Raw genomic sequence first — 57,671 nt, 5'->3', positions numbered from 1 at the left:
GAACATCATGGTTCCTGCCTTTTGACCAAGGATGGAACCATGGCGCGGGCAATCCACCCAATCCGGACGGTCTCAAGACCGCCTACCTATGGCAGTCGATTCTGGCTCCAACAAGCTTAACCGACATCATTGAGCACTATGCGTTGCGTCTAGAGCGCAAGGACATCAAGACCGGCCGGAAGCAGGTGGAGCAGATTTTCCCCCGCTACCACCAACTTGATGTTGTCCGTCAACTACTGGCGAATGGGGGAGAGTTCGGCGCTGGCCAACGCTATTTGATCCAGCACTCCGCAGGCAGCGGAAAATCCAACTCCATCGCCTGGTTGGCACTGCAGCTCATCGGGCTGAAGCATCACGGTTCGACCGCTTTCGATTCCGTCATCGTAGTAACAGACCGGGTGAACCTAGATCAGCAGATCCGAGACACCATCCGGCAGTTTTCACAGGTCCGCTCCACGGTCACCCATGCCGCCAAGTCCGGCGACCTGCGAAGGTCAATTGAAGCGGGCAAGAAGATAATCATCAGTACGGTTCAAAAGTTTCCCTTCGTCTTGGACGATATTGGAACTGCTCACCGCAACCGTCGCTTCGCCATCGTTATTGATGAGGCTCACTCGAGCCAAGGAGGCAAAGCCACGACAGCGATGAGCACGGCCCTATCACCAGTCAATGCCCTGGGCAAGGAGGAAGATAGTACCGAAGACAAGATCAATCAAATTATGGACAGGAGGAAACTGCCTGCCAACGCTAGCTTCTACGCCTTTACCGCCACCCCGAAAAACAAGACATTGGAGCTATTCGGTCAGCGCGGCGGCGATGGTAAGCCACAACCGTTCCACAGTTACACGATGAAGCAGGCCATCCAAGAGGGTTTTATCTTGGACGTGCTGAAAAACTATCTTCCCGTTACCAGCTACTACAAGCTGGCCAAGACGGTCGAGGTCGATCCGGAATTTGACTCTCGGCGAGCGACCAAGAAACTGCGGTCATACGTAGAAGGCAACGACCACGCCATCCGAGTAAAAGCCGAAGTGATGGTTGAACACTTCCTCCAGCAGGTCGTCGGCCTTCGCAAGGTTGGCGGCCGGGCACGCGCCATGGTGGTGACGAGTTCAATCGACCGAGCCATTGAGTACTACCACGCCATCAGCGCTCATCTGCGGGAGCTCAAAAGCCCATATAAGGCCATCGTCGCCTTCTCCGGCGAGCATGATTATGGCGGCGTAAAGGTTACCGAGGCTACTCTCAACCATTTTTCTAGCGGTGCGATTACCGAAAGAATCCAAGAGGACCCGTACCGCATCCTGGTTTGCGCGGACAAGTTCCAAACCGGCTACGATGAACCTCTGTTGCACACTATGTACGTTGATAAACCCCTCTCGGGGATCAAGGCGGTTCAGACGCTCTCCAGGCTTAACCGCGCCCACCCGGACAAACGTGACGTGGCAATACTCGACTTCTACAATGACACTGCCGTAATCGAAGAGGCTTTCTCCAAGTACTACCGCACCACGGTGCTTTCCGAGACAACCGACCCCAACAAACTACACGATCTCAAAGCAGCTCTGGACGGCTATGGGGTCTACTTGCCTGAACATGTGGAAGTCTTCGTCGATAGATACTTGGAAGGGGCCGAACGCGACCGGCTCGATCCGATCTTGGATGCCTGTGTAGCCACCTATTGTGACGAGTTGGATAAGAGTGACCAAATCAGCTTCAAGGGCAAAGCCAAGGCCTTCACCCGCACCTACGACTTCCTTGCCTCCGTATTGCCGTACTCCCATGCGGGCTGGGAAAAGCTGTCCATCCTGCTAAACTTCCTCATCCTCAAGCTGCCGGCGCCTCGGGAAGATGATCTTTCGCGCGGCATCCTCGAGACCGTCAGCCTAGAGAGCTATCGGGTCGAGAAGCAGGTAAGCCTTTCTCTCACGCTTACGGACGAGGATGCAGAGATTGGTCCGGTGCCGACAGCTAGCACGGGCAGCCACGCGCGTGAGCCCGAACTAGAGCGGATCTCGGCAATCATCAGGACGTTCAACAACCAGTTCGGGAACATTCCGTGGACCGATAAGGACCGGATACAGAAGATCATCGCAGAGGAAATTCCTACACGGGTAGCCGCAGATCCGGCCTACCAGCGTGCAATGCGCAACAGTGACAAGCAGAACGCCCGCATCGAACATGACCACGCCCTCGGGCGAGTAATGATCTCCTTGATCAAGGATCAGACCGAACTGTTCAAGCAATTTAGTGATAACGATGCCTTCAAGCGCTGGCTCGCCAACACCGTCTTCGATGCCACCTACGATCGGGGCGAGGGCCACGCTTGAGACGGCGGCCAGCGATCTCAGGTCTCTCCGTCACGTTGTGGGCCCTCCACTTGGGTAGTGGTCTCAAGACGTCGGTGCGTCGTGGACCAGCTGTGGACATAAGCCGTTGGCCCGGTTGTTAGGAGGGTTGTGACCTGCTCCTTTGCCTAGCGCATTTGTGTGCTTGCCCCCGCGTATGGCGGTAGTTGGTGCGCGGCCGGCGCTGGCAGGTCTCGCCTTGGCCATCGACGAAGCCCGACCGTCGGATAGGTCCCGGGCTGCCCCCAGACAAAGTCGGGGATGCAACCGCTCTACAGAGCTGGACACCTCGGAAGCGCGCCTGAGACCCTAGCCATAAGCACTGACAACTCCCTCAGCGACGGCGGCGGCCCCGACAATGCGTCGCTCCGTCCCCGCACCACAAGCGCACCAGAAAGGGCGGGGAACTGCGGAGAATCACGGTGCAAGCCGCCGAACCCGTCGAGGCTACGGATCGGATGCTCGCCCAGGTCAGTGCCCCAACCGACCTCACGGTGCTGCAGTTTCCCAAGCTGAGAGCTTCTACTCTCGCTGAGACGGCCTTCTCCTGGGTACCGTCGTGGTCGTGTGTCCAGTGCACGTCGGGTTGGTCACCCGTAGGCGTGCGCCGGTTGATCGCGCGCGACTAGGGGAGCTGGTACGGGCATGGCGGTTGACGCTGCTCGATCGGAAGAGGGGTTCACGTCGGCGGGGGCCACGCGGGTGATGAGTGCCGCGTGCCGTGCTGCGGGGCTCGACGACAGGGGCGCGGAGTTGATCCGGCTCGGGGAGAACGCGTTGTTCCGGCTGGCCTCGATGCCGTTGATCGTGCGCGTGCCTCGTGGGCGGGAGTGGCTGACCACAGCTCGCAAAGAGGTTGCTGTTTCCCGGTGGTTGGCGGATGAGGGGTTCCCTGCCGCTCGGATCGTCGAGGATCTTGAGCAGCCGTTCGTAGTCGACGGTCACCCCGTGACCTTCTGGCATCTGATCGTTGAAGGGGACCGGAAGGCGACGTATGGGGAGCTGGGGGCCACCCTGCGGGATCTCCACGCTTTGAAGGCGCCGGACGAGCTTGAGCTGCCCTCGTTCGATCCCTTCGACAAACAACAGCGCCGGCTCGACCGGGCCGTGATCCCGGAGGACGACAAGGTATTTCTTCGGAAGCGGTGGCGAGGGCTGCGGGATAGATACGCCGAACTGCGCTTCGAGACGCCCAAGGGGCCCGTGCACGGTGACGCGCACGTGCAGAACCTCATGGTGGACGATCAGGGGCAGGTCATCCTGATCGACTTCGAAGCCTTCTGCTTCGATCACCCCGAGTGGGATCTCATGGTCACGGCCGTTGAGCATCACAGCCTTGGGTGGCAGACCGATGAGCAGTACGCCGACTTCGTGGCCGCGTACGGGCGGGACCTGTACGACTGGCCGGGGTACGAGACGCTGCGCGGGCTGCAAGAGTTCGGCATGACAACGTGGCTCATGCAGAACGTACAGGAGGACGAGAGGACGGCGGCCGAGTACCGGCGGCGCATCGCTGGCCTGCGCAACGACGATGCCCCGCGCGACTGGCGGCCCTGGTAGCTGCTACTCCTCGTCATCGAGTCGGACAAGTGCGTCCCGCACCTGATCGTTGAAGGCGGCCACGATCGGGTTCGCCGTGTGGGCGCTTACCTCGGCTTGGAAGTCGGTGACGTAGCGCTGGAAGCGTGTGGACTGGAGGGAGTCGCCGCTGTCGACTGCGAGGCTCGCGGTGGTGACGGCGGCCTCCAGCTCGCCGTTCAGGAGCTGGCTCTGCGCAAGTACCATGCGGCAGAACCCGAGGGTGCGGGCGTACTTCGGGTCGGTGCTGTCCACGGCGCGCTGCGCCTGCTCGACCGCTTCACGGCGCATCTTCAGGTCGCGGAAGCAGTGGCAAAGCTCGCCCATGAGTTCCGCGGAGTCGAAGTAGGCGAGCCATACGGGGTCTTCTGCTGTGTCGGCGTGCTCAAAGTGGCGTTCTGCCTCGTTCATCGCGCGGCCTGCCGCGATGCGGTCGCCTGCGTTGGACAGGGCGCGGGCTTCCATCGCCGAGTAGTTGGCCATGGCGCGCGGGGTGGCGCGGCCCTTGGCGCCCTCGACTGCGGCGCGGGCCAGTTGGATGGCTTGGGTGTGGTGGCCGAGGTAGTTGGCTTGGTGGCTGAGGTTGCCGAGGATGCGGGCGCCGAACATGCGGTCGTCGATGACCTGGGTCAGGCGCAGTGTGGAGGTGAGGTAGCGGTGGGCGAGCGGGTGGTTTCCGGTGTCGTACGCGGTCCATGCGAGCAACTGTGAGACCTCTGCGGCGGCGCTGAATAACGCGGTGCCCGTCTTCTCGCTGTAGCTGGCGTCTAACAGGGGCAGGACCTCATGGCGGAAGTAGTGGCGTAGGGCTTTGTGGCCGTGGCCTCCGCCGTATTTGAAGTCGAGTTGCATGAACATGCTGGCGGCGTCCCTGATGGCGCGGACGTCGCGCATGCCGACTCGCTGGTGTGTCGGGCGGTCGGCCTGGATGCCGTCGGGGCGCGTGATCATCCAGGACAGGATCGCTGAGCTGAGATCGCTGTCCGCGACGGTCAGCTGATCGGCGGTTGGGGCTTCGGCGCGCTCATCGGCAAGGCTTCCGAGCATGGAGAGTGCCTCGGGCACCGTGCTGGGGTATCGGACCGGCTGAGGGGTGGCCGGCCGTGCGAGGTCGAAGAAGCCGAGATCGCTGGGGGTGATGCGGCGGCCCAGTTTGGCGCTGAGGACATCCGCCATGATCGCTGCTGCCTGCGGCTGGATGCCTGAACCCTCGCGCCATCGCTTCACGGAAACGTGTGTGGTTCCGAGGTTCACGCCGCGCTGTGCGGCGGCGTCCTGCATCCGCTTCGCCAGACCCTTGTTCGAGACCTTGGCCTCGTCCATGACGGCGATCAACTGCGCGTTCGGCTCTCGGCTCATGCTCCCCTGCCAACCCGAGAATGACGGCGAGTGTTCATCGTGTCACAGCAGTCTCTCGCTGGGGAGTTCATTGGTGAACCCCCCTTGCGTTTGCCGGTGTTCACGTGAACCCCCTGGTGAACGCTCCCGGTCAGGGCCCTTCCGTCGTGTACTGGCTTGCGTGCAGCAAGCGGTGTCGGGAGAGCCGTCGAAGGCTCGGAAGGGGACATGATGGATGCGGGGAAAGCCAAGCAGTTGGCGAGCGAGTTGGACGCGTACGCCCACTGGTTCGTGGCGCCGAACGCGTCCCCCACTGGACGCTTCCTGACGCTGACGCTCTTCGCCGAGTGTGGCAACACGGCACGTGTCGCGCGGGATCAGACGGCCGAGTTCCTTCGGGGCGCGGGCGCCTCTGACGTGGTGGATGATGCCCGGCTGGTCGTCTCGGAACTGGTCGGGAACGTGGTGAACCACGCGGTGCCGGATCGGGATCTGGCTCGGCCGGGTGGCTGTCGGCGCATCGACGTGATCTTCAAGGTGTGGCCGAAGTGGCTATTCATCGGCGTTACCGACGAGGACTCGACGCCTCCCCTGCTCCCGGTGGGCGAGATCTTCTCGCCGGGCCTGGTGGCGGAACTGTCCGAGGCGGTGTTGCCGGACAGCGGGCGTGGGCTGCTCATCGCTCAGCGACTGGCCACGGCCGTGTGGTGGACGCCGGGAGACGGGGGCGGCAAGACGGTCTGGTGCCGCTTCGATCTGGACGGCGGGGCTGAGCACAGACCGCGCTGATGATCTCCGATCCGCCGTCTGCGGTTCTTCCTCGCGATCGGGAGCAGGCGGCGGACCGGACACCGATCGGAGCTTGACCTACTCCGGTCACGGGCGCGGCCCCTCGGGTCGCGGGAGCTCCCCTCTCGGCTGGGGGCCGCGCCTCACAACCGCATACCGAGACCGGGCCACCCCATCAGCCCTGGAAAGCGAAGGGTGGCCCGGCTGGGAACACGGCGGTTCCCGGTGCCTGATGGTACCGGGGCCGTCGTGCTGCTTGTCTGCCCTGGGCCAAACAGAGTTGATGATCCGTTACCTAGATCAGGGCAGAGGTGGGCAAGGTGACTGGCTCAGGTGAGAGCTGGCTGAGCGATGGCCTCGATGACGTGATGGGCGTCGACCACGGCCTGTGGGTGCCGGGGGTCGACTACGTGGCGGGCTGGCGGGAGGCTCGGGAGGTTGCCGACCGGTTGAACCGGGCGCTCCTCGGTGCGGGCTTCGAGCTGTCCGCTGTGCGGGCGGTCGCCTCGACGGGTGAGGACGGGCGCGGGCTCGTGCGGCTGGCGGCATGGCCGGACGCCGTGGACCGGCTCGCCGGGCTCCTGGAGGGGCTCGCCGACGGTGGCGGCGGTGCGGCGTGAGGGGCGCTGTCGCTGGTGGGCGTGGCACGTGGGCACGTCGTCGGCTGGAGAGACTTTGGGCAGTAGCTGCCATGGGGCGAGTGAACAGGGGGCCTTACGCTGGCCCGGCGAATCGGGCAGGTACTGGACCTGCCCGCGGTTGTGCCCGATGGGCCCCCTGTTCTTCGAGGCTCGCCCCATGGGAGCTGCGTAAAGTCTCGGAGGCCGGCGACCCCCAGCCCCCCACACCCCGGCCTGCGACGGCCGGTCGACGCTGCGACTTCTCCGGCTGGCTGCGGCGTGGGGCGTCCGGCGACCGGACGGGACCGGCGGCCACGCCGCACGCCCGGCCGGGGCGGCCGGGCGGCCCGGCGCGCCGCAGGCGCGCCCTTGAGGAAGTGAAGGTTGTTTCGACCGATGCCGGTTGTTCAGGCGCGGGCGCGTCGGGCGGGCTGTTTGTCGGCGGTGATCCGGTAGGCGAGTTCGGCTCGGTCCGCGCCGATGCGCAGTTCTTCGAGGATCAGGGGGCGGTCGTCGGTTCCGTGGGTGACGCGGGCCATGTGCAGGATCGGGGTCGCGTCGGGGAGCTGGAGCGTGGCGCGCTCGTCGGGCAGTGGCATGCGGGCGCGTACCGTCTCGGTCCACGACAGCTTGTGTCCGGCCTGGGTGAGCACCCAGTAGATCGCTGCCGCAGGCTTACACGGCTCCTCACCCAGCAGGGGGACAGCCCCGGCGATCTCGAAGGGGATCAGCGTGCGGTGCATGGCGCGCGTCCCGGTGCTGGGGTCGGTGAGCAGCCGGTCGCAGCCGAACAGGGCCTCTTCCTCGCCGAGTTGAAGCAGTCGGCCGGTGTCCTTGGCGGTGTGGGTGCGGTAGGTGCTCGGCTCCTCGGCCTCCTGCCATACGTCGCCGTTGGGCATGACGAACTTGCCCTCGCCGGTGCTGCTGATGCGCCGCTCCAGGGTGAGGGCCGGCTGGCCGTCGGAGCGTACGAAGCTGCCCTTGCCGTGCCGGACATCGATCAGCCCTTCCGCGCGCAGTGCGGCGATCGCGTTGCGGACCGTGGGGCGGGAGACGCCGTAGCGGGCCATGAGCTGAGCCTCGGACGGAAGCAGGGAGTCGGGGGCGAACTCGCCCGTGAGGATCGCTTCCCTGATCGCTGCGGCCACCTGCTGGTAGAGGGCTCCTGGGCGCTGGATCTCGGTCATCTCGACATCTCCGGGTCGTGGTCGTAGGCACGTCGCACGCGCGACATCACTCGTCAGCATAAGTAGTTGCGCTCTCGCCGTACAGAACTCCATAGTCGTAACTCGTAAGGACAAGTGACGTCAGTACATTACTGGCGTCCTGAGTGGCCAGGGAGGCCAAAGACATGCAGTCCATTCCCGTGGACACGACGCGGCTGGGCGTACTGCGGTGCGCCATCGCGCCCGAAGCGAAGATCAGCAACCCCGAGACACAGGAGGTGAAGAAGGACCGGGACGGCAACCCCGTCTACACCGTCGCGGTCACCGTGCGGCAGGACCGGCGGCGGATCTCCGTCATCGAGATCGCCGTGACCGGTGAGCCCAAGGGCATCGAGGAAGGGCAGATCGTCAAGGTCACCGGGCTGACCGCGTTCGTCTGGTCGATGGGCGACCGCCACGGCGTCAGCTTCCGCGCCGACGCCATCACCCCGGTGCCCGGCCCGGCGCACGCCAAGGGCGGTGGCGCCTGATGGGGCCGATCCTTCTCGCCTTCGCCCTGGCCGTGCTGGCCTGGGTGCTCGTCGTCGGTGACCTGATGCGCCGGCACCGTCCGGCCTGGCATTGGTACCTCGTGGGCTACCCGGCCACCGCGTGCCGGGTGGCGTTCACCTGGCGCAAGGTCGCCATGCTCAACGACCTCGCCGTCTCCCGCCGTCCGCCGCGCGGGCTGCTCGGGGACCTGGTGGTGAAGGGGGACCCGTTGCGGCCGGTGGCTCCGCGGGTCTCCTTCCCACGCGCCACCCGCATGGGCCTGGCCGTGATCGTGCGCCTGCACGCGGGCCAGACCCCAGCCATGTACCTGAAGGCAGCCGACGCGTTCGTGCACGCGTGGAAGGTGCACGCCGTGCGGGTCACCTCGCCGGAACGCGGGCTCGTCCTGCTGACCGCGACGGCCACCGATCCATTGGAGCGGCCCGGCTTAGCCACGGCACCGGCCGAACCCCTCTCCGCACTGATAGGCGTGCTGGAGTCCGGCGGGGCGTGGGTGATGAACCTGCGGCTCGTGCCGCACTGGCTCATCGCCGGGGCAACCCGCTCGGGCAAGTCCACCCTGCTGGCCCGGCTGATCACCCAGTTGGCAACTCAGCCCGTCGCCCTGGTCGGCATCGACTGCAAAGGCGGCATGGAACTCGGCCTGTTCGCCGGACGGCTCAGCGCGCTGGCCACCTGCCGCAGGGAAGCGGTCGTCGTGCTCTCCGCCCTGGTGGTCGACATGCAGGACCGGATGAGCTCCTGCCGGTCCGCCGGTGTCCGCTCGATCTGGGAGCTACCCGAGAAACTGCGGCCGGTGCCGGTCGTCGTCATCGTCGACGAGATCGCCGAACTGTACCTGTCCGACGGCACCCGCGAGAGCAAGGCAGAAGCAGACCAGTGCTCCACGCTCCTGCTCCGGCTCGCCCAACTCGGGGCCGCGCTCGGTCTGCACCTGATCGTTGCCGGCCAACGCGTCGGCTCCGACCTCGGCCCCGGCGTCACCGCCCTGCGGGCCCAGCTCAGCGGCCGTATCTGCCACCGCGTCAACGACCCAGGCACCGCCGAGATGACCCTCGGCGACCTGAACAAGGACGCCGTGGCCGTCGCCCAGTCGATCACAGCGGAAGAACGCGGGGTGGCCGTGTGCACCGGACCGGACGGCGGCTGGAGCCGCGCCCGCACCCACCTCACCCCGACACAAGAGGCCGTAGCGACGGCCCGCAAGTACGCAGCCCTCACCCCGGATCTGCCCGGCCTGAACCGTGCCCTTGAGGCGCTGGAAGGAGAGGCCAAGTGATCGGCGAAGGTACGGCGTTCACGTTCGCGGTGATCTTCGGGATCATCACCGTCCTCCTCGTCCGCTCCCGCGACGTCCGCGCCTGGGAAGCGGTCTGCGTCGGCCTCTTCGGCGTCTACCTCGGCCAGACCCCCGTGTTCTTCACCATCCACGGCCTCGTCACCTGGCTGATCAACGGCTTCTCCCACGCCTGAGCTGAAAGGACACACCCGCATGCCCATGCCCCGCGTGAGGTGCCCCCAGTGCAAGGGCGACGGAGCCCGCCGCACCTGGACCGGACGACAGCGGCGCTGCCGCGTCTGCCGAGGCACCGGAACCATCCGCTAACCCCACCCCCATCCGACCCGACCACGCAACGGAGGCGATCCCCATGAACCACAGCGCACCACCCACCACCCACCCGGCCGCTACGGCGGCCCACCCCGGAAGGTCACCACCATCACCCCGCAGATCACCCCGGCTGACAGGCGCGCCGCTCTCGACCGCGCGGCGCGCCTGCGTCAGCTCCCCGAAGCGGACCGTGACGCCATCCGCCTCGCCCAAGATCCCAAGTTCGCCCGCTGGCTGGAGCAGATCACCGCCACTGGCGGCTGTACTCACCCCGTCCACCTCACCGGCTCGACCACCACCCTGGACGGTGCGACCGGCGAGATCCTTCACCACTACGACACCCGCAACGAGCCCGGCGAACGCCTTCTCGTCCGCTGCCGCAACCGACGCGTCACCATCTGCCCGGCCTGCTCCCGACTCCACGCCGGAGACACCTACCACCTAGTCCGCACCGGCCTCCTCGGCGGCAAGAACATCCCCGCCACCGTCCGCCACCGCCCCCGCCTCTTCGTTACCCTCACCGCCCCCTCCTTCGGCCCCGTCCATCGAGCCGAGGAGTTGTGCCGCCCCCGTCGCGACGGCGGAACCTGCGAACACGGCCAGCCCCTCGGCTGCGGCGCCGTCCACGCTCCGGACGCACCGACTGTCGGCCAACCCCTGTGCGCCGACTGCTACGACTACACCGCCCACGTGCTGTGGCACGCACACGCCTCCAAGCTCTGGGACCGGTTCGTCATCGACGTCCGGCGGCGCCTCGCCACCTCAGCCGGCCTCGTACAGTCCCAGTTCGCCCACCACGCCCGGCTGTCCTTCGCCCGTGTCGCCGAGTACCAGAAGCGAGCGGCCGTCCACGTGCACGCCGTCGTCCGCCTCGACGGACCGAACGGACCCAACGATGAACCCCCGACCTGGGCCACCTCAGACCTGCTCATCGACGCCGTGCGCACCTCCGCCCGGCGGGTCCTGGTCCGCACCCCCTACAGCCCGGCCGTAGGCGAGCTGGCCTTGCGCTGGGGCGCCCAGGTCGACGCCCGGCCACTACGCGCCGACGGCGACGGACCCGACGATGACGCGGTCGCCGCATACGTGGCCAAGTACGTGACCAAGGGTGCAAGTGAGACTGGTGCCGGCCTCGACCACGTGCTCTCGACCTGGGGCGACATCGAGTTGGCGCCCGTGAGCAGACACGTCCGTGCCCTCATGCGCCAATGCTGGCGCCTGGGCAGCCTGCCCGAGTACGCACCACTCCGGCTCCGGGCCTGGGCTCACGCCCTCGGCTACCGGGGCCACATCCTCACCAAATCCCGCGCCTACTCGACTACCTACGCGGCACTCCGCGCCGAACGCGCCCACCACATGGGTCACGCCGACGTGCCCGACGTGGTCACCGAAGGGCACTGGCGTTACGTCGGTTCCGGACACACCTCCGGCGCCGCACTTATCGCCGCCGGAATTGCCGACGACCTTGCTCAGTTGCGCGAAGTTCTCCGAGACGAGCGGTCGGCTGCACAGGGGGAGGCGGACCGCTGACGGCGAGACGTGAGAGCACAGAAGCCGCCGGATGGGAGTGGGCCAGAGAGCACGCGCGCAAGGCTCCCAAGTGGTCGGATACCCGATGGCGGCAAGTGAACGCGATCCTTGGTCTTGAGGTGAGAACGACTCGGGCCCATTCCGGCAAGCGTGCGCCGTAGCGGGCCCAATGCCGGTGCCGTAGCGTCCATTAGGAAGTGTCCCGTGGATCAGATGGTCGTTTGATCCGACGTGGGGTCCAGGGGCAGGTTGCGCGGCCGTTCACCGCTGCCAGGGAAGCTCCTCAATCGATGCGATGTTACCCGCCGCCAGCAGTCCGAAGAGCCGGAGTATCTCCTTGCGGGCGACATTGCGCATCTCCCCCGGATTCACCGAGTCGTCATCCGGGTTCTCCCAGACCAGCAGACCGCCGCCGAAGACGCTGAGGCACCACCCGCTCTCATGGGTGAGCGACACGTCGGGGTGCTCGTCATCGGCTTGCGCCAAACCATCGAGCACTCGCCTCATCATCTCCGGATCAGGCTCGTCGACCGTCCCGCCCCTGACGTCGTACATGAAGTAGCTCATGGATCGATTACCTCACGCAGTGATCCACGGGACACGGGGACGCTGGTCCGTGATGACGCGTCTGCCCATCTTGACTACCGGATTTCCGTCGAGACTGGGTGGAGGAAGAAGAGGCACTGGTCCGCGTTGAATTCGCCCACCTCGGCGACGAAGCGGAACTTGTCGCCTACGCCGACGGTGGCGGGGATCTTCTTGCCGGTCAGTCTCAGGTCGAAGATGTTGACGTCCTCGTACTTGAAACTCGGGCCGACCGCCGTGTTCGGTCCCTTGTCGCCCGGGCCCAGGAGGAAGTCGTAGCGGGTGTCGTAGTCACCGTGGGGCGCCATGTCCGCGATCGATCCGTTGAAGGCGACCGTCCGGCCCTTGTGCCTGGTCGCGAAGTCCAGGTTCGCTTCGTCGCACGTGTCCCCCGTCTTCAGCAGCGCCGCGAACTCCGGGTTGTTCCGAGTCGTGATCACCTCAGTGGCAGCCGACTCGGCCGCGGCCGGGGTCGGCGTGGCGGAAGGCTTCTCGCTCGCGGCGGCCGCCGGCTTGTCCGACTCGTCCTTCTTCTCGTCTCCGCCGCTGAGTGCGGAGGCGGTACCGATGACGATGGCCAGGATCACGAGGACACCGGCCGCCGCGCCGATCAGGGGCCACGGCAACGGCTTCTTCGGCCGGCGGAAGTCGAGGGTGGAGCGAAACGTGCCCTGGGCCTGTTCGACGAGCTCCCAGCCGTCCTTCTGCATCTTCGAGATCACCAGGCCGTCGGTCCCGCGAACTGTCCGCACAGTCTTGTACTCGTACTTGATCTCGTCGGCCATGCGGCTCAGCTCCCCCGAAAATGGACTGTTCATACCAACTGCCTCGTGAGCATAGGGGACTCCGCGAGGAACTCGGCATCACCGACGTCACCCTCGGCCCCGAGCTCGCGATCCGGACCAAGGAGCACTCGGTCGGAGGCAAGCCGGCTCGCCTGCGAAATGATCTATGCGAAGCTGCGTGAACCCGTCGTGCGTGAGCAAGCCGCACAAGTCGTCCGACAGGGTAGATCGTCTTTGAGGCCCTGTGGATGTCGGTGATGGTCCACCGGTGCCAGGAATGGATCGCATCCGGCTGGGTGGTAAGTGCGGGATCGACGGTGTCCGGCGCCACAATCGTCACAAAGTAGCGTTCGATCTTGAGTTCACTGCCTAAGCGTTGTCCCGTAATCGATCTTCGAGTCGGGGTGAACGCGGTCGGCTGGGGTGCGGCAGCTACGCTTCCACCGGCGCAGCCGATGATGAGCATGGCAGGGGGAGACTGTGAGCCGACCACTCTTGTTCCTCGATGTGGACGGGCCCCTCAACCCTTACGCGGCCAAGCCGGAGAAGCGTCCCGCCGGCTACACCACCCTAAGAGTGCCGCGAGACGGCGGGGCCCCAGAGGAACACCGAGCACTCTCGTTCCGTCAGCGGCCCCTGCGGGTCTGGCTCAACCCAGAGCACGGACGGGACCTGCTTCGGCTCGACTACGAGCTGTGCTGGGCCACCACATGGATGGCGGATGCCAATCGGTGGATTGCCCCGGTGCTCGGCCTTCCCGAACTCCCCTTCGTCGACTTCCGTGACGTCTTGCTTCAAGACCGTCCCGACGGAGTTCACTGGAAGACTGCTCCCCTGGTGGACTACGCCAACGGCCGCGCCTTCGCGTGGGTGGACGACGAACAGAGTGACCTGGACCAGGCGTACGTGACCACCCACCACCGCGCACGTGGCCTTCTGCACCACGTCAACCCGCGGATTGGCCTGAGAGAGGACGACTTCCGGTCTCTTGCCAACTTCGCCCGTTCTTTGGGTACTTCACAAGCCACCGGCTGAGCCTGTCCTCAGCCCGTCGGGGAGCTCTGCCCCGGACTCCGCGATCATTGCGGGACAGCCCTTAGTCCTCGCCTCGATAGATGGGTGTGAGCCGGTTCCAGACCGGGCCGCCAGGCCTGACCGCTGGACCGACCAGGACCGTCAAGAGCGTCTTTTCCACGTACGCGCGCTGCTCTACGAAGTCGAGATCGTCCCACACGCGGCGTAGGTCGATTGGTTGTCCTGCCGCGCGCAGTACGCGGCGGCGCCACTCGTTACGCTCGTTGACCAGTCGACGTTCCGTCGCCTCCGCCTTCGCCAAGAACGCGAAGAAGCGTTCCTTACTGACGAGCCGTTGCTCCCGCTGCTCTGTCCAGTCGGCAATGTCTTCCCGGATTCGGGCAAGCTCTTCTTCGCCGCCCCACTCTTCGGGAACCGACGTCGCTTCCCGCTCCTGGGCCTCCTCCTCGTACTTGGCGATCACGAGCATCTTGAGCGCACGGTCGGTCTCCGGGCCGGAGATACGGATCCCGCCGCAGCCGTAACCGCTCCGCTTGTCGGGGCAGGTGTAGTAGAAGAACCCTTCGGGCTTGTTCCGGCTCGCCGGCGCCTTCATCGCGCGCAAGCGGCCTCCGCACCCGTTCTTGTCACACCGCAGCGTGCCTGTCCCCAGGTACTTCCGGACGTTGTACGCGTCGCCGGGCTCAGGGGACTTGCCGATGAATTCGGTGACGGCCTCCCAGTCGGCCACCGAGATGATCGGGTCCCACTGGCCCTTGACCGGTTCTCCATCGTCATCGAGGACGGGTTCAACCCTGACGCTCTCGGTCCCGCTCTCCGGGTTGAACTCCCGGACCTTCCTTGAGCGGTAACCGCAGATCCGGGGGTTACGGAGTACCTGTTTCACGGTCTCCTTGCTCCACTTGTTGCCCCGCGTCGTGGTGATGCCCTGCTTGTTCCAGTCGGCTGCGATCGTCCTGGGGGACGCTCCGGTGAGAATGCGCTCGACGGCCTTTCGAAGTGCAGCGGCCTCCTTGGGGTCAAGCTGCCGCTTGTCCTCCTTGTAGCCGAACGGGCGGGTGCTGCCCGTCGGGATTCCTGCCTGCTGCAACGCTTGGTGTTTGCGTCGAACTCGTCGGGCTGTGTCGGCGCTCGATTTGTTGGCCACGGTCACCAGCAGACGCGCGACCGTTCGGCCGTTGTCGGTGAGAAGGTCGAGGGTGCCGGTGATGTCGATGATCGGGCGGCGGAAGTTCTCCACCACCTCGATGGCGTCTTCAAGATGCCGGTTGTCGCGCGTCAGACGATCGATGTCGTAGACGATCAGGCCGTCCAGTCGCTGGCCGTCGGGCGTTGTTCCGCGCTTCAGGTCTTCCAGCGCTCCCTCGAACACTGGGCGTATCACGCGGTAGGAGATCGTTCCGTCCGGCTGCCGTACCCTCTTGCGCTTCCACGCCGACGTGTCGGGTTCCTCGTACGTGTAGACGTGTCGGCCTCCGCGGCTTTCGACGAACCGGCGGGCGTCCTTCTCCTGCTCTTCCCGGCTCTTGATGTCCCGGCCCGTGGCCGGACGCCACTTCGTGCCGCTGTCGGACGCTTGATCCGGCTGCCTTTTGGCGGACGACGCGGATAACTCCTCGTCCTCCGCTTCGAGGGAGAGTCGGACCAACGCCGCCCAGTTCTGTCCTTCCAGGTCACCCCAGTGCGCTCGCTGTACCAGGTCATCGGTCATGGCGCGAGGTTACTTCCGCCAATGCTCTGTTCGGTGGAGATACCGGCTCCGCTGAGGATGGCGACGAGGGGTTTGGTCATGGGGCCGAGGGTAGGGCGGAGGGAGGGGGCGGGCGAACGGATATTCGCCCGGCCTGGACGGGAGTCGTCCGGTGGTCATCCGGGGCGGTGGCCGTTCTCCAGTTCCGCCGCGCCCGTGTCGTCGGTCAGGACGTCGAGGGCGGTCAGGACGCGGCGGCCCAGGGCGCCGGGGAGGTGGGCGGCGAGTTCGTCGCGGGCGACCAGGCGCCAGGACAGCAGTTCCTCCTCCTGGAGGCGGATCGCCTTGAGGTCGTCGTCGGTGAGGAACCCGCCGTCGTAGAGGTACGCCACCAGCGGCGGCCGTGCGGTGCCGGGCACCCAGTCCACGACGAGCAGCCGCCCCGGCTCGCGGTCGAGCCCGATCTCCTCGCGCGTCTCGCGGCGCGCGCCCTGGCGCGGAGTCTCCCCGTCGTCGGACTCGACGGTGCCGCCGGGCAGCGTCCACCCGTCCCGGTAGTTCGGCTCGACGAGAAGCACCTGGCCCTCCGCGTCACGGAAGACGCAGGCGGCAGCGGCGAGGACCCGGGGAAGGCCGGCGATGTACGTGGCGTAGTCCGCGGTGGTCATCCAAGAAGGGTAACGAGCCTCGTGGCAGCCGGTGCGACGCACCGCGTCGCCGGCCCCGCGCCCGGGGCACCGGGACCGGCGACCGGCGTGGTCACATCCGGGCGGCGACCTTGCGGGCCAGCTCCTCCAGGCGCCGGTCGTTGTCGGCCCGGTCCGCCACCACGGTCATCGCGACCCAGGTGCCCGACGAGCGGAACAGGAGCCCGAACGTTCCGTGGTCCTTGTCGTCGTAGGCGGTCGCCTCGTCGCCGATGCCGGTGAGCGGCTTGCGGTCGGCTGCCCGGAGCATGTCGTCCATGAACTGCCGGGCCTCGTCCCCCTGGATCGTGGACGCGATCGGTACCCCCTCGTGGGTGTATCTGCAGCCGCCCGCGGTGTCCTCGCTCTTCTCGCCCTCGACGGACGTGCCTCCCAGTTCCTGGGCCTCCTGAAGGGAGATGAGCGCGCACGGGTTCGCCGGGGCCTTCTTCGACGGAGCGGAGGGGGCGGCGCCCCCCTGTGAGGCGGTCGCGGAAGGCGCGGAGCCGGCGGCGGGCGCCTTCTCGCCGGAGCCGCCGCAGCCGGCCAGGCCGAGGACCGCGAGCAGGGTCGTGGACAGCAGTGCCGAGCCTCGGCGCACACGGATGAGAGTCATGGTGTTCTCCTGGTTTCTGCCGACCGTCAGGGCTGGTGGAACCATTGCCGGACCAGGATCCCGGCCCGCGCGGCGAGAGTCCGCGTGTGGTGCAGATTGGTGACCGCGGTGTGTTCATGTTGTGGAGAAGTGCGATGAGGGCGGACGGAACGCACCATGCCGTTGCAGGAGCCGGCGCGAAGCGGGTCCTGCGGGTCGGTCCTGTCAGGTGTCGAGGCGGGCCAGACGCAGGGTGCGCTCGGCGAGTTCGCCGATGCGGACGCCGTCGAAGCCGAAGACCGCGCTGCGGACCGTGTCCTCGAGGGGGTCCTTCCACTGGGCGGGGACGGCCGCCGCACCCGTCATGACGCCGGCCACCGAGCCGGCCGTCGCGCCGTTGGAGTCGGTGTCCAGGCCGGCGCGGACGGTCAGCGCGATGGTGCGGGTGAAGTCGCCCCCGCCGTAGAGCAGGCCGGTGGTGATGACGGCGGCGTTCGGCACCGTGTGGATCCAGCCGAGACCGGCGGTCTCCTCCGCGAGCGTGTCGAGCGCGTCCTCCCAGGGCAGGCCGGCCTCGTGCAGGGCGAGGGCCCGGCGCACCGTGCGGGCCAGGCGGCTGCCGACCGGGATCAACGTCAGCGCGGTGTCGACGGCGGCGCGGACGGTGGGCGCGGTGAAGGCCGCCGCGATCAATGCCGCCGCCCACATGGCGCCGTAGACGCCGTTGCCGGTGTGCGACAGCACCGCGTCGCGGCGGGCCAGCGAGGCGGCGCGGCGCGGGTCGCCGGGGCTGGTCCAGCCGTGGATGTCGGCGCGGATCAGGGCGCCGATCCACTCCTGGTACGGGTTGTCGTACGTGGCCGTCAGGGGCGGCTTGAGCCCGTTCGCGAGATTGCGGTACGCGGCTCGCTCCGCGGTGAACGTCTGAAGGTACGGCAGGCGCCGCAGCCACAGCTCGCCGACCTGCTCGGTGGTGAAGCCGAACCCGTGCGTCTCCAGGAGGTCGAGGCCCAGGATCGCGTAGTCGACGTCGTCGTCGCGGCAGCTGCCGTGGACGCGGCCGCGGACGCAGCTCGGCCACTCGGGGCGCAGCGGCGGGTCGTCGTCGCCGGCCGGCTCGGGCAGGTAGTCGGTGAGCGGCAGCGCGTCGGCGGCGCGCAGGTAGCGGTCGATGCGGTCGCGCGTCCACACGTCGCCCTGCTCCACCGGCTTGCCGAGCATGTTGCCGGCGATCCGGCCCAGCCAGCCGCCGAGGATGCGGTCGGCGAGCGCTGGTCCGGTGTCCACGGCGGTGTCCACAGCGGTCATGGGAACCGGTCTACCGGATTCCGGGGGCGGCCGCTCGGGGTTCACGGGTACGTCCTCGGGGTTCACGAGCACGTCAGGGGCTTCTCAGGGGCCGGGCGGGGCATGACGGCGGGGGCGGTCGCCGGTTAAGGTCGCAGCGGCGCGACTGGCCCTGACGTGCGGGGCCCCGGAGAGCAAGGGGATGTCAAGGTGGCGGACGCTGCAGTGCGAGGCACCCGGAGGGTGCTGGTTGCCGCGGACAAGTTCAAGGGCTCGCTGACGGCCGTGCAGGTCGCCGAGCGCGTGACGGCCGGGCTGCGCCGGGTCGTGCCGGACGTGGAGGTGGAGGCGCTGCCCGTCGCCGACGGCGGCGACGGGACCGTGGACGCGGCGGTCGCGGCCGGGTTCGAGCGCCGGGAGGTACGGGTCGCGGGTCCCCTCGGGGACGAGGTGACGGCCGCGTTCGCGCTGCGCGGCGACACGGCGGTCGTGGAGATGGCCGAGGCCAGCGGGTTGCAGCGGCTGCCGGCCGGTGTGTTCGCGCCGCTCACGGCGTCCACGTACGGCTCCGGGGAGCTGCTGCGGGCCGCGCTGGACGCGGGGGCGCGCACGATCGTGTTCGGCGTCGGCGGGAGCGCGACGACGGACGGGGGCGCGGGGATGCTGGCCGCGCTCGGGGCGCGGTTCCTGGACGCGGACGGGGAGCCGATTCCGCCCGGCGGCGGGGGACTGGCGGAACTCGTCCGGGCGGACCTGTCCGGGCTCGACCCGCGGCTCGCCGCGGTGGAGCTGGTGCTCGCGAGCGACGTCGACAATCCGCTGACCGGGCCGAAGGGCGCGCCGGCGGTCTACGGCCCGCAGAAGGGCGCCTCGGCGGAGGACGTGTCGACGCTGGACGCTGCGCTCGCGCACTTCGCGAAGGTGCTGGAGGGAGTGGGCGGGGCCGGGAACCGGGCGGCCGAGTACGCGGCGTCGCCGGGTGCGGGCGCGGCGGGTGGTATCGGGTTCGGGGCGATGCTGCTCGGGGCGCGGTTCCGGGCGGGGATCGAGGTCATGCTCGATGTGCTGGGGTTCGCCCCCGCGCTGGAGCGGGCCTCGCTGGTGATCACCGGTGAGGGCTCCCTGGACGAGCAGACGCTGCACGGGAAGGCTCCGGCCGGGGTCGCGGCGGCGGCGCGGGCGGCGGGGAAGGATGTCGTCGCGGTCTGTGGGCGGCTGGCGCTGGAGCCGGAGGTTCTGGAGCGTGCGGGGATCCGGCGGGCGTATGCCCTGACCGAGGTCGAGCCGGACGTGGCGAAGTGCATTGCGGATGCGGGGCGGATCCTTGAGCGGGTGGCTGAGCGGATCGGGCGTGACTGTCTGGGGTGACGGGGCGGGGGCCTGCGCGGCTGGGGCGGTGGGGCTGCGCCCCAGACCCCAGCGGGGCTGCGCCCCAGACCCCAGCGGGGCTGCGCCCCAGACCCCAGCGGGGCTGCGCCCCTGCACCCCAGCACCCCGGCGGGGCTCTGCCCCTGCACCGCGGCGGGATTCTGCCCTGCGCCCCAGCGCCCCACCCAGGCTGCCGCCCTGCGACCCCGGCTGAGGCGTTCCTCCGCGGCCCCGCAGCCCCGGCTGAGGCGTTCCTCCGCGGCCCCGCCGCCCCGCAGCCCCGGCTGGGATGCGCCCCTGCCCCTGCACCCACACCCCTACCGGCTACTCGACACCTCCCCCCGCCCTCGTGCCCCCTCCGCCCCACGGTCCCGCCCCCCGGAGGCCCCGCCGTGTCCCGTCACAAGAACATGGGAATGGGGAGGGCCCCGAACCCAACGGTTCGGGGCCCTCCCCATTCGGCGGCCTCAGCGGAGCGCTACGGCTGGGCCGCCCGTGCCTCGCGGCGGTTGTCGCGGAAGTTGTTCACTCGGCGGGCCGTGGCGAACAGGGGGATCACCGCGCCCATGACCAGTTGCAGGGCGCAGCCGGTCTGGAGGAGGAGCTGGCCGCTCGGGGCGTCGAAGGCCCAGGCTGCCAGGAGGCCCATGGACAGGACGATCCAGGACAGCATGGCCACCGCCAGGCGGCCCCTCGGCTTCGGGTACTCCACGCGGCTCACCATCAGCCACGCGGTGCCGAGGATGGCCAGCAGCGTGGCCACGAAGGGCAGCTCGAGGAGGACGATCGAGACCACCGTCAACGCGCCGAAGGGGGAGGGCATGCCCTGGAACATGCCGTCCTTCAGCGTCACGCAGGAGAATCTCGCGAGCCGGAGGACCACCGCCAGCAGCACCACGATCGCGCCGAGGGCCGCCACCCTCTGGTGGGCGTCGTCCGCGACCATGCCGTAGACGAGGACGAAGTACGCCGGGGCCAGGCCGAAGCTGATCAGGTCCGAGAGGTTGTCCAGCTCCGCGCCCATGGGGGAGGAGCGCAGCTTCCTCGCGACCAGGCCGTCGAACAGGTCGAAGACCGCCGCGCACAGCATCAGGATGACCGCCGTGGCAGCGCTGTGCCGGGCCATGCCCGCCGACTCGTCGTTGCCGGTCAGGTGCGGGATCAGGATGCCGGTGGTGGTGAAGTACACCGCCATGAAGCCGCAGGTCGCGTTGCCCAGGGTGAGGGTGTCCGCTATCGACAGGCGCAACGAGAGGGGCATCTCCTCCTCTTCGTCCACCTCGTCCGCCTCCGGCACCCAGCCGGCCTGGGTCTCGGGATCAATGACGGTCAATGCGAGTCACCCCAGCCACGGTCTTCTGGCCGACCTCGACCGCGACGTCCACACCCTCGGGCAGGTACAGGTCGACGCGCGAACCGAAACGGATCAGACCGATCCGCTCGCCCTGCTCGACCTTGGTGCCGGACGGGATGTAGGGGACGATGCGGCGGGCCACCGCGCCGGCGATCTGGACCATCTCGATGTCGCCGAGCTCGGTGTCGAAGTGCCAGACGACCCGCTCGTTGTTCTCGCTCTCCTTGTTGAAAGCCGGAACGAACCCGCCGGGGACGTGCTCGACCGAGGTGACCGTGCCGGAGAGCGGGGCGCGGTTGACATGGACGTTCAGCGGGCTCATGAAGATCGCGACGCGGGTGCGGCCGTCCTTCCACGGCATGATGCTCTGCACCACACCGTCGGCGGGCGAGATGACCCGGCCCTGGGCGATCTCGCGCTCGGGGTCGCGGAAGAACCACAGCATCCCCGCCGCCAGCGCGGTGGCGGGAACGGCTACGGCCTTGGCGGCACCCGAGCGGCGGGCGCGCAGAAGGCTGACGGCTGCGGTGGCGACGGTCGGAAGAAGCCACGGCGATGCTCCGCGCGCAAGGCGTACGCCGGCCAGGCTGTCACGATGTGCAGAGGTTTGGCTGTGGGGCATGGATGACCTTCGTAGCGGATGATGCCGCGCTTTCGACGGGGGACGGCGGCTTTCCGCGATCGTAGCGGTTAAGGGCCACAACTGGGTAAGCCGAGCTGCCGAGTCGGCAGCCGAACACCGCTGACGGGGTGTGATCTTCTTCTCGAAGAAAACACCCCGTAGCCGGACATTCAGCCCTGGAACCGATACTCTTCGAGCAGCCTGCGACCGATGATCATTTTCTGGATCTCGGCGGTGCCCTCACCGATGAGCAGCATCGGTGCCTCACGGTACAGGCGCTCGATCTCGTACTCCTTGGAGAAGCCGTAGCCGCCGTGGATGCGGAACGCGTCCTCCACGACCTCCTTGCAGTACTCGGAGGCCAGGTACTTCGCCATGCCGGCCTCGAGGTCGTTGCGCTCGCCCGAGTCCTTCTTGCGGGCCGCGTTCACCATCATCGCATGGGCGGCCTCGACCTTGGTGGCCATCTCCGCCAGCTTGAACTGGATGGCCTGGTGCTGCGCGATCGGTTTGCCGAAGGTGTGGCGCTGCTGGGCGTAGGCCACGCCGAGTTCGAAGGCGCGCTGGGCGACGCCGCAGCCCCGGGCCGCCACGTTCACGCGGCCGACCTCGACGCCGTCCATCATCTGATAGAAGCCGCGGCCGGTGGCGCCGCCGAGCACCCGGTCGGCCGGGACGCGCAGCCCGTCCATGATCAGCTCGGTGGTGTCGACGCCCTTGTAGCCCATCTTGTCGATCTTGCCGGGGATGGTGAGGCCGGGCCGGACCTCGCCGAAGCCGGGCTCCTTCTCCACCAGGAAGGTCGTCATGGACTTGTGGGGCGCGGTGCCTTCGGGGTGACCCTCGTCACTGCGGACCAGGACCGCGACGAGCGAGGAGGTGCCGCCGTTGGTCAGCCACATCTTCTGGCCGGTCAGAACGTAGTCGTCGCCCTCCCTGACCGCCTTGGAGGTGATCGCCGACACGTCGGAGCCCAGGCCCGGCTCCGACATCGAGAAGGCGCCGCGGATGTCGCCGGCCGCCATCCGGGGCAGGAAGTGGTCCCTCTGCTCCTGCGTGCCGTGCTGCTTGAGCATGTACGCGACGATGAAGTGCGTGTTGATGATGCCGGACACCGACATCCAGCCGCGGGCGATCTCCTCCACGCACAGCGCGTACGTCAGCAGCGACTCGCCCAGGCCCCCGTACTCCTCGGGGATCATCAGACCGAACAGGCCCAGTTCCCTCAGGCCGTCCACGATCGCTTGCGGGTACTCGTCGCGGTGCTCCAGCTCGGTCGCGACCGGGATGATCTCCTTGTCGACAAAGTCCCGGACGGTGGAGACGATCTCCTGCTGCACGTCCGTCAGACCGGCGGTCTGGGCGAGTCGGGCCATGGCCTACTTCCCCTGCTCCCTGGGTTCCGAGTTGGGTGTGCCGCCCCGCAGGGGCGTCGTTTGAGGGTGGTGGTGGGAGACGGGCGGGCGGCCCGGCTGTTCGCCGCCGCGCTCCTTGGTGTACGTCTCGGTCGGCACCATCACCTTGCGCCGGAAGGTGCACACCAGCGTGCCGTCCTGCTTGTAGCCCCTGGTCTCGACGTGGACGATGCCGCGGTCGCTCTTCGACTTCGACGGCCGCTTGTCGAGCACGGTCGTCTCGCCGTAGATCGTGTCGCCGTGGAAGGTCGGCGCCACGTGCCTGAGCGACTCGATCTCCAGGTTGGCGATCGCCTTGCCGGAGACGTCCGGGACGGACATGCCGAGCAGGAGGGAGTAGATGTAGTTGCCCACGACGACGTTCTTGCCGAAGTCGGTCGTCTTCTCGGCGTAGTTGGCGTCCATGTGGAGCGGATGGTGATTCATGGTCAGGAGGCAGAACAGGTGGTCGTCGTACTCCGTGACCGTCTTGCCCGGCCAGTGCTTGTAGACCGCCCCGACCTCGAACTCCTCGAAAGTTCGTCCGAACTGCATGCCGCTCAGCCCTCCGGGATCTCGAACTTCGACGTGCGCCGCATGCCCGCCGCGCGGCCCTTGCCCGCGACGACCAGCGCCATCTTGCGGCTGGCCTCGTCGATCATCTCGTCGCCGAGCATCGCCGAGCCCTTCTTGCCGCCCGCCTCGGACGTGCAGTACTCGTACGCGTCCAGGATCAGCTCCGCGTGGTCGTAGTCCTCCTGGGACGGCGAGAAGACCTCGTTCGCGGCCTCCACCTGGCCGGGGTGCAGCACCCACTTGCCGTCGAAGCCGAGGGCGGCGGCCCGCCCCGCCACCTCCCGGAAGCCGTCGACGTTGCGGATCTGAAGGTAGGGGCCGTCGATCGCCTGGAGGTCGTTGGCGCGCGCGGCCATCAGGATCTTCATCAGGATGTAGTGGTAGGCGTCCGCCGGGTAGCCGGGCGGCTGCTCGCCCACGACGAGCGACTTCATGTTGATCGACGCCATGAAGTCGGCGGGGCCGAAGACGATCGTCTCGACGCGCTCGGAGGCCTGCGCGATCTCGTTGACGTTGTTCAGGCCCCGCGCGTTCTCGATCTGCGCCTCGATGCCGATGCGGCCCACCTCGAAGCCCATGGTCTTCTCGATCTGCGTCAGCAGCAGATCGAGCGCCACGACCTGCTGGGCGTCCTGCACCTTCGGCAGCATGACGCAGTCCAGGTTCTGGCCCGCGCCCTCGACCACCGTCACGACGTCCCGGTACGTCCACTCGGTCGTCCAGTCGTTGACCCGGACCACCCTGGTCTTGCCCGTCCAGTCGCCCTCGTTGAGGAACTTGACGATGGTGTGCCGCGCCTCCGGCTTGGCGAGCGGCGCGCAGGCGTCCTCCAGGTCGAGGAACACCTGGTCGGCGGGCAGGCCCTGCGCCTTCTCCAGGAAACGGGGGTTCGAGCCCGGTACGGCCAGGCAGGAGCGCCGGGGACGAAGGCGGTCGAAAGAAGGCCGTGCGGCGGAGCCGCCCGTGGGAAGCGTGGTGGTGGGCGACGGGTGGGCGGTCATGCGGGGACCTCCAGTGGGTCGAGCTTGTTCGCTTTCCGGATCTCGTCGACGATACGGCCGATGATCCCGGTGATGTCGAAGTCCTTCGGGGTGAAGACCGCGGCCACTCCCGCGGCCCTGAGCTGCTCGGCGTCACCGTTCGGAATGATCCCGCCGGCGATCACCGGGATGTCGGCCGCGCCGGCCTCGCGCAGCCGCGCCAGCACGTCCGGCACCAGCTGGGCGTGCGAGCCGGACAGGATGGACAGGCCGACCGCGTGCACGTCCTCGGCGAGGGCCGCGTCCACGATCTGCTCGGGGGTGAGCCGGATGCCCTGGTAGACCACCTCGAACCCGGCGTCGCGGGCCCGTACGGCGATCTGCTCGGCGCCGTTGGAGTGTCCGTCCAGGCCCGGCTTGCCGACCAGGAAGCGCAGCTTGCCGACGCCGAGGTCCCGGGCCGTCAGTTCCACCGTGCGGCGCACCGCGGCCAGGGCCGAGCCCTCCTCGGCGGTGACGGCCACCGGCGCCGACGACACTCCGGTGGGCGCCCGGAACTCGCCGAACACCTCGCGCAGGGCCCCGGCCCACTCGCCGGTCGTGACACCCGATCGGGCGCACTCCAGCGTGGCCTCCATGAGGTTGCCGGCGCCCTTGGCCGCCTCCTTCAGCCGCTCCAGCGCCTTGCAGGGGCGCGGGTGGTTGAACGGCGGCTGGTAGCGGGTGTCGCGCCAGTGCCGGAGCGAGTCGGTCACGCGGGCCTCGACCGCCGGGTCGACCGTCTGGATCGCTGTGTCCAGATCGGCGGTGAGCGGGTTCGGCTCGGTGCCCTCGAATATGTTGACGCCGACGATCTTCTCCCGGCCCGACTCGATCCGGGCCCGGCGCTCGGCGTGCGACGCGACCAGCTGCGACTTCAGGTAACCGGACTCCACGGCGGCCATCGCGCCGCCCAGCTCCTGGATGTGCTCGATCTCGGCGAGGACCGCCTCGACCAGCTCCGCCACCTTCGCCTCGACCACCTTCGAGCCCTCGAAGATGTCCTCGTACTCCAGCAGGTCGGACTCGTACGCCAGCACCTGCTGGATGCGCAGCGACCACTGCTGGTCCCAGGGCCGGGGCAGGCCGAGGGCCTCGTTCCAGGCCGGCAGCTGCACGGCACGCGCGCGTGCGTCCTTGGAGAGGGTGACGGCCAGCATCTCCAGGACGATCCGCTGGACGTTGTTCTCCGGCTGCGCCTCGGTCAGGCCGAGGGAGTTGACCTGGACGCCGTAGCGGAAGCGGCGGTGCCTGGGGTCCTCGATGCCGTACCGCTCGCGGGTGATCCGGTCCCAGACGCGGCCGAACGCCCGCATCTTGCACATCTCCTCGACGAAGCGGACGCCCGCGTTCACGAAGAAGGAGATGCGGCCGACGACATCGCCCATGCGCTCCTGCGGCACCTGGCCGCTGTCGCGCACCGCGTCCAGGACGGCGATCGCGGTGGACATCGCGTACGCGATCTCCTGCACCGGTGTGGCGCCGGCTTCCTGGAGGTGGTAGCTGCAGATGTTGATCGGGTTCCACTTGGGCATGTGGGAGACCGTGTACGCGATCATGTCCGTGGTGAGCCGGAGGCTCGGGCCCGGCGGGAAGACATGCGTGCCGCGGGACAGGTACTCCTTGACGATGTCGTTCTGGGTCGTGCCCTGGAGCTTGGTGATGTCCGCGCCCTGCTCCTCCGCGACGACCTGGTAGAGCGCCAGCAGCCACATGGCCGTGGCGTTGATCGTCATCGAGGTGTTCGTCTGCTCCAGGGGGATGTCCTGGAACAGCCGGCGCATGTCGCCGAGGTGCGCGACCGGCACGCCGACCCGGCCGACCTCGCCGCGGGCGAGGACGTGGTCGGGGTCGTAGCCGGTCTGCGTCGGCAGGTCGAACGCCACCGACAGACCGGTCTGGCCCTTGGCGAGGTTGCGCCGGTACAGCTCGTTGGAGGCCTCGGCCGTGGAGTGGCCGGCGTAGGTGCGCATGAGCCACGGCCGGTCTCTGTCCGCGTGCGCCCGCGGTGTCTGACGCTCACTCATGTGCGCCTCTCAGATGTTCCGGAAGCGGTTGATGGCGTCGATGTGCCGGGCGCGCATCTGCTCGTCGCGCACGCCCAGGCCCTCCTCGGGCGCCAGGCACAGCACGCCGACCTTGCCCTGGTGCAGGTTGCGGTGCACGTCGTACGCCGCCTGCCTGGTGTCCTCCAGGGAGTAGACCCGGGACAGCGTCGGGTGGATCCTGCCCTTGGCGATCAGGCGGTTGGCCTCCCAGGCCTCGCGGTAGTTGGCGAAGTGGGAGCCGATGATGCGCTTCAGGGACATCCACAGGTAGCGGTTGTCGTACTCGTGGGTGTAGCCCGAGGTGGAGGCGCAGGTGACGATGGTCCCGCCCTTGCGGGTGACGTACACGCTCGCGCCGAAGGTCTCGCGGCCGGGGTGCTCGAAGACGATGTCGACGTCCTCGCCGCCGGTGAGTTCGCGGATGCGCTTGCCGAAGCGCTTCCACTCCTTGGGGTCCTGGGTGTGCTCGTCCTTCCAGAACCTGTAGTTCTCGGCGGTGCGGTCGATGATCGCCTCGGCGCCCATGGCGCGGCAGATGTCCGCCTTCTGGTCGCTGGAGACGACGCAGACGGGGGTCGCGCCGCCGGCGAGGGCGAACTGCGTGGCGTAGCTGCCGAGTCCGCCGCTCGCGCCCCAGATGAGCACGTTGTCGCCCTGCTTCATGCCGGCGCCGTTGCGGGAGACCAGCTGGCGGTAGGCAGTGGAGTTGACCAGGCCGGGGGCGGCGGCCTCCTCCCAGCTCAGATGGCCGGGCTTGGGCATCAGCTGGTTGGACTTGACGAGCGCGATCTCGGCGAGGCCGCCGAAGTTGGTCTCGAAGCCCCAGATGCGCTGCTCCGGGTCGAGCATCGTGTCGTTGTGGCCGTCGCTCGACTCCAGTTCGACGGACAGGCAGTGCGCGACGACCTCGTCACCGGGCTGCCAGGCGTTGACGCCGGGGCCGGTGCGCAGGACGACGCCGGCCAGGTCGGAGCCGATGATGTGGTACGGCAGGTCGTGCCGCTTGGCCAGCTCGTTGGTGCGGCCGTATCGCTCCAGGAAGCCGAACGTCGACAGCGGCTCGAAGATCGAGGTCCACACCGAGTTGTAGTTGACCGAGGAGGCCATGACGGCCACCAGGGCCTCGCCCGGGCCCAGCTCGGGCAGCGGCACCTCGTCCAGGTGCAGGGACTTGCGCGGGTCCTTGTCGCGGGTGGAGAGCCCGTCGAACATCTCCGTCTCGTCCTTGTGCACGGTGATCGCGCGGTACGACTCGGGCAGTGGCAGGGCTGCGAAGTCGGCGGGCGTGGAGTCCGGCGACTGGATCGCGTCCAGGATGTCCTTCACGGTCACGGTGTTGCCTCCGGCGTCGAGCGCCCCGGGGGAGGGGCGCTGAGGGTTACGTCGGTGCTGCAGAGGGGGCGGTGAGGGGGCCGTCGGTCCGGCCGGGTGCCGTCGGTTCGGCGGGTGGGGCTTCGGCAGCGCTTTGTGGCGCGGGAGGTTGCCTGTGACGCAGGCGTCCGGGCGTGCGAGCCGCCATCGGCTTGCTGGGACAGCCGGCGTGCGTGCGGTTCTCCGCGTGCCGGCCGCCCGGACATCTTCAACGTATGACACCGCGTGTCACCTTGCAAGGCACTGAGTGCCAGAATTCTCGCTCAGGCGAAAACTTTACGCAACAAATGAGCGATGATCGATCGAACGGGGCCGCCGAGACGGGCGAAAAGGGGCTCCGACATGCAAAAACGGCCACCCCGTGGGGTGGCCGTCGGTTGCGCGGCTCTCGTGGCCGTGAGGCGGTACGCGGCTCTCGCGGTCGTCAGGCGGTACCTGGCTCTCGTGGCCGCGAGGCTCGTCAGCGCTCTTTCAGCGCCTCCTCGATGGTGCGCATGACCTCTTCCAGCGGGGCGTCGGTGCGGGCGACCGCCACCAGCACCTCGCCCTGCTGGGACACCGCCGCCGAGGGCGCGGCGCCGGACGCGGGCGCCGCGGCGCGGCCGGCCCCGATCCCGGTGCCGAACGTCTTGCGCACGATCGCGAAGGCGTGGTCGAGCTGTGCCTCCACGTCTCCCTGGCCGTCGGCCCGCAGCCAGCGCCGCAGCACGTGGTTGTGCGCGGTGACCACGGCCGAGGCGGCGACCTCCGCGAGCAGCGGGTCGTCGTTGGCGTCGTCGGCGTGCACGCGCTCGTCGAAGTGGCCCAGCAGATAACGCGTGAACAGGCGCTCGTAGCGGGCCACCGAGGCGATCTCCGCCTCGCGCAGCGTGGGCACCTCGCGGGTCAGCTTGTAGCGGGCGACCGAGATCTCCGGCTGCGCCGCGTACATCTTCATGACTTCCTTGATACCCCGGCACACCGTGTCGAGCGGGTGCTCGTGCGCGGGGGCCGCGTTGAGGACGGCCTCGGCGCGGATCAGGGTGTCGTCGTGGTCGGGGAAGATGGCCTCTTCCTTGGAACGGAAGTGCCGGAAGAAGGTGCGGCGGGCGACCCCGGCCGCCGCGGCGATCTCGTCGACCGTGGTCGCCTCGTACCCCTTGGTCGCGAACAGCTCCATCGCGGCGGCCGCCAGCTCCCGGCGCATCTTGAGCCGTTGGGCGGCCGCGCGGGAGCCGGCGGCGCTCTCCGGCGCGTCGGGCGTGGCGGGTGTACGTGTGGACCTGGCGGGCTGGGGCATGACCCGAACGTACTGCATCCGCGCAGCCCGGTGCGCACGTCCCCGGGTTCCTCCGTCCTCGGTGGACGGGGGAGCGGCCGCAGGTTCCAGCAGGCCGCCCCACTCCCGCCCGTCCGCGAACCGGTCGCCGGACCGGTCAGCGCCGGGCATATTCGCGGAAGCCGCGGCCCGTCTTGCGGCCGAGGCAGCCCGCGGCCACCAGATGCTCCAGGAGCGGTGCCGGGGCCAGGCCCGGGTCGCGGAACTCGCGGTGCAGGACCTTCTCGATGGCCAGCGAGACGTCCAGGCCCACGACGTCGAGCAGTTCGAACGGGCCCATGGGGTAGCCGCCGCCGAGCTTCATCGCCGCGTCGATGTCGTCCAGGGACGCGTAGTGCTCCTGCACCATCTTGACCGCGTTGTTGAGGTACGGGAACAGCAGGGCGTTGACGATGAAGCCGGCGCGGTCCCCGCAGTCGACGGCGTGCTTCTTGATCCTGACGCAGACCTCGCGGATCGTCGCGTGGACGTCGTCCTCCGTCAGCACCGTGCGCACGACCTCGACCAGCTTCATCGCGGGCGCCGGGTTGAAGAAGTGCATGCCGATCACCTCGTGCGGGCGCGAGGTGGCGCGGGCGCAGGCGACCACGGGAAGCGAGGAGGTGGTGGTGGCCAGGATCGCGCCCGGCTTGCAGACCTTGTCCAGCGCCGCGAACAGCTGCTGCTTGACCGGCAGGTCCTCGGCGACGGCCTCGACGGCGAGGTCCACCTCGGCGAAGTCGTCGAGGGTGCCGGTCGCCGTGATCCGGTCCAGGGTCCGCGCGGCGGCCTCGGCGGTCAGCCGGCCCTTGTCGACAGAGCGTGAAAGCGACTTGCCGATACGGGCCTTGGCGGCCTGCGCCTTCTCCGCGCTGCGGGCGGCCAGCACGACCTCGTACCCGGCCTTCGCGAACACCTCGGCGATGCCGGAGGCCATGGTGCCCGAGCCGGCGACGCCGACGGAGCGCACGGGGCGGCCGGGGGCGAGGACGTCACCGGCCGGCGGGGTCAGCGCGTCCCGCACGACGGCGCCGCTGCCCGGGGCCTCGTAGGTGTAGAAGCCGCGGCCCGCCTTGCGGCCCGTCAGACCGGCCTCGCTGAGCTGCTTCAGGATCGGCGCCGGGGCGTGCAGCCGGTCGCGCGACTCGGCGTACATGGCCTCCAGGACCGTGCGCGCGGTGTCGACGCCGATCAGGTCGAGCAGCGCCAGCGGGCCCATCGGCAGTCCGCAGCCGAGCCGCATCGCGGCGTCGATGTCCTCGCGGGTGGCGTACCTCCCCTCGTACATCGCCGCGGCCTGGTTGAGGTAGCCGAACAGCAGCCCGTCGGCGACGAATCCGGGCCGGTCGCCGACCGCGACGGGCTCCTTGCCCAGTTCGAGGGCGAGGTCGGTGACCGCCTGGACGGCCTGCGGGGCGGTCAGCACCGAGGAGACGATCTCGACCAGCCTCATGGCCTGCGCGGGGTTGAAGAAGTGCAGGCCGAGCACCCGCTCCGGGTGGGCCGAGTCGGCGGCCAGGCGGGTCACCGACAGGGCGTTGGTGCCGGTGGCCAGGATCGCCCCCGGCCGCACGATGCCGTCCAGTTCCCGCAGGATCTGCTGCTTGGTCTCGTACGACTCCGGCGCGACCTCGACGACCAGGTCGGCGTCGGCCGCCGCGGCCAGGTCGGTGGAGGTGCGCACGCGGGCGAGCACGTCCGTGCGCTCCCGGTCGGTCAGGCGCCCGCGTTCCACGGCGCGGGCGGTGGAGTTCTCCAGGGCGGCGAAGCACCTGGCGGCCGCCGCCTCGCTGATGTCGATGCCGACGATCTCGCGGCCCGCGCGGGCCAGGACCTCGGTGATGCCGGTGCCCATGGTGCCGAGGCCGACGACGGCGATCGTCTTCAGCGCGGACAGGGAGATGTCGGAGAGGGGAGTGGCCATCGCGGGACTCCAGGAATGAGAGTGACGACTGGGAACGCGCCCCGGATGCGCCGACGGGCGCAACGGGTGCGGAAGGAAGGGGTTGCGGGTGCTGCCGGGCCGAATGCGCACACGCCCGGTGCCATGCGCCGCGGGCGCCCGTGCGCCCGGCGAAGCCGACCGGCTCTGTCCCGAAGCCGGGTCGTACTGCGGTACTCGGGGTACCGAACCGACAACACTCGCGGTGGCTGCGTCACCAGGCCACTGCGAGAGGGTGCGAGAGGGTGTCTCGCTCGTATGAGCTTAACCGGTGGGTAACGAGCGCGCCACCCCCCAGAGTCTCCTCGAGTTTGTGATGTACGTCCCGCGTGGCGGGTCACGATCCTAGGCTGGCCCTCGTGGACGAAGAGTTGCGATCGCTCACGGAGCGCTTACGGCAGGAGACGGGCGGATCGGCGGCGTACGAGCATCTGGTGGCCACCCGGGACCCGGGCGAGCTGGCCGAGGTGCTCACGGCGCCCGGGCAGCCGCTGTGGGCCAGGGAGCTGGCCGCGTTCCGCCTCGGCCTCGCGGGGGACCGGCGGGCCTTCGAGTCCCTGGTGCTGCTGCTGAACCACCGCGACCCGCCGCGCTGCGCAGGTGCCGCGTACGCGCTGGCCCGGCTCGGCGATCCCCGCACCGCCCGCGCCGCTGCGGCCCTGGCGACCAACGAGCTGCGTGTCGCCTACGCGCTGCATCCGGTACGGCTGCTGGTGGAACTGCGGGCCCCGGAGTCCGTGCCCGCCCTGATCACCACGCTGGAACGACGGCTCCGCCCGCACGACCCCTACCGCCGGGTGGCCCTGGCCTGTGTGGAGGGCCTGGGCACGCTGGGCGACGTCCGGGCCCGCCCCGTCCTCACCGAGGCCCTCGCCCACCCGGCCCTGGCGCAGGGGGCGGTCGACGCCCTGGCCCGCATCCCGAAGTCCGGGTGAGCGGACGGGACCCGCGGGAGCACGAGGACGGGTCCGGCGGCCGCACGCGAGCCTCGACGGCCGGGCCCCGGCCGCGCGGTTGACATCTCATCCGGGTCACTCGGGCGGTGTGAGGGAGACACCTCACCCGGGAAGTGCGACGGGAGCACCTCACTCGGGCAGTACGGCGAACGCCTCGACCTCCATCAGGAACTCGGGGCGGACCAGGGCCGCGACCTGAACGGCGGAGGAGGCGGGCAGGCGGTCGTCGGCCAGGTGAGCCGTGCGGGCGGCGCGGATCGCCGGGAGGTGGGCCGTGTCCGTGAGGAAGTAGGTGAACTTGACGACGTTGTCGAAGGTCGCGCCGGCGGCGGCCAGGCAGCGGCGGAGGTTCTCGAAGATCTGCCGGGCCTGCGCGTCCGGGTCGCCCTCGCCCACGAACTCGCCGTTCTCGTCCAGGGCGACCTGGCCGGAGATCGCGACGAAACGGCCGGTGCCCATGACGACATGGGAGTAGTGCGCGGCGGGGGCGACCCCGTCGGGGGCGGGAATCCTGGTTGGCTCGCTCATGCGTCCATGGTGGACCATGCGTCCGGCAACCACGAACCGGTCACCGCCCCCGACGGACCGTCAGACCGCTTGCGGCGGCCCGGCGTAGCCGGTTCGGCCGCTCAGCCGCGGAAGCGGACGAGGTCGTGCAGCGCCGCCCCGCGTGAGGCACCGGACGGGGAGGCGGCCGCGGCGGACGCCGCCGCGCTCAGCGGCTTCGGGTCGGGCAGCCGCCGGCACACCGCGTCCGCGACACCGTGCCCGCGCGGCACCTTGCCGTTGGTCAGGTACGTCGCCAGGTACTTGTCCAGGCAGGCGTTCCCGCTCAGCGTGATGCCGTGGTTGCCGCCGCCCTGTTCCACCACCAGGCTGGAGTTCCGCAGCAGCCGGTGCACCGTGACACCGCCCTCGTACGGGGTGGCCGCGTCGTTGGTCGCCTGGAACAGCAGCACCCGCGGCAGCTTGCTGTTGGCGACGTTCGCCGGACGCTTGGAGGAGACCGGCCAGAAGGCGCAGGGTGCGTTGTACCAGGCGTTGTTCCAGGTCATGAACGGCGCCTTGTCGTACACGGCCCAGTTGTCCTTGCGCCACTGCCGCCAGTCCCGCGGCCACGAGGTGTCACGGCACTGCACGGAGGTGTAGACGCTGTAGCCGTTGTCGCCGGAGGCGTCCACGGTGGCGAAGTTCTCGTACGCCTGGACCAGCGGCGCGGTCTTCTTGTCGTTCGCGTACGCCGCGAACGCCTGGGCGAGGTAGGGCCAGTAGCCGTTGTAGTAGCCGCCCGGGATGAAGGTGTCCTCCAGTTCGGAGGCGCCGACCTTGCCTCCCGCGGGCTTCTTGGCGAGCGCCGCCCGCATCGCGTACCACTTGGCCTCGATCTTCGCCGGGTCCGTGCCCAGCCTGTAGGTCGAGTCGTGCTTCGCGACCCATGCCATGAAGGCCTGCTGACGGCTCTCGAAGGCGTAGTCCTGCTGGATGTTGTCCTCGTACCAGACGCCCGTCGGGTCCACGATCGAGTCGAGGACCAGCCGGCGCACCCGCTCGGGGAAGAGCTTGGCGTACACCGCGCCGAGATAGGTGCCGTAGGAGTAACCGAAGTAATTGATCTTCTTCGCGCCGAGGGCCCGGCGGATCGAGTCCATGTCGGTCGCCGCGTTGACCGTGTTGATGTGCGGCAGCACGCTCGCGTACTTCTTGCCGCAGGCGGCGGCGAAGGACTTCGCGCGCGCGAGGTTGGCGTTCTCGATGGCGGGCGTGTTCGGCACCGAGTCCGGGCGCACGGGGTTGAAGGAACCCGGCTTGCAGTCGAGCGCCGGGGAACTCCTGCCCACGCCGCGAGGGTCGAAGCCGATGACGTCGTACTGCGCCGCGACCTTCTTGGGCAGGGAGGAGGCGACGAAACCGGCGAGCGAGAGGCCGCTGCCGCCGGGACCGCCGGGGTTGACCAGCAGGGGGCCCTGGTAGGTCTTGGCGGTGTGCGGGACGCGGGACAGCGCCAGCGTGATCTTCTTCCCGGACGGATGTCTGTAGTCGAGCGGCACCTTCAAGGACCCGCACTGGAGGGTCGGATAACTGGCGGTGCCGCACTTCTTCCAGGTGACCTTGGCGGCGGATGCGGCGGATGCGGCGGCGGGATGCGGCGTGCTCGCGTCGGCGGGGACGGCCGTGAGGGATCCGGCCATGACGACGGCGGCACCGCACAGCACGGCGGCGCTTCTTCTCATAAGTCCTCCCAGGACGGAGAGGCTGCGCACCGCGGTCTCGCGGTGCTCGCCGCATCGTCCCGGAAAGAACTAGCGGAAGAACGCGTTCTGACAATTCTTGACCCAATTGGGCCGGGTGATGCGCTCGAACGATCTCAAATGAGCGTGAGTTGAGTCGGTTCGGGCATAGGGGGTGGCGTCGGCTCGGTCGGCTGGATGCGGCGGGCCGCTCCCGCGCGCGCCGGGCCGATCCCGTACTCCCGTGCCAGTTCGTGCACCTGACGGGTGATCCGGCGCTGGTACCACTTGGGGGCGTAGGCGCCCTCGGCGTACAGCTGCTCGTAATGGCGCACGAGGTGCGGGTGGTGCTGTTCGAGCCAGGCCATGAACCACTCGCGGGCGCCGGGCCGCAGATGCAGCACCAGCGGGGTGACGGAGGTGGCCCCGGCTGCCGCGATCTCCCTTACGGCGTCTCGCAGTTGGGCCGGCCGGTCGCTCAGGAACGGGATCACCGGCGCCATCAGCACCCCGCAGCCGATGCCGTGCTCCCCGAGGGTGCGTACGACGTCCAGGCGCCGTTCGGGCGCGGGGGTGCCCGGCTCGACGGTGCGCCACAGCTCGTTGTCGGTGAAGCCGACCGAGACGCAGACGCCCACGTCGGTGACCTCGGCCGCCTGGGTGAGCAGGTCCAGGTCGCGCAGGATCAGCGTGCCCTTGGTCAGGATCGAGAAGGGGTTCGCGTGGTCGCGCAGCGCGCTCAGGATGCCCGGCATCAGCCGGTAGCGCCCCTCGGCCCGCTGGTAGCAGTCCACGTTCGTGCCCATGGCGATGTGCTCGCCGTGCCAGCGGCGCGAGGCCAGCTGGCGGCGCAGCAGCTCCGGGGCGTTCACCTTGACCACGATCTGCGTGTCGAAGCCGATGCCCGTGTCGAGGTCCAGATAGCTGTGCGTCTTGCGTGCGAAGCAGTACACGCACGCGTGCGTACAGCCGCGGTACGGGTTGACCGTCCACTCGAAGGGCATGCGCGAGGCGCCCGGCACCCGGTTGATGATCGAGCGGGCCCGGATCTCGTGGAAGGTGATCCCGCGGAACTCGGGAGTGTCGAAGGTACGTGTGGTGACCGCGTCCGCCCCGAAGAGCGCGGCGTCGGCCCGGCTGTGACCGGAGTCCCCGGAGTTCCCCGGGGCCGCGGTGAGGTTGTCCCAGCGCATGGCGCCTCCTCGGTAGTGCTCACCACAGAATAGAACACATGTTCCCTTGATCGTGCGGGTGACCGTACGGACGCCGTTCCCGATCGCCCGCTGTGCCGTGTCCGATCACTTGCCGGGCCCCGATTTGGGGGCCCGGGCGGCGGGGTGATTGGCTTGGCCCAAGCCTGAGAACGGATGTCCTGGAGGAAGCCATGGCGCAGGTCGAGGCCACTACGGAGCGGGTCGTCGCCGCCGACGCGGAGACGGTGTTCGACGCGGTCGCCGACTACAGCGGCACCCGCCCGAAGGTGCTGCCCGAGCAGTTCAGCGAGTACGAGGTGCGCGAGGGCGGCGACGGCGAGGGCACCCTCGTCCACTGGAAGCTCCAGGCCACGAGCAAGCGGGTCCGCGACTGCCTGATGGAGGTGTCCGAGCCCACCGACGGCGAGCTGGTCGAGAAGGACCGCAACTCCACCATGGTCACCGTCTGGCGCGTCACCCCGGCCGGCGAGGGCAAGTCCCGCGTCGTGATCACCACCACCTGGAAGGGCGCCGGGGGCATCGGCGGCTTCTTCGAGCGGACGTTCGCCCCCAAGGGCCTCGCCCGGATCTACGACGCGATGCTCGCCAAGCTCGCCACCGAGGTCGAGAAGTAGCCCTTCCGGGGCAACTCCTCTGCCGACGGGCCCCGTTGGCTCCTCACCGGTTCGAGTGGATCTCCCCTCGGACCGGAGGCCCGCCGTAACTCGTCGCCTTGTCCGCAGTTGTCGCATTGCGCGGCAATCGTGCGGCAGGTGCGACGAGGGAGCGGTACGTGGGCGGGATCACTCTGGTGCAGGACGAGCCGGTCGCGGCGCCCCCCAGAATCCCCGCCCCGCCGCCGGCCCCCGCCCCGCGGCTCGGCCCCCGCCGGGTGCGGCTGGTCTTCGTCGGGCTGATGCTCGCGCTGCTGCTGGCCGCGCTCGACCAGATGATCGTCGCCACCGCGCTGCCGAAGATCGTCGGCGAGCTGCACGGCCTGGACCGGATGTCCTGGGCGATCACCGCCTACCTGCTCACCGCCACCGTCGGCCTGCCCGTCTACGGCAAGCTCGGCGACCTGATCGGCCGCAAGGGCGTCTTCCAGTTCGCCATCGCCGTCTTCGTCGCCGGCTCCGCGCTCGCCGGACGGGCGCAGACCATGGACCAGCTCATCGCCTTCCGCGCCGTGCAGGGCATCGGCGCGGGCGGACTGATGATCGGTGTGCAGGCCATCATCGCGGACATCGTGCCGCCCCGGCAGCGCGGCCGGTTCATGGGACTGATCGGCGCGGCCTTCGGCCTCGCCTCCGTCGCCGGGCCGCTGCTCGGCGGCTACTTCACCGACCACCTGTCCTGGCGGTGGTGCTTCTACATCAACGTGCCGTTCGGCCTGGTCACCCTGGCCGTGATCACCGTCGTGCTGAAGCTGCCCAGGCCACGGGTCAAGGCTCGCTTCGACGTGCCGGGCGCCCTGCTGCTGGCCGCCGCCTCCACCTGCCTGGTGCTGCTGACCAGCTGGGGCGGCACCGAGTACGCCTGGGGCTCACGGGTCATCCTGGGGCTGGGCGCGGGCGCCGTCGCCGCCACCGCGCTCTTCCTCGTCGCCGAGCGCTTCGCCGCCGAACCCCTCATCCCGCTCAGGCTGTTCCGCGACTCCGTCTTCAACGTCAGCGGCCTGGTCGGACTCGTCGTCGGCGTCGCGCTGTTCGGGGCGGCCAGCTACCTGCCCACCTTCCTCCAGATGGTCGACGGCGCCTCGGCCACCGAGTCCGGACTGCTGATGCTGCCCATGATGGGCGGCATCGTGGGGGCGTCCATCGTCTCCGGGCAGCTCATCAGCCACACCGGCCGCTACCGGATCTACCCCATCCTCGGCAGCGCCCTGTCCGCACTCGGCATGTGGCTGCTGTCCCGGCTCGAAGTCGACACGTCGCGGCTCCAGTACAGCGTCTGGATGGCCGTACTCGGCGCCGGGATCGGCCTGGTGATGCCGGTGCTGGTGCTCGCCGTGCAGAACTCGGTGCGCCCCGCCGACCTCGGCACGGCGACCAGCGCCAACAACTACTTCCGGCAGATCGGCGGCAGCGTGGGCGCCGCCGTCTTCGGCACCCTGTTCGCCGGCCGGCTCACCGACGCCCTGCGCGACCGCGTCCCCACGCGCGCGGGTGCCGCCCTCCCCGACCCCGAGTCGATCACCCCGCAGGCCGTGCGGGCACTGCCGCCGGCCCTGCGCGACGCCTACGTGGGGGCGTACGCGGACGCCATGCCGCGGATCTTCCTCTACCTGGTGCCGGTGCTCGTCCTCGGCCTGCTCATCGCCTTCTTCCTCAAGGAGAGACCACTGGTGTCCCACAACGCCCATGTGACCGACCCGGAGACCCCGCCGCCGAACCCCACCGTGCCGCAGGCCCGTTCACCCTTCGCCGCCGGCGTGCCCGTCTGCGGCACCGTGCAGCATCCGGACGGCACGGTCGTGCCCCGCGCGGCGCTCACCCTGATCGACGTCGCGGGACAGCAGATCGGCCGGGGCGCGAGCGGCGACGACGGGCGGTACGCGCTGTCCACGCCGGGCACCGGCTCGTACGTCCTGATCGCCGCGGCCGGCGGGCACCAGCCTCAGGCCGTCTCCGTGACCGTCGGCGAGCGGCCCGTCGAACTCGACGTCGTCCTCGGCGGCGCAGGACGCCTCACCGGCACCGTGCGCACCGCCGACGGCAGCCCCGTGCGCGACGCCACCGTCACCCTGACCAATGTGCACGGCGAGGTCGTCGCCAGCACCCGCAGCGGGCGCGAGGGCGGCTACGCCATCACCGAACTCGTCGCCGGGGAGTACACCCTCGCCGCCAGCGCCCCCGCCTTCCGCCCGGCCGCGCTGCCGGTCAGCGTGCAGGCCGCGCGGGAGACTCGCCAGGACGTCGAGCTCGCGGGCGGGGCCGTGCTGCGCGGGACCGTCCGGGCCAGTGGCGGGCGGCCCGTCGAGGACGCGCGCGTCACCCTCCTCGACGCCGCGGGCAACGTCGTCGACACGCTCACCACCGGACCCGACGGGACGTTCCGGTTCGTCGATCTGTCCTCCGGCGAGTACACCGTGATCGCGGCCGGCTACCCGCCCGTCGCCACGGTCCTCCAGGTGGCGGGCGGAGGACGCACGGAACGGGATCTCCAGCTCGGGCACGAGGACTGAGCGGCTCGTCAGGGGGGAGCGCACCGCGCACCGGTGCGCTCCCCCCTGACGCCAATTCGCTTGTTGCCGCACATCGTGACGGGCCGTCCCCGTACCGTGGTTCCCGGGGGAACAGATCTTGGGGAGCCGTGGGGAGAGGGGCCTGGGGTCATGGACCGTGGCACCGAAAGGGACGTACCTCCGGGGCGCGGAACCGGGGGCCGCGCGGTGGCGGCGGACGTCCCGGCCGGACGGGTCCCGCTGGCCGTGGTCGTGGTCGACCACGACGGCCTGGTGTCGCACTGGAGCAGGGGCGCGGGGCGGCTGCTCGGCAGGGCCAAGGAAGAGGCGATCGGCAGGCCGGCGTCCGATCTGCTGCCCGTCTCCGGCGCCCTGCCCGACGAGGCGGACGACGCTCCCCACCGGTCCCACGGCGGCCATGACGGGCTCGGGCCCGGTCTGGAGTCCTCACTGGACGGACGGCTGTCCTACCCGGCCGCCGGCCGGGCCCGGCTCGCCGGGCCGGAAAGGGACCGGGTGGACGTCCTGTGGTGGGCGTACCCCCTGGTCGGCCCCGGGCGGGAGCGGCTCCTCGTACTCGCCGCCGACGCGGACGGGCTGCGCCACGACGACGGGCACGGGCACGGGGACGCGGACCGCGCTGCCGGGGAGGAGCGCGCGTTCGAGCGCATCGCGCCGGCCTTCGCCCTGCACACCGACTTCCCCGGCGCCGACGAACTCGCGCGCCGGCTGCCCGAGATCCTGCCCAGCATGAGCGTCGGCGAGAGCGCCCGCATCGTCGCGCAGGTGCTCGAACTGGGCTATCCCGTACTGGAGTTCAGCCAGAACGACCGGGTGCCCGTCACCCCCGACTGGGGTGTGCCGCGGCGGGTCGGACGCAGGTCGCGCCGGGAGCGGGCCGCGCGGGCGGCGGCACAGGGACCGCTCTTACCGGAGGAAGCGGCCGACGACGAGGGCGAGGACCTCGAGTACGCCGCCGTACGCGAGCGCCTGGAGTTCCTCAACGAGGTCAGCGGCAGGATCGGCACCTCGCTCGACCTCGAGCGGACCATCGTCGAGGTCAGCCGGGCCGTCGTCCCGCGCTTCACCGACGTCGCCGGCACCTATCTGCGCGAGCAGGTCGTCGCCGGGGAGGGGTTCCCGGAGGGCGTGCCGGACACCAGGACCATGTGGCACCGGGTGGCCGTCGAGCACAACGACGAACCGGGCCGCTGGGACGACGTCGTGCCGGTCGGCGAGGCCATGCCGTTCCCGGCGCACACGCCGTTCTTCCAGTGCATGACCTCCGGCGAGCCCGTGCTCGTGCCGCGGATCAGCGAGGAGGCGGGCCACGCCATCGCCTCGCAGTTCGAGAAGCGTGACATCCGGCCGCTGATCACCCACCGCTCGATGCTCGTCGTACCGCTGAAGGCGCGCGACGTCGTCCTCGGCTTCATGATCCTGCTGCGCCACCCGGAGCGCGCCGAGTTCAACGACATGGACCGGGTCACCGGCGCCGAGCTCGCCGCCCGCGCCGGCCTCGTGCTCGACAACGCGCGCATGTACACGTACCAGGAGAGCGTCGCCGAGACCCTCCAGGACAGCATGCTGCCGAGCATCCCGGCGCGGATGGCGGGCTGCGACATCGCCACCCGCTATCTGCCCGGCACGCTGCTCGGCCGGGTCGGCGGCGACTGGTTCGACTCGGTCAAGCTGCCCGGGGCCCGCACCGCCCTGGTCGTCGGCGACGTCATGGGGCACGGACTGAACTCGGCCGCGATGATGGGGCAGTTGCGTACGGCCGTGCAGACCATGGCCGCGCTCGACCTGCCGCCCGCCCAGCTGCTGCGCAACCTGGACGACCTCGCGCAGCGGCTCGGCGACACCTACCTGGCGACGTGCCTGTACGCCGTGTACGACCCGATCGCGGGCGAGGTGCACCTCGCCAACGCCGGACACGTCCCGCCCGTCCTGGTGCGCGCGGGCGACGGCCGCAGCGAGCTGCTGGACCTGCCCACGGGGGCGCCCATCGGCGTCGGCGGAGTGCCCTTCGAGGCGGTACGCGTCCCCGTGCGGCCCGGCGACCGGCTGGTGATGTGCACCGACGGGCTGGTCGAGGTGCGCGGCGAGGACATCGGTGTGGGTCTCGCCGCACTGTGCGAGTCCGCCGCCCACCCGGCCGCGTCCGTGGACGACGCCTGCGACACGATCATCCGCGCCCTGAACACGCGCGGGGGCCGCAAGGACGACGTGGCGCTGCTGATGGCCCGCCTGAACGGCATCGAGCCGGACGACGTCGCCGAGTGGCGTCTGGCCCGCGATCCCGCCGAGGTGGGCCGGGCCCGCGCCGTGGTCCGTGAGCAACTGCGCGAATGGGGCCTGGCCCGGCTGACCGACCCCACCGAGCTGATGGTCAGCGAGCTGGTCACCAACGCCGTACGGCACTCCCGCGGCCGGCCCGTCGAACTGCGCCTCGTCCGTGGCGACACCCTGCTGTGCGAGGCGGAGGACGACGACCACGACCTGCCCACCCTGCTGAGCGCCGGGCCGGCCGACGCGTCCGGCCGGGGCCTGCGGGTGGTCAGCACCCTCGCCCGGGAGTGGGGGACGAGCCGTACGAACACCGGCAAGACGGTCTGGTTCGAACTCGCCCTGCCCCGCCGGTGACTCGCCCCGGCACGTCACCGTCCGAGAGTCCGGTCCCGCCCCCTCACCCGGTGGTTGTGGCGGCCGGGCCTTGGCCGGTAGACCGGAGGAACCCGTCGATTGTGACGGAACAAGGCTGTCTCGCAGGGGAGTTGGGCATGAGTGCGACGAGCCGGTACCGGCAGGCGTGGGAGGGGTTCTGGAGCGAGGCGTCCGAGGAGCCGGGGTCGGTGTTCTGGGACGCCGGGCCCGAGGTGACCGCCGCTCTCCATCTGCCGCTGCTCCGACCGCACTTGGCCGAACCGGCGCTCCCCCTGGTCGACCTGGGGTGCGGCAACGGCACCCAGACCCGTTTCCTCGCCGAGCGCCTCGGGCACGTCGTCGGCGTCGACATCGCCGCGGCGGCCGTCGAGCACGCCCGGCGCGGCGACCGCGCTGGCCGGTCCGCGTACCGGGTGCTGGACGCCACCGACAAGAGCGAGGCGGAGACGCTGCACGCCGAGCTGGGTGACGCGAACGTGTACGTGCGGGGCGTGCTGCACCAGTGCGATCCGGACGACCGGCAGGCACTCGCCGACGGCATCGCCGCCCTCCTCGGCACGCGCGGCCGGGTCTTCCTCGTCGAACCGTCCGAGTCCGCCCGCCTGGTCCTGGGCGGACTGGCGCGGGGCCCCGCGGGTCCGCCGCCCAAGCTCGCCCCGGTCCTGCGGCACGGCATCGCGCCCGGCGAAGTCGCCGACGCCGCCGTGCCGGAGTACCTCCGCTCGGCCGGCCTCACCGTCCTGGCGGGCGGCGAAATGCCCCTGGTCACCACCGAGTTCACCTCCGACGGGACCCGTATCGAGCTGCCGTCGCGGTGGTTCGTGGCGGGCCGCACCCACTGACCGGCCCGACGGTCGTGCTCTGCGTGTCAGTGGGACGGCGTATTGTCGCATTGGCGTAGTTTGAAGGGGGTGGGAGCCGAAGTTGTCCCTACACGCTGTAGGGTTACGCCCACCCCCCCCCGCAGACCGAACGGAACAAAGACGAGAGGTGGCCGTGTCGATCGTCGCGCCGGAGCCGGACGTCAGTGTCGTCGTCATCGTCTACAACGACGAAGAGCGACTTCCGACAGCCGTGGGTTCCGTCCTCGAGCAAACACTTCGCAATGTCGAGGTGGTCATCGCCGACGACTGCTCGACGGACGGCTCCCACGAGGTGGCGCAGGCGCTCGCCGCGGCCCACCCCGACCGGGTGCGGGCGATCCGGCTCCCGGAGAACAGCGGCGGCTGCGGAGAGCCCCGCAACCAGGGCGTCAGGGTGGCCCGCGGCCGGTACGTGATGTTCCTGGACAGCGACGACACCCTGGAGCGGAACGCCTGCCGCAACATGATCGAGGCCGCCGACCGCACCGGCGCCGACCTCGTCTCCGGCCTGTGTGTCCGGGTTCACACCGACAGCCGGCACGACAAGCGCGTGCTCTGGTACCCCTGGCTGTACCAGAGCACCCGCACGCTGGACTCCGTCGCAGAGCTGCCCGACCTGTTCGTCTTCGACACCCTGTCGACCAACAAGTGCTACCGGCGCCGGTTCCTGATCGACAACGAGCTCGCCTTCCCCCGCGGCATCCACTACGAGGACCTGCTCTTCTCCGCGCAGGCCTATCTGGCCGCGCAGCGGATCACCCTCATCCCCAACACGGTCTACCACTGGAACGTCGTCCAGAAGACCGCCGTCAAGTCGATCAGCAACCGGCGCGGCGAGATCAGCAACTTCGCCGACCGGGTCGAGATCCACCGCCGTATCGACGCCATCCTGGACCGCCAGGGCCAGGACGAGCTGAAGCTGCGCAAGGACATCAAGTTCCTCAAGCACGACCTGGTGCTGTACCTGCGGGATCTGCCCTTCCTCGACGACGACTACCGCCACCGCTTCGCCGAACTGGCCCGCGGCTACGTCCAGGACTTCCCCGAGGCCGCCTACGCCGAGCTCGACCGCGTCCACGCCATCTGCGCCCAGCTGCTGCTGCGCGAGGACTGGACCGACCTGATGCCGGCCATCGACACCCTCATCAACCGGCACAAGATCTCCGCACCGCTGGCCGAGCGGGGCGGCCGTGTCTACTGGACCGACCGCTACCTCGACGACCCCGACATGCGCGCCGTCCTGGACGTCACCACCCTCGGCTACCACGCCAGGCCGCTGAACCGGATGGCCCTGCGCAACCGGCTGACCGAGTACGCGGTCCACGGCGGCGACGTGGTGCTCGCCGGCGAGATCGTCAACCCGCTGCACACCATCGACCCCGGCGCCGAGCTCGGCGCCGAGCTGGAGTTCCGGGCCCGCCGCCGCAGCCTCCAGACCTTCCGCTTCCCGGTGCCGGCCCCGCGCCACGAGGGCGACGTGATCGCCTGGCGGGCCCAGGTGCCGCTGGCCCGGCGGCTCAGACCACTCGGCATCATCGACGACGTGTGGGACGTCCGGCTGCACCTGACCGCCGGCGGCAAGCGCACCACCAGCCGGCTCACCGTCGGCGCCGTCGACCTGGAGAACGCCGAGTCCCTGCCCGTCCGGCCCCGCCTGACCCGGCTCATGGCCGACCGGCTCGAGGCGCAGGTGTCCGCCAAGGGCCACCTGGCCTTCCGGCTCACCCAGGAGGGCCGGCTCTCCCGCACCGGCCGCGCCGCCGTGGAGCGCAATCTGCACGGGCGCCCCGCGCGGGCCGCCAAGCGCGCCTACCGCACGCTGCGGGCCGTGCGCCGCGACCTGAACTCCGGCACCCGCAAGGTCCAGGTCTACGACCGCATGCTGCGCAGACTGCCCGTCCGCAAGGGCACGGTCGTCTTCGAGAGCCACCTCGGCAAGCAGTACAGCGACAGCCCGCGCGCGATCTTCGAGGAACTGCGCCGCCGCAAGACGCCGATCACCCCGATCTGGTCGTACGCAGGCGAGCGCCCCACGGGCTTCCCGCAGGACGTGGAGCTGGTGCGCCGCTGGTCCTGGCGCTACCTCAAGGCGCTCGCCCAGGCGGAGTTCTGGATCGACAACCAGGGCTACCCGCTGCGGCTCGCCAAACGCCCGGAGACGACGTACATCCAGACCTGGCACGGCTCGGCGCTGAAGCGGATGGGTTTCGACGAGCCCACCTACCGGATGCTGTCCGAGCCGGAGCAGCGCTCCTACCAGCAGGCGCTGGACCGCTTCGACCACTTCGTGGTCCGCGGCGAGCACGACGTGCGCACCCTCGCCCGCGCCTACCGCATCCCCGAGGAGAAGCTGCTGCGCACCGGCTACCCGCGCAACGACGCCCTGGTGCGGGTGCGTGAGGGGGCACCGCTGCCCGCCGACGCACAGCGGCTGGCCGAGCGGCTGGGCCTCGCCCCGGACCGGCGGGTGCTGTTGTACGCGCCGACGTTCCGCACGCATCCCGACGGCCGCGTACGGGACTTCGAGTTCCCCTTCGACATCGAGGAATTCGCCGCCCGCTTCGGCGACGACCACACCCTCCTCGTCCGCGCGCACTACCTGAACCGGCTCACCCTGCCGCCGTCGGTCGCGGGACGCGTGATCAACGTCAGCGCCGAACCGGACATCACCCCGCTGCTGCTGCTCGCCGACTGCCTGATCACCGACTACTCGTCGGTGATGTTCGACTACGCGCTGCTCCGGCGCCCCATCGTGTTCCACGCCCACGACTGGGAGGAGTACGCCCAGGACACCCGCGGCACCTACTTCGACCTGCTCGCCGAGGCACCGGGCCCCGTCCCGCGCACCGACGACGAACTGTTCGCGGTGATCGGCGACCTGAGCACCGTGCAGTCGAAGTACGAGGCACGGCTGAAGGAGTTCGTCGACAAGTACGGCGAGTACGACCGCGGGGACGCCGCGGCGCAGATCGTGGACCGGTTCTTCGGCCCCGCAGGAGAGACCCGATGACCCAGCGCGACATCTTCTTCGTGGCCAACGAGGTCAACGAACTCGGCGGTGTGTGCCGCTGGCAGATCCAGATGGCCGGGCTGCTGGCCGAGCGCGGACACCGGGTCACCGTCGTCGGCGTCGCCCCGCCCAACCATCCGATGGCCCTCGGCGACCAGCCGCCGTTCCGGACCGTGACGCTGTACGCCCGGCGTCCGCCGGGCCGGCCCAGGCCGCGCCGCCTGCTCGGCCGCTTCGACCCGGCGCTGCGCCGCCACGAGACCCACATGCGGAGCGCCGCGAGCCGGCTCTCGTCGCTGTTCCGGGACGCCCGGCCCGGCGCGATGATCATCGTTCCCCAGGTGTGGGCGATGGAGTGGGTGGCCCTCGCGGACACCGCGGGGCACCGTGTCATCGGCATGACCCACGAGTCCTACGAGACGTCCCGCAAGTCGTCCCGCTTCGCGCGCGTGAAGAAGTACTTCAAGGACGTCGACCGGCTGCTGGCACTCACCCGGGAGGACGCCGACCGCTGGGGGGTCGAGGGCATGAACAACGTCGGCTTCATGCCCAACCCGCTGTCCATCGTGCCCGACGCGCCCTCGCCACGCACCGAGAAGGTCGTGGTGAACGTCGGCCGGCTCTCCCACGAGAAGGGCGTCGACATGCTCCTGGACGCCTGGGCCGAGGCCGTGCCGAAGCAGCCCGGCTGGACCCTGCGCGTCTACGGCAGGGGAGAGGCCGAGGCGGAGCTCAAGCGGCAGTGCGCGGAACTCGGCCTGGAGGACTCCGTCGACTTCGCCGGGCAGACCGACGACGTGCCCGGCGCGCTGCGCGCGTCCTCCGTCTTCGTCCAGGCCTCCCGCGGCGAAGGCTTCCCGCTGGTCCTGCTGGAGGCCATGGCGACCGGTGTGCCGTGCGTGGCGTTCGACTGCGCGCCCGGCGTCCGCGAGATCGTCGCCCACGAGGAGAACGGCCTGCTCGCCCGCCCCGGCAACACCTCCGAACTCGCCCGCCACCTTGTGCGCCTGATGGCCGACGAGCGGCTGCGCGACACGATGGGCGACGAGGCCCTGCGCAGCGCCCACCGGTTCGACCCGGACGTCATCACCCAGAGCTGGGAAGACCTCTTCGACTTCCTGGAACGCTGAGGACCGCACCGCCCGTCACGCCCGTCCCCGGCATCCCCCGGTGCCCGGGGCGCCGGGGGCGAGAGGGATGTGTCCCGCCGTTCGCCCACCCGCCGACTTTCACCGCCTCTCCGTAGCCGGTTCGCTGATCGGCGCGTAACGTGACGCTCCATGAAGATCCTCATCAGCGCCGACATGGAGGGCGCCACCGGTGTCACCTGGCCTGCCGACGTGCTGCCGGGGACGCCGCAGTGGGAGCGGTGCCGGGCGATGTTCACCTCGGACGTCGACGCGGCCGTACGCGGCTTCTTCGACGGGGGAGCCGACGAGGTCCTCGTGAACGAGGCGCACTGGACCATGCGCAACCTGCTCCTCGAACGACTGGACGAGCGGGCGCAGATGCTCACCGGACGGCACAAGTCGCTGTCCATGGTGGAGGGCGTGCAGCACGGTGACGTGGACGGCATCGCCTTCGTCGGCTATCACGCGGGCGCCGGCATGGAGGGCGTCCTCGCCCACACCTATCTCGCCAACTCCATCACGGGGGTGTGGCTGAACGACGTACGGGCCAGCGAGGGGCTGCTCAACGCCCATGTGGTCGCCGAGTACGGGGTGCCGGTGGTGCTGGTCACCGGGGACGACGTGGCCTGCGAGGACGCCCTCGGGTACGCGCCCGAGGCGCTCAAGGTCGCGGTGAAGGACCATGTGTCGCGGTACGCGGCCGTGTGCCGCACGCCGGCCCGCACCGCGGCCGACATCCGCGCGGCGGCCAAGCAGGCGGCCGGGCTGGCGGTCCGTCACGAACCGGTCAGGGGAGGCCCGTTCACCGTCGCGGTCGAGTTCGACGCCGAGCACCTCGCCATGGCCTGCACCGTCGTGCCGGGAGTGAGCCGGATCGGGGAGCGCAAGGTGGCCTACACCAGCGCCACCATGCACGAGGCAATCCGCACCTTCAAGGCGGTCACCACGATCGCCTCGTCCGCGATCGAGGAGCAGTATGGCTGACGCGCAGGCGCTGGACGAGGTCGTCGCTTTCACGTCCGGCCTGATCCGCATCGACACCACCAACCGGGGCGGCGGCGACTGCCGGGAGCGCCCGGCGGCCGAGTACGCCGCCGAGCGGCTCGCCGGGGCGGGCCTGGAACCGGTGCTCCTGGAGCGCACCCCGGGCCGGACCAACGTCGTGGCGCGGATCGAGGGCACCGACCCGTCGGCGGACGCGCTGCTCGTGCACGGTCACCTGGACGTGGTCCCGGCCCGCGCCGAGGACTGGAGCGTGCACCCGTTCTCCGGCGAGGTCCGCGACGGGGTCGTGTGGGGCCGGGGCGCGATCGACATGAAGAACATGGACGCGATGATCCTCGCCGTGGTCCGCGCCTGGGCCCGGCAGGGGCTGCGGCCGCGGCGGGACGTGGTGATCGCCTTCACCGCCGACGAGGAGGCGAGCGCCGAGGACGGCGCCGGTTTCCTCGCCGACCGGCACGCGGAGCTGTTCGAGGGCTGCACCGAGGGCGTCAGCGAGTCGGGGGCGTACACCTTCCACGACGGCACCGGACGGCAGATCTACCCGATCGCCGCCGGTGAGCGCGGCACCGCCTGGCTGCGGCTCTCCGCACGCGGACGGGCCGGCCACGGCTCCCGGGTCAACGGGGAGAACGCGGTGACCCGGCTCGCCGCGGCGATCGCCCGGATCGGCGCCCACAAGTGGCCCGTGCGGCTCACCCCGACCGTGCGCGCGGCCCTCACCGAACTCGCCGCCCTGTACGGCGTCGAGGCGGACCTGCGGGACGTCGACGCGCTGGTGGACAAGCTGGGCCCGGCCGCCCGGCTGGTCGAGGCGACGCTGCGCAACAGCGCCAACCCCACCATGTTCGAGGCGGGTTACAAGATCAACGTGATCCCGGGGGAGGCTGTCGCCCACGTCGACGGGCGGTATCTGCCCGGCGGCGAGGAGGAGTTCCGCGCCACCCTCGACGAACTGACCGGCCCGGACGTGGACTGGGAGTTCCTGCACCGCGAGGTGGCGCTCCAGTCGCCGGTCGGCTCGCCGGCCTTCGCGGCGATGCGGGCCGCCGTCGAGGAGTTCGCGCCCGAGGGCCATGTCGTGCCGTTCTGCATGCCCGGCGGCACCGACGCCAAGCAGTTCTCCCGGCTGGGCATCACCGGGTACGGGTTCTCGCCGCTGAAGCTGCCCGACGGCTTCGACTACAACGCCCTGTTCCACGGAGTCGACGAGCGCGTCCCCGTCGAGGCGCTGCACTTCGGCGTCCGCGTCCTGGACCGCTTCCTGCGGACCGCCTGAGCCCATGGGGGAAAACATGCGCACCCTGCCCTGCGGTTCCTGGCCCTCGCCCGTCGACGCGGCCCTCGCCGCCGCGCACGACGGCAGGCCGGAGTTCCCGGGATTCGTCGGCGACGAGGTGTGGTGGACCGAGCCGCGGCCTGCCGAGGGCGGACGCCGGGCGCTGGTACGGCGGCACGCCGACGGCTCGCAGTCCACGGTGCTGCCCGAGCCGTGGAACGTGCGCAGCCGCGTCATCGAGTACGGCGGCCGGCCCTGGGCGGGAGCCGTCGTGGACGGCGTGCCGCTGCTGGTGTTCGTGAACTTCGCCGACCAGCGGCTGTACCGGTACGAGCCCGGCGGCGAGCCGCGCCCGCTCACCCCGCTCTCGGCGGTGGGCGGCGGACTGCGCTGGGCCGAACCCCAACTGCGCCTGGAACACGGCGAGGTGTGGTGCGTGCTGGAGGAGTTCACCGGGGAGGCGCCCAGCGACGTACGGCGCGTCCTGGCCGCCGTACCGCTGGACGGCTCGGCGGCCGGGGGCCGGGCCGCGGTGCGCGAACTCTCCGACGACCGGCACCGGTTCGTGACCGGCCCCCGGCTCTCGCCCGACGGGCGGCGGGCGGCCTGGCTGGCCTGGGACCACCCGCGGATGCCGTGGGACGGCACGGAGCTGCTGGTGGCTCAGGTGCGCGCCGACGGCTCGTTCGGCGCGCCCCGCACGGTGGCGGGCGGCCCCGAGGAGTCCATCGCCCAGGCGGACTGGGCAGCCGACGGCTCACTGCTGTACGCGAGCGACCGCAGCGGCTGGTGGAACCTCTACCGCGACGGTGAGCCCCTGTGCGTCCGCGAGGAGGAGTTCGGCGGCCCGCTGTGGAAGCTGGGCCAGCGCTGGTTCGCGCCGCTGGAGTGCGGTCTGATCGCGGTCGTGCACGGTCGCGGCGCCACCGCCCTCGGCGTGCTCGACCCGGAGACGGGCGAGGTCGTCGACACGGCGGGCCCCTGGACGGAGTTCGACGCGGCGCCGGTGGTCCACGGCGACCGGGTCGTCGCGGTGGCCGCCAGCCCCCGCAGCGCGTACGAGGTCGTCGAGCTGGACACCCGCACGGGCCGGGCGCGGGTGATCGGCGCCGCCCACGACGACCCGGTCGACCCCGCCTACTACCCCGAGCCGCGGATCCGCACCTTCACCGGGCCGGACGGCCGGGAGGTCCACGCCCACATCTATCCGCCGCACCACCCCGAGTGCGTGGCGCCCGCCGGCGAGCTGCCCCCGTACGTCGTGTGGGCGCACGGCGGACCCACCAGCCGGGCGCCTCTCGTGCTCGACCTGGAGATCGCCTACTTCACCTCGCGCGGCATCGGGGTCGCCGAGGTCAACTACGGCGGATCCACCGGGCACGGCCGCGAGTACCGCAACCGGCTGCGCGAGCAGTGGGGCGTCGTCGACGTCGAGGACTGCGCGGCCGTCGCGCTCGCCCTCGCCGACGAGGGCACCGCCGACCGCGCCCGGCTGGCGATCCGGGGCGGCAGCGCGGGCGGCTGGACCACGGCGGCCTCCCTGACCACGACCGACGTGTACGCCTGCGGCACGATCAGCTACCCGATCCTCGACCTGACCGGCTGGGGCACCGGGGAGACCCACGACTTCGAGTCGCAGTACCTGGAGTCCCTGGTCGGGCCGCTCGCCGAGGTGCCCGGCCGGTACGCCGAGCGCTCGCCCGCCGAGCACGCCCACCGGATCACGGCGCCCTTCCTGCTGCTCCAGGGCCTGGACGACGTGATCTGCCCGCCGACCCAGTGCGAGCGGTTCCTCGCCCGGCTGGACGGCCGGCGGGTGCCGCACGCGTACCTCGCGTTCGAGGGCGAGGGGCACGGCTTCCGCCGGGCCGACACCCTGGTGCGGGCACTGGAGGCGGAGCTGTCGCTGTACGCTCAGGTCTTCGGCCTGGACCCGGCCGGCATCCCCACCCTGGAGCTCGGCACTTGAACCCTCTCCCAGCCGAAGCAAGGAGATTCCTGGCTCAAGCTGCTCGTGCGCTCAGCGAGCGGACGAGTCTGACGCTCTCAACACCAGCCGGGTTGGAACCAGCCCGGTTTCCCCAAAGATTGGAGGTTGGTGTGCTGGCTTGGTTCTCGCTCAGCACGTCGTACGCGCTTGGTACTCGCAACGCACAGAGCACAGCCTACTCGATCAAGTGGGCGGTACCCCCGCCCCGGCCCGGAGACTGGGGCAGCGTTGGAGGAACCTGGTGAAGGAACTCGTCCGCCCCACCCGGCTCGCCCCCGGCGCCCGTGTGGCCGTCGTCGCGCCCAGCGGGCCCGTGCCCGAGGAACGGTTGCAGGCGGGCCTGGACGTGCTGCGCGGCTGGGACCTGGATCCGGTGGTGGCACCGCACGTGACGGCCCGGCACGGGACGTTCGACTACCTGGCGGGTACGGACGGCGACCGCGCCGCCGACCTCCAGGGCGCCTGGTGCGATCCGTCCGTGGACGCGGTGCTGTGCGCCCGCGGCGGCTACGGCGCGCAGCGCATGGTGGACCTGCTCGACTGGGAGGCCATGCGGGCGGCCGGCCCGAAGGTGTTCGTCGGCTTCAGCGACATCACCGCGCTGCACGAGGCGTTCGCCACCCGCCTGGGCCTGGTCACGCTGCACGGGCCGATGGCCGCCGGTGTCGACTTCGTCAAGAACGACCGGGCACAGCGGCATCTGCGGGCGACCCTGTTCGCGCCCGAGACGGTCCGCACGATCGCCTCCGGCGGACCGGCCCTGGTCCCCGGCCGGGCCCGGGGCGTCACCCTCGGCGGCTGTCTGGCACTGCTCGCCGCCGACCTCGGCACACCGCACGCGCGGCCCGGCGCGGCCGGCGGCCTGGTGTGCCTGGAGGACGTGGGCGAGGAGGCCTACCGCCTGGACCGCTACCTCACCCAGCTGCTGCGGGCCGGCTGGCTCGACGGGGTGCGCGGGGTGCTGCTCGGCTCCTGGAAGGACTGCGAGACCCCGGACCGGGTGCGGGCCCTGCTCGCCGACCGGCTCGGCGGACTCGGGGTGCCCGTCGCCGAGGAGTTCGGCTTCGGTCACTGCGAGGGCGCGGTGACGGTTCCCTTCGGCGTCGCGGCCGAACTCGACGCCGACGAGGGCACGTTGACGCTGGACGAGCCCGCCCTGCGCTGACCGCGCCGCGGCCGGGCGCGTGCCGCGCGTAGGGTGACGGTATGCCACACACCGCAGCCCGCTTCCTCGCCGAGGGGCCCCACGTGGGCATCCGCCCCTTCACCCAGGAGGACGGCGCCGAGTTCACCGCCCGGGTCCGGGAGAGCGAGGACCTCCACCGCCCGTGGCTCTTCCCCCCGGCCACCGCCGAGGCGTACGCCGCCTACGCCCGGCGGCTGATCGAGGATCCGGCGAGGGCCGGCTTCCTGGTCTGCGAGAAGGACGCGGACGCCCTCGCCGGGTTCGTCAACATCAACAACATCGTGCACGGCGCCTTCCGGTCCGGAGCGCTCGGCTACGGCGCCTTCGCGCACGCCGCCGGGCGGGGCCTGATGCGCGAGGGCCTCGGCCTCGTCATCGGGTACGCCTTCGGCCCGATGCGGCTGCACCGGCTGGAGATCAACGTGCAGCCGCTGAACACCGCCTCGATCGCGCTGGCCCGCGCCTGCGGCTTCCGCCTGGAGGGCTTCTCGCCGGACATGCTCTTCATCGACGGGGCCTGGCGCGATCACGAGCGGTGGGCGCTCACCGCCGAGATGCGCGCTTGAAGTTGACCTTCATGGTGTCCAGGTCCGTGACGGTCGACCGCAGGTCACGAAAGCCGTATCCGAGACCGCGCAGGGCGGTCTCCGCGCGGTCCTCCGCGATCGCGGCCGCCATCTCCTCGCCGTCCTCCGCGTCGCACACCACGACGTAGCGCATCGAGAAGTGCTTCAGCGGGGACGGCTCGTACGACAGCGAGCCCTCCTCGGTGAACCGCATGCTGAGCATGCCGTGCTCGTCCGCCTCCGCGCGCAGCCGTTCCCGGGCCTCGTCGGTCAGTGCGTCCCAGGTGCCCCGGACGATCACCCGGTAGGTGTGCTGCTCGCTCATCGGATCTCCGTACTTCTTCACGCCCGGCCATGGGCCATGGGGGTCGACCGGCCGACTCTACGGCGCCCGCGACGCGCCGACCACGGAATATCGCCGCGCCCGCTCAGCCCCGGCGGTCCATGTACTCGTACACCGACCCGTCCGGGTGCAGGGCGATCAGGTTGCGCCCCACCGGTGTCGGGACCGGCCCGGCGACGATGTGCGCGCCGAGCCCGGTCAGCACCCGGTGGGCCTCCTCGACGTCCTCCACGGCTATCGTCGCCGTCACCTTGCGCAGCACCTCCAGTTGCGACTCGGGTCCGCTCATCAGCAGGAAGCAGCCGACCGCGGCCACCTGGACGCCGCCCTGTTCGAAGCGGAGAGCTCTGGCGCCCGCGAGACCCTCGTAGAACGGGACGGCGGTGTCCAGATCGTTGACGCAGACGCGCAGGCTGGTTCCCAGAATCTCCATGCGCACGAGCGTAGTTGGGGCCGGCCGGGGAGATGATCGTTTCACCGGATCGCCCGGAACGCCCACCCCCTCCGCCACATCCCCGGACGGCGTTATGCGTACGCCTGTGCGGGTACTCGCGGTCCATGAAGGGCTTGGATCACCTGGAGCACTTGGACAAGCAACTGGTCGACGAACTGGCGCAGGTGGCGCGAGAGACGGTGCGCGACGAACTGCGCGAACAGACCCGCAGGCGGCGTCGCACCGCCACGCTGTACGCCGCGTCCGGCGCCGTCGCGCTGTACGCGGGCGCGGCTCTCGCGCTCGCCGTGGGGCTGGCCCTCGCGATCGGGCTGCCCGGCTGGGCCGCCGCACTGATCACCGCGGCGATCCTGGGCGCGGCGGCCTACGCGCTGCGCGTGGCCGCCCGGCCGTCGGCGGCGCGGCCCGCCGCGGATCGCACCCCGGATCGCGCCGCGGACCTCGCGGCCGGACACGACTTGGGCGTGCCGCCCGCGGGCGGCACCGGTGGCGGGGCGGGCACGGCCGGTGGCGCGGCGGGCACGGCAGGCAGGGCGGCGGGTGCGGCGCACCCGCCCGTGCCGCCGGTGCCGCCCGCGCCTCCGTCCGGAGCGATCCGGCCGGAAAGCCCCGGCGAGACCGACCCGGGAACGGACCACCGGGCCTGACACCCCGTCGCGTTCCCCGCCGGGTTTCCCGTCCTGTTCCGACCCGCGTTCCAACCAGCGTTCCAAGCTGCGTTCGGGCCCGCGTTCGGACCCGCGTTCGGACCTGTCGGAGCGTGACATGACACCGGGCGCCCGACCGCGTCCCCACCGCGGCGGCCGCGGGCGGCCGACCCGGTGCCGGGAGAAGTTTGGGTGCCCCGGCCAGGGGGACGCGGAGGTCCCGCACCCAGGTACGCGACCGCGCCGGAGGCGAACCGTGAGTCGACCCCGCATTGTGATCGTCGGTGCCGGCTTCGCCGGCTACCGCACGGCCCGGACCCTGTCCAGGATGTCCCGGGGCAAGGCCGACATCACCCTGCTGAACCCGACCGACTACTTCCTGTACCTGCCACTGCTGCCCCAGGTCGCCGTGGGCCTCCTGGAGCCGCGCCGGACCGCCGTCTCCCTCACCGGCGCGCTGCGCCGCGTACGGCTGGTCCTCGGCGAGGCCCACGGCATCGACATGGACGCGCGCACCGTGCGCTGCACCGACCCCGAGGGCGGCGAGGGCACGCTGGCCTACGACCGGCTGGTGCTCGCCGTCGGCAGCGTCAACAAGCTGCTGCCGATCCCCGGCGTCGCCGAGCACGCGCACGGTTTCCGCGGCCTGCCCGAGGCCCTGTACCTGCGGGACCACGTGACCCGCCAGATCGAACTGGCGAGCAGCGAGGACGACCCCGAGACGTGCTCGGCCCGCTGCACCTTCGTCGTCGTGGGCGCGGGCTACACCGGGACCGAGGTCGCCGCGCACGGGAAGTCGTTCACCGACTCGCTGGTGCGCGGGTACCCGCTCCGGAAGGACATCCGGCCCCGCTGGCTGCTGCTGGACATCGCGTCCCGCGTGCTGCCCGAGCTGGACGAACGGCTCTCGGCCACCGCCGACCGCGTGTTGCGGGGGCGGGGCGTCGACGTGCGCATGGGCACCTCCGTGAAGGAGGCCACGCACGAGGGGGTGCTGCTGACGGACGGCGAGTTCGTCCGCAGCCGCACGCTCGTGTGGTGCGTCGGCGTACGGCCCGACCCGCTCGTGGAGAGCACCGGGCACCCGCTGGAGCGGGGACGGCTCGTCGTCGACCCCTTCCTCCAGGTGCCGGGGCGGCCGGAGGTGTTCGCGTGCGGGGACGCGGCCGCCGTACCCGACCTGGACCGTCCCGGCCGCTACACCCCGATGACCGCGCAGCACGCCTGGCGGCAGGGCAGGACCGCCGCGGTCAACGTCGCCGCCTCGCTCGGCGTCGGCGAGGCCCGCCCCTACCGCCACCGCGACCTGGGCTTCGTCGTGGACCTGGGCGGTGCGCAGGCCGCCGCCGACCCGCTCGGCGTCCCGCTGTCCGGGCCGGTGGCCGCGGCGGTCACCCGCGCCTACCACCTCGCGGCGATGCCCGGCAATCGCGTCCGGGTGGCCGCGGACTGGCTGCTGGACGCCGTACTGCCGCGCCAGCCCGTCCAGTTGGGCCTCGTACGGTCCTGGTCCGTGCCCCTGGACACGGCCTCCCCGGAGATTGCCCGCGTACCGGGCGGGCCCGAGCGGCCGGCGAGGACGACGGCCGGCTCCGGACCGGGAGAGCAGGCCGACGCCGCGCACGGCGGAGCCCACCCCGCCCCGGGCCCGGTCAAGCGAGACGACATACCCGCGGAAGGAGACTCATGAACACCCACGAACTCGTCGAACTCGGCCAGCAGCTGCGCGTCGACAGCGTGCGCGCCGCCGCCGCGGCGGGCTCCGGGCACCCCACGTCCTCCATGTCCGCCGCCGACATCATGGCGGTCCTGCTGGCGAACCATCTCCGCTACGACTTCGACCGGCCCGAGCACCCCGGCAACGACCGCTTCGTCCTGTCCAAGGGACACGCCTCCCCGCTGCTGTACTCCGCCTACAAGGCGGCGGGCGCCATCGACGACGCGGAACTGCTCACCTTCCGCAAGCTGGGCAGCCGCCTGGAAGGGCACCCCACCCCGCAACGGCTGCCGTGGGTGGAGACCGCCACCGGATCCCTCGGACAGGGCCTGCCCATCGGCGTCGGGATCGCGCTCACCGGCAAACGGCTGGACCACGCCGACTACCGCGTGTGGGTGCTGTGCGGGGACAGCGAGATGGCCGAGGGCTCGATCTGGGAGGCCGCCGAGCACGCCGGGTACGAGCACCTGGACAACCTGACCGTGATCGTCGACGTCAACCGGCTCGGCCAGCGTGGCCCCACCCGGCACGGCCACGACCTGGACGCCTACGCCCGCCGCTTCCGCGCCTTCGACTGGCACACGATCGAGATCGACGGTCACGACGTGGACGCCGTGGACCGCGCCTTCGGCGAGGCGATCTCCACGCGGGGCCGGCCCACCGCGATCATCGCCCGCACCCTCAAGGGCAGGGGCGTCAAGGACGCCGAGGACCGTGAGGGCCTGCACGGTAAGCCGCTGAAGGACCCCGACGAGGCGGTCGAGGAGCTGGGCGGCGTCCGCGACATCCGCGTCCGCGTGCACGAACCGCGCTCGGCCCGTTCGCTGCACGCCGTGGGCGACGGCAACCTCGAACTGCCCCGCTGGGACAAGGGCGAAAAGGTCGCCACCCGCGACGCCTACGGCCAGGCGCTCGCCGCGCTCGGCACCGCGCGCGGCGACGTCGTGGCCCTCGACGGCGAGGTCGGCGACTCCACCCGCTCGGAGTTCTTCGCCAAGGAACACCCCGAGCGCTACTTCGAGTGCTACATCGCCGAACAGCAGATGGTCGCCGCCGCCGTCGGGATGGCCCGGCGCGGCTGGGTGCCGTACGCCTCGACGTTCGCGGCCTTCCTGACCCGCGCGCACGACTTCGTGCGGATGGCCTCCGTCAGCGGCGCCGGCATCAACCTCAACGGCTCCCACGCGGGCACGGCGATCGGACAGGACGGGCCCAGCCAGATGGGCCTGGAGGACCTGGCGATGATGCGCGCCGTCCACGGCTCGACCGTGCTCTACCCGTGCGACGCCAACCAGGCCGCCGAGCTCGTCGCACGGATGGCCGACCTGGACGGCGTCCGCTATCTGCGCACCTCGCGCGGGGCGAGCCCGGTGCTCTACGGGCCCGAGGAGGAGTTCCCCGTCGGCGGCAGCAAGGTGCCGCGCTCCTCCGCACGGGACCGGCTGACCGTCGTTGCCGCGGGCGTCACCCTGCACGAGGCGCTTGCCGCCGCCGACGCCCTCGGCCGGGACGGCGTCGCGGTCCGGGTGATCGACCTGTACTCGGTCAAGCCGGTCGACCGGGACACGCTCCGGAAGGCCGCCGAGGACACCGGCTGCCTGCTCACCGTGGAGGACCACCACGCCGAGGGCGGCATCGGCGACGCCGTGCTCGACGCCTTCACCGACGGACGCCCGGTGCCGCGCCTGGTGCGGCTCGCCGTCCGGGAGATGCCGGGCTCGGCCTCACCCGCCGAGCAGCTGCACGCCGCGGGCATCGACGCCGAGTCGATCGCGGCCGCCGCGCGGCTGCTGGTGGAGGAAGCGGTCGTGCGGTGAGTGACGAGGCGCGCACGGTGCGCACCGGCGGTCCCGCGGCAGTTCGACGCCGTGTGTGAGGGACACCCGCACCCGCGGAGGTTTGGTCGCGGAGCCTGCGGCCACCCGGAGGAGAAGAGGTGGCCATGGTGAAGAGAGAAAACACCGCGGAGTCGCAGGGTTCAGGAGAGTCGGCGTCCCGGCCGAGGCCGGTGGAGGTGCTGCGTGAGGCGCGTGCCCAGTTCGCCGAGCTGACGGGTCTGGCCGCGGAGTCCG

General features: G+C 70.4%; 47 protein-coding genes (1 of these 47 running past the window's edge). 25 read left to right on the top strand and 22 right to left on the bottom strand.

Annotated features, from left to right (window positions below):
* Both ACWC91_RS37650 and ACWC91_RS37645 read left to right on the top strand, forming a co-directional pair.
* Nucleotides 1-2,330 carry the 3' portion of a type I restriction endonuclease subunit R gene (locus ACWC91_RS37650; protein ID WP_450643293.1) on the top strand. Its footprint begins 625 nt before the window's first position, so only the last 2,330 of its 2,955 coding nucleotides appear in the window; its start codon lies off the left edge, out of view; its stop codon occupies nt 2,328-2,330.
* Between the two features lie 663 nt (nt 2,331-2,993).
* On the top strand, nt 2,994-3,908 hold the full coding sequence (locus ACWC91_RS37645; protein WP_450643295.1) for an aminoglycoside phosphotransferase family protein: 915 nt from the start codon (nt 2,994-2,996) through the stop codon (nt 3,906-3,908).
* A gap of 3 nt (nt 3,909-3,911) precedes the next feature.
* Here the strand turns inward: ACWC91_RS37645 and ACWC91_RS37640 are convergent, their stop codons facing one another.
* Nucleotides 3,912-5,285 carry a sporulation protein gene (locus tag ACWC91_RS37640; RefSeq protein ID WP_450643296.1) on the bottom strand — a complete coding sequence of 458 codons (1,374 nt, stop codon included), beginning with the start codon at nt 5,283-5,285 and terminating at the stop codon, nt 3,912-3,914.
* 210 nt (nt 5,286-5,495) lie between these two features.
* Here ACWC91_RS37640 and ACWC91_RS37635 point away from each other — a divergent pair, with 210 nt between their 5' ends.
* Entirely contained in the window at nt 5,496-6,053 is a 558-nt protein-coding gene (locus tag ACWC91_RS37635) for an ATP-binding protein (RefSeq protein WP_450643301.1), read from the top strand.
* Between the two features lie 320 nt (nt 6,054-6,373).
* Complete coding sequence (locus ACWC91_RS37630; protein ID WP_450643298.1) at nt 6,374-6,673, top strand: hypothetical protein; 300 nt, start codon at nt 6,374-6,376, stop codon at nt 6,671-6,673.
* A 407-nt stretch (nt 6,674-7,080) separates the two neighbouring features.
* Here ACWC91_RS37630 and ACWC91_RS37625 read toward each other — a convergent pair whose 3' ends face one another.
* Nucleotides 7,081-7,860: a GntR family transcriptional regulator gene (locus ACWC91_RS37625; RefSeq protein WP_450726240.1), complete on the bottom strand. Its 780-nt coding sequence runs from the start codon at nt 7,858-7,860 to the stop codon at nt 7,081-7,083.
* Between the two features lie 164 nt (nt 7,861-8,024).
* On the opposite strand from ACWC91_RS37625, the gene ACWC91_RS37620 reads away from it, so the two are divergent.
* The 4 genes from ACWC91_RS37620 (at nt 8,025) to ACWC91_RS37605 (ending at nt 11,530) form a co-directional block, all read left to right on the top strand.
* Complete coding sequence (locus tag ACWC91_RS37620) at nt 8,025-8,369, top strand: SCO3933 family regulatory protein (protein ID WP_450641699.1); 345 nt, start codon at nt 8,025-8,027, stop codon at nt 8,367-8,369.
* Nucleotides 8,369-9,670, top strand: coding sequence for an FtsK/SpoIIIE domain-containing protein (locus ACWC91_RS37615; RefSeq protein WP_450641700.1), 1,302 nt, complete (start codon nt 8,369-8,371; stop codon nt 9,668-9,670). Before ACWC91_RS37620 ends, ACWC91_RS37615 begins: the two co-directional genes overlap by 1 nt.
* A complete protein-coding gene (locus tag ACWC91_RS37610; RefSeq protein ID WP_225078200.1) occupies nt 9,667-9,864 on the top strand; it encodes a hypothetical protein in 198 nt (65 codons plus the stop codon). The genes ACWC91_RS37615 and ACWC91_RS37610 overlap by 4 nt, the downstream gene beginning before the upstream one ends.
* A gap of 301 nt (nt 9,865-10,165) precedes the next feature.
* Nucleotides 10,166-11,530: a replication initiator gene (locus tag ACWC91_RS37605; protein WP_450641719.1), complete on the top strand. Its 1,365-nt coding sequence runs from the start codon at nt 10,166-10,168 to the stop codon at nt 11,528-11,530.
* Between the two features lie 261 nt (nt 11,531-11,791).
* Here ACWC91_RS37605 and ACWC91_RS37600 read toward each other — a convergent pair whose 3' ends face one another.
* Together ACWC91_RS37600 and ACWC91_RS37595 are read right to left on the bottom strand one after the other, a co-directional pair.
* A complete protein-coding gene (locus ACWC91_RS37600; protein WP_450641702.1) occupies nt 11,792-12,097 on the bottom strand; it encodes a hypothetical protein in 306 nt (101 codons plus the stop codon).
* 74 nt (nt 12,098-12,171) lie between these two features.
* Nucleotides 12,172-12,900: a DUF4839 domain-containing protein gene (locus ACWC91_RS37595; RefSeq protein ID WP_450641703.1), complete on the bottom strand. Its 729-nt coding sequence runs from the start codon at nt 12,898-12,900 to the stop codon at nt 12,172-12,174.
* 480 nt (nt 12,901-13,380) lie between these two features.
* Here ACWC91_RS37595 and ACWC91_RS37590 point away from each other — a divergent pair, with 480 nt between their 5' ends.
* On the top strand, nt 13,381-13,935 hold the full coding sequence (locus ACWC91_RS37590) for a hypothetical protein (RefSeq protein ID WP_225078197.1): 555 nt from the start codon (nt 13,381-13,383) through the stop codon (nt 13,933-13,935).
* 61 nt (nt 13,936-13,996) lie between these two features.
* Here ACWC91_RS37590 and ACWC91_RS37585 read toward each other — a convergent pair whose 3' ends face one another.
* The 4 genes from ACWC91_RS37585 to ACWC91_RS37570 form a co-directional block, all read right to left on the bottom strand.
* Nucleotides 13,997-15,646, bottom strand: coding sequence for a recombinase family protein (locus ACWC91_RS37585; protein ID WP_450641704.1), 1,650 nt, complete (start codon nt 15,644-15,646; stop codon nt 13,997-13,999).
* A gap of 155 nt (nt 15,647-15,801) precedes the next feature.
* Nucleotides 15,802-16,293: an NUDIX domain-containing protein gene (locus ACWC91_RS37580; protein WP_225078195.1), complete on the bottom strand. Its 492-nt coding sequence runs from the start codon at nt 16,291-16,293 to the stop codon at nt 15,802-15,804.
* A 91-nt stretch (nt 16,294-16,384) separates the two neighbouring features.
* A complete protein-coding gene (locus ACWC91_RS37575) occupies nt 16,385-16,927 on the bottom strand; it encodes a DUF3558 family protein (RefSeq protein WP_225078194.1) in 543 nt (180 codons plus the stop codon).
* A 204-nt stretch (nt 16,928-17,131) separates the two neighbouring features.
* Nucleotides 17,132-18,214: an ADP-ribosylglycohydrolase family protein gene (locus ACWC91_RS37570; protein WP_450641705.1), complete on the bottom strand. Its 1,083-nt coding sequence runs from the start codon at nt 18,212-18,214 to the stop codon at nt 17,132-17,134.
* A gap of 204 nt (nt 18,215-18,418) precedes the next feature.
* On the opposite strand from ACWC91_RS37570, the gene ACWC91_RS37565 reads away from it, so the two are divergent.
* Nucleotides 18,419-19,561: a glycerate kinase gene (locus ACWC91_RS37565; RefSeq protein WP_450641721.1), complete on the top strand. Its 1,143-nt coding sequence runs from the start codon at nt 18,419-18,421 to the stop codon at nt 19,559-19,561.
* A gap of 478 nt (nt 19,562-20,039) precedes the next feature.
* On the opposite strand, the gene pssA is transcribed toward ACWC91_RS37565, so the two are convergent.
* From pssA to ACWC91_RS37520, 9 genes are all read right to left on the bottom strand, one after another.
* Nucleotides 20,040-20,858, bottom strand: coding sequence for a CDP-diacylglycerol--serine O-phosphatidyltransferase (gene pssA, locus ACWC91_RS37560; protein WP_100566767.1), 819 nt, complete (start codon nt 20,856-20,858; stop codon nt 20,040-20,042).
* A 22-nt stretch (nt 20,859-20,880) separates the two neighbouring features.
* Entirely contained in the window at nt 20,881-21,537 is a 657-nt protein-coding gene (locus tag ACWC91_RS37555) for a phosphatidylserine decarboxylase (protein ID WP_281156604.1), read from the bottom strand.
* A 170-nt stretch (nt 21,538-21,707) separates the two neighbouring features.
* A complete protein-coding gene (locus ACWC91_RS37550) occupies nt 21,708-22,913 on the bottom strand; it encodes an acyl-CoA dehydrogenase family protein (protein ID WP_225078191.1) in 1,206 nt (401 codons plus the stop codon).
* A gap of 3 nt (nt 22,914-22,916) precedes the next feature.
* A complete protein-coding gene (locus ACWC91_RS37545; RefSeq protein ID WP_225078190.1) occupies nt 22,917-23,486 on the bottom strand; it encodes a MaoC family dehydratase in 570 nt (189 codons plus the stop codon).
* Between the two features lie 5 nt (nt 23,487-23,491).
* Nucleotides 23,492-24,508: an HpcH/HpaI aldolase/citrate lyase family protein gene (locus ACWC91_RS37540; RefSeq protein WP_225078189.1), complete on the bottom strand. Its 1,017-nt coding sequence runs from the start codon at nt 24,506-24,508 to the stop codon at nt 23,492-23,494.
* The gene (locus ACWC91_RS37535) at nt 24,505-26,553 is read right to left on the bottom strand and encodes a protein meaA (RefSeq protein WP_450641707.1); all 2,049 of its coding nucleotides are present in this window, start codon (nt 26,551-26,553) and stop codon (nt 24,505-24,507) included. Before ACWC91_RS37535 ends, ACWC91_RS37540 begins: the two co-directional genes overlap by 4 nt.
* 9 nt (nt 26,554-26,562) lie before the next feature.
* Nucleotides 26,563-27,900, bottom strand: a complete 1,338-nt coding sequence (gene ccrA / locus ACWC91_RS37530; protein ID WP_450641723.1) for a crotonyl-CoA carboxylase/reductase — start codon at nt 27,898-27,900, stop codon at nt 26,563-26,565.
* A gap of 505 nt (nt 27,901-28,405) precedes the next feature.
* Nucleotides 28,406-29,224, bottom strand: a complete 819-nt coding sequence (locus ACWC91_RS37525; RefSeq protein WP_376505175.1) for a TetR family transcriptional regulator — start codon at nt 29,222-29,224, stop codon at nt 28,406-28,408.
* Nucleotides 29,225-29,360: 136 nt separating this feature from the next.
* A complete protein-coding gene (locus tag ACWC91_RS37520) occupies nt 29,361-31,166 on the bottom strand; it encodes a 3-hydroxyacyl-CoA dehydrogenase family protein (protein ID WP_225078186.1) in 1,806 nt (601 codons plus the stop codon).
* A 377-nt stretch (nt 31,167-31,543) separates the two neighbouring features.
* Between ACWC91_RS37520 and ACWC91_RS37515 the strand changes: the two genes are divergently transcribed.
* Nucleotides 31,544-32,119 carry an adenylosuccinate lyase gene (locus ACWC91_RS37515; protein WP_281156607.1) on the top strand — a complete coding sequence of 192 codons (576 nt, stop codon included), beginning with the start codon at nt 31,544-31,546 and terminating at the stop codon, nt 32,117-32,119.
* Nucleotides 32,120-32,269: 150 nt separating this feature from the next.
* Here the strand turns inward: ACWC91_RS37515 and ACWC91_RS37510 are convergent, their stop codons facing one another.
* The 3 genes from ACWC91_RS37510 to ACWC91_RS37500 all read right to left on the bottom strand — a co-directional run bounded on the left by ACWC91_RS37510 (nt 32,270) and on the right by ACWC91_RS37500 (nt 35,561).
* Nucleotides 32,270-32,668: a RidA family protein gene (locus tag ACWC91_RS37510; RefSeq protein ID WP_225078184.1), complete on the bottom strand. Its 399-nt coding sequence runs from the start codon at nt 32,666-32,668 to the stop codon at nt 32,270-32,272.
* A 101-nt stretch (nt 32,669-32,769) separates the two neighbouring features.
* Nucleotides 32,770-34,371 (bottom strand): alpha/beta hydrolase, encoded by a 1,602-nt coding sequence (locus ACWC91_RS37505; RefSeq protein ID WP_281156608.1) that lies wholly within the window; start codon nt 34,369-34,371, stop codon nt 32,770-32,772.
* Between the two features lie 134 nt (nt 34,372-34,505).
* Nucleotides 34,506-35,561, bottom strand: a complete 1,056-nt coding sequence (locus tag ACWC91_RS37500) for an Rv2578c family radical SAM protein (RefSeq protein ID WP_225078182.1) — start codon at nt 35,559-35,561, stop codon at nt 34,506-34,508.
* Between the two features lie 191 nt (nt 35,562-35,752).
* Here ACWC91_RS37500 and ACWC91_RS37495 point away from each other — a divergent pair, with 191 nt between their 5' ends.
* The 11 genes from ACWC91_RS37495 (at nt 35,753) to ACWC91_RS37445 (ending at nt 52,438) form a co-directional block, all read left to right on the top strand.
* Complete coding sequence (locus ACWC91_RS37495) at nt 35,753-36,196, top strand: SRPBCC family protein (protein WP_225078181.1); 444 nt, start codon at nt 35,753-35,755, stop codon at nt 36,194-36,196.
* Between the two features lie 158 nt (nt 36,197-36,354).
* Nucleotides 36,355-38,745, top strand: a complete 2,391-nt coding sequence (locus ACWC91_RS37490) for an MFS transporter (RefSeq protein ID WP_376505170.1) — start codon at nt 36,355-36,357, stop codon at nt 38,743-38,745.
* 150 nt (nt 38,746-38,895) lie between these two features.
* Complete coding sequence (locus ACWC91_RS37485) at nt 38,896-41,391, top strand: SpoIIE family protein phosphatase (protein ID WP_450641709.1); 2,496 nt, start codon at nt 38,896-38,898, stop codon at nt 41,389-41,391.
* A gap of 137 nt (nt 41,392-41,528) precedes the next feature.
* A complete protein-coding gene (locus tag ACWC91_RS37480; RefSeq protein WP_225078178.1) occupies nt 41,529-42,254 on the top strand; it encodes a class I SAM-dependent methyltransferase in 726 nt (241 codons plus the stop codon).
* A 154-nt stretch (nt 42,255-42,408) separates the two neighbouring features.
* Nucleotides 42,409-45,285: a bifunctional glycosyltransferase/CDP-glycerol:glycerophosphate glycerophosphotransferase gene (locus ACWC91_RS37475; protein ID WP_376505165.1), complete on the top strand. Its 2,877-nt coding sequence runs from the start codon at nt 42,409-42,411 to the stop codon at nt 45,283-45,285.
* Entirely contained in the window at nt 45,282-46,415 is a 1,134-nt protein-coding gene (locus tag ACWC91_RS37470; protein WP_225078176.1) for a glycosyltransferase, read from the top strand. Before ACWC91_RS37475 ends, ACWC91_RS37470 begins: the two co-directional genes overlap by 4 nt.
* 150 nt (nt 46,416-46,565) lie before the next feature.
* Nucleotides 46,566-47,399 carry a M55 family metallopeptidase gene (locus ACWC91_RS37465; protein ID WP_225078175.1) on the top strand — a complete coding sequence of 278 codons (834 nt, stop codon included), beginning with the start codon at nt 46,566-46,568 and terminating at the stop codon, nt 47,397-47,399.
* Nucleotides 47,392-48,696 carry a M20/M25/M40 family metallo-hydrolase gene (locus ACWC91_RS37460; protein WP_450641712.1) on the top strand — a complete coding sequence of 435 codons (1,305 nt, stop codon included), beginning with the start codon at nt 47,392-47,394 and terminating at the stop codon, nt 48,694-48,696. The genes ACWC91_RS37465 and ACWC91_RS37460 overlap by 8 nt, the downstream gene beginning before the upstream one ends.
* Before the next feature lie 16 nt (nt 48,697-48,712).
* Nucleotides 48,713-50,665, top strand: coding sequence for an LpqB family beta-propeller domain-containing protein (locus ACWC91_RS37455; RefSeq protein ID WP_376505160.1), 1,953 nt, complete (start codon nt 48,713-48,715; stop codon nt 50,663-50,665).
* A gap of 262 nt (nt 50,666-50,927) precedes the next feature.
* Complete coding sequence (locus ACWC91_RS37450) at nt 50,928-51,851, top strand: S66 peptidase family protein (protein WP_225081014.1); 924 nt, start codon at nt 50,928-50,930, stop codon at nt 51,849-51,851.
* A gap of 41 nt (nt 51,852-51,892) precedes the next feature.
* Nucleotides 51,893-52,438, top strand: a complete 546-nt coding sequence (locus ACWC91_RS37445; RefSeq protein WP_225081013.1) for a GNAT family N-acetyltransferase — start codon at nt 51,893-51,895, stop codon at nt 52,436-52,438.
* Here ACWC91_RS37445 and ACWC91_RS37440 read toward each other — a convergent pair.
* Together ACWC91_RS37440 and ACWC91_RS37435 are read right to left on the bottom strand one after the other, a co-directional pair.
* The gene (locus tag ACWC91_RS37440; protein ID WP_141356765.1) at nt 52,416-52,763 is read right to left on the bottom strand and encodes a DUF6204 family protein; all 348 of its coding nucleotides are present in this window, start codon (nt 52,761-52,763) and stop codon (nt 52,416-52,418) included. The two genes, ACWC91_RS37445 and ACWC91_RS37440, sit on opposite strands and share 23 nt — an antisense overlap.
* Nucleotides 52,764-52,866: 103 nt before the next feature.
* A complete protein-coding gene (locus tag ACWC91_RS37435; protein ID WP_141356764.1) occupies nt 52,867-53,214 on the bottom strand; it encodes a VOC family protein in 348 nt (115 codons plus the stop codon).
* 125 nt (nt 53,215-53,339) lie between these two features.
* Here ACWC91_RS37435 and ACWC91_RS37430 point away from each other — a divergent pair, with 125 nt between their 5' ends.
* From ACWC91_RS37430 to ACWC91_RS37420, 3 genes are all read left to right on the top strand, one after another.
* Complete coding sequence (locus ACWC91_RS37430) at nt 53,340-53,882, top strand: phage holin family protein (protein WP_450641714.1); 543 nt, start codon at nt 53,340-53,342, stop codon at nt 53,880-53,882.
* Nucleotides 53,883-54,138: 256 nt separating this feature from the next.
* Entirely contained in the window at nt 54,139-55,572 is a 1,434-nt protein-coding gene (locus tag ACWC91_RS37425) for an NAD(P)/FAD-dependent oxidoreductase (RefSeq protein WP_450641715.1), read from the top strand.
* Complete coding sequence (locus tag ACWC91_RS37420) at nt 55,569-57,416, top strand: transketolase (RefSeq protein ID WP_450641717.1); 1,848 nt, start codon at nt 55,569-55,571, stop codon at nt 57,414-57,416. The genes ACWC91_RS37425 and ACWC91_RS37420 overlap by 4 nt, the downstream gene beginning before the upstream one ends.
* Nucleotides 57,417-57,671: the final 255 nt, after the last annotated feature.

It is taken from the genome of Streptomyces sp. NPDC001204, assembly GCF_053598035.1.
The sequence above is the reverse complement of the archived record's forward strand: the minus strand, read 5'-3'. Positions and strand labels throughout refer to the sequence as shown.

What these genes read in the sequence shown, in the direction of transcription:
- ACWC91_RS37455 (WP_376505160.1), top strand. Translation starts at nt 48,713, where the DNA reads ATGCGCACCCTGCCCTGCGGTTCCTGGCCCTCGCCCGTCGACGCGGCC.
- ACWC91_RS37520 (WP_225078186.1), bottom strand. Translation starts at nt 31,166, where the DNA reads ATGGCCACTCCCCTCTCCGACATCTCCCTGTCCGCGCTGAAGACGATC.
- ACWC91_RS37525 (WP_376505175.1), bottom strand. Translation starts at nt 29,224, where the DNA reads ATGCCCCAGCCCGCCAGGTCCACACGTACACCCGCCACGCCCGACGCG.
- ACWC91_RS37640 (WP_450643296.1), bottom strand. Translation starts at nt 5,285, where the DNA reads ATGAGCCGAGAGCCGAACGCGCAGTTGATCGCCGTCATGGACGAGGCC.
- ACWC91_RS37580 (WP_225078195.1), bottom strand. Translation starts at nt 16,293, where the DNA reads ATGACCACCGCGGACTACGCCACGTACATCGCCGGCCTTCCCCGGGTC.
- ACWC91_RS37645 (WP_450643295.1), top strand. Translation starts at nt 2,994, where the DNA reads ATGGCGGTTGACGCTGCTCGATCGGAAGAGGGGTTCACGTCGGCGGGG.
- ACWC91_RS37495 (WP_225078181.1), top strand. Translation starts at nt 35,753, where the DNA reads ATGGCGCAGGTCGAGGCCACTACGGAGCGGGTCGTCGCCGCCGACGCG.
- ACWC91_RS37505 (WP_281156608.1), bottom strand. Translation starts at nt 34,371, where the DNA reads ATGAGAAGAAGCGCCGCCGTGCTGTGCGGTGCCGCCGTCGTCATGGCC.
- ACWC91_RS37625 (WP_450726240.1), bottom strand. Translation starts at nt 7,860, where the DNA reads ATGACCGAGATCCAGCGCCCAGGAGCCCTCTACCAGCAGGTGGCCGCA.
- ACWC91_RS37470 (WP_225078176.1), top strand. Translation starts at nt 45,282, where the DNA reads ATGACCCAGCGCGACATCTTCTTCGTGGCCAACGAGGTCAACGAACTC.
- ACWC91_RS37635 (WP_450643301.1), top strand. Translation starts at nt 5,496, where the DNA reads ATGGATGCGGGGAAAGCCAAGCAGTTGGCGAGCGAGTTGGACGCGTAC.
- ACWC91_RS37440 (WP_141356765.1), bottom strand. Translation starts at nt 52,763, where the DNA reads ATGAGCGAGCAGCACACCTACCGGGTGATCGTCCGGGGCACCTGGGAC.
- ACWC91_RS37600 (WP_450641702.1), bottom strand. Translation starts at nt 12,097, where the DNA reads ATGAGCTACTTCATGTACGACGTCAGGGGCGGGACGGTCGACGAGCCT.
- ACWC91_RS37430 (WP_450641714.1), top strand. Translation starts at nt 53,340, where the DNA reads ATGAAGGGCTTGGATCACCTGGAGCACTTGGACAAGCAACTGGTCGAC.
- ACWC91_RS37570 (WP_450641705.1), bottom strand. Translation starts at nt 18,214, where the DNA reads ATGACCGCTGTGGACACCGCCGTGGACACCGGACCAGCGCTCGCCGAC.
- ACWC91_RS37585 (WP_450641704.1), bottom strand. Translation starts at nt 15,646, where the DNA reads ATGACCGATGACCTGGTACAGCGAGCGCACTGGGGTGACCTGGAAGGA.
- ACWC91_RS37445 (WP_225081013.1), top strand. Translation starts at nt 51,893, where the DNA reads ATGCCACACACCGCAGCCCGCTTCCTCGCCGAGGGGCCCCACGTGGGC.
- ACWC91_RS37595 (WP_450641703.1), bottom strand. Translation starts at nt 12,900, where the DNA reads ATGGCCGACGAGATCAAGTACGAGTACAAGACTGTGCGGACAGTTCGC.
- ACWC91_RS37545 (WP_225078190.1), bottom strand. Translation starts at nt 23,486, where the DNA reads ATGCAGTTCGGACGAACTTTCGAGGAGTTCGAGGTCGGGGCGGTCTAC.
- ACWC91_RS37620 (WP_450641699.1), top strand. Translation starts at nt 8,025, where the DNA reads ATGCAGTCCATTCCCGTGGACACGACGCGGCTGGGCGTACTGCGGTGC.
- ACWC91_RS37485 (WP_450641709.1), top strand. Translation starts at nt 38,896, where the DNA reads ATGGACCGTGGCACCGAAAGGGACGTACCTCCGGGGCGCGGAACCGGG.
- ACWC91_RS37540 (WP_225078189.1), bottom strand. Translation starts at nt 24,508, where the DNA reads ATGACCGCCCACCCGTCGCCCACCACCACGCTTCCCACGGGCGGCTCC.
- ACWC91_RS37460 (WP_450641712.1), top strand. Translation starts at nt 47,392, where the DNA reads ATGGCTGACGCGCAGGCGCTGGACGAGGTCGTCGCTTTCACGTCCGGC.
- ACWC91_RS37535 (WP_450641707.1), bottom strand. Translation starts at nt 26,553, where the DNA reads ATGAGTGAGCGTCAGACACCGCGGGCGCACGCGGACAGAGACCGGCCG.
- ACWC91_RS37550 (WP_225078191.1), bottom strand. Translation starts at nt 22,913, where the DNA reads ATGGCCCGACTCGCCCAGACCGCCGGTCTGACGGACGTGCAGCAGGAG.
- ACWC91_RS37500 (WP_225078182.1), bottom strand. Translation starts at nt 35,561, where the DNA reads ATGCGCTGGGACAACCTCACCGCGGCCCCGGGGAACTCCGGGGACTCC.
- ACWC91_RS37480 (WP_225078178.1), top strand. Translation starts at nt 41,529, where the DNA reads ATGAGTGCGACGAGCCGGTACCGGCAGGCGTGGGAGGGGTTCTGGAGC.
- ACWC91_RS37575 (WP_225078194.1), bottom strand. Translation starts at nt 16,927, where the DNA reads ATGACTCTCATCCGTGTGCGCCGAGGCTCGGCACTGCTGTCCACGACC.
- ACWC91_RS37615 (WP_450641700.1), top strand. Translation starts at nt 8,369, where the DNA reads ATGGGGCCGATCCTTCTCGCCTTCGCCCTGGCCGTGCTGGCCTGGGTG.
- ACWC91_RS37555 (WP_281156604.1), bottom strand. Translation starts at nt 21,537, where the DNA reads ATGCCCCACAGCCAAACCTCTGCACATCGTGACAGCCTGGCCGGCGTA.
- ACWC91_RS37510 (WP_225078184.1), bottom strand. Translation starts at nt 32,668, where the DNA reads ATGAGCGAGCCAACCAGGATTCCCGCCCCCGACGGGGTCGCCCCCGCC.
- ACWC91_RS37435 (WP_141356764.1), bottom strand. Translation starts at nt 53,214, where the DNA reads ATGGAGATTCTGGGAACCAGCCTGCGCGTCTGCGTCAACGATCTGGAC.
- ACWC91_RS37420 (WP_450641717.1), top strand. Translation starts at nt 55,569, where the DNA reads ATGAACACCCACGAACTCGTCGAACTCGGCCAGCAGCTGCGCGTCGAC.
- ACWC91_RS37465 (WP_225078175.1), top strand. Translation starts at nt 46,566, where the DNA reads ATGAAGATCCTCATCAGCGCCGACATGGAGGGCGCCACCGGTGTCACC.